Below are 55,640 nucleotides of genomic sequence, written 5' to 3'. Positions count from 1 at the left end.
GAGACGCCGCGATGTCCTTCACCGACAATTGCGTCGTCGGCATCGAGGCCCGGGAGGACAACATCGCCCGAGGCGTCGAAAATTCTCTGATGCTGGTGACGGCGCTGAACGCGCGCCTGGGGTATGACACCTGCGCAAAGATCGCCAAGACCGCACATCGCAACGGCACGACACTGCGCGAAGAAGCTGTCGGCGGCGGCTATCTGACCAATGAAGAGTTCGACGAATATGTGCGTCCGGAGCTGATGATCGGACCTCGATGACATCATTCACCAGCAACACGGCGCGGCATCTGCCGCGCCGCAGATACTATTAGACCTCCAGCGCTTCAAGGCCGGTACGATTGGTGTCCTTGGCCCGGAATAGCGCCATGTCTGCTTTGTGGATCAGATCCGCAATCGCGTCTCCCGGACCGCGCACAGAAAGGCCGAAGGTGACCCGCATATCACCACGCTCCAGAGGCCCGACCTCCAGGCGGTCGACCGCGAGGCGGATGCGCTCACAAATCGACAAAACTTCCGCCGGCATATCTCCCGGAAAAAGCAAGACGAAAGTCTTGCCGGACATGCGCGCAGCGATATGGCGCTCCTGCAACAACTGCCTAACGATATCGCCCACTGCAACAAGGGCAAGGTCACCCGTTTCACGCCCATGGATGTTTTTCACCACATCCATTTCTTCAAGTTCGAACACGACAACAGTCACGGGCGCTGCTGAACCCGACAGACGTGTCAGTCGATCGACCTGAACACTGTAAGCAGCGCTGCCGTTCAGCAGCCCGGTCAGCGGATCAAGTGCGGCCTTGCCTTCCACGCGCTCGGCCAATGCGGTGATCTCGCCAACCATACCGCAGACGGCCCGCGTCACGACGGCAATCTCGTCATCGCCGCGCTTGTCGAGCATTTCATCAGCAAAGCTGCCGTTGATCCGATAGGTCGTGATAACCGCTGCAAGCTTGCGCAGCGGCGCCGTCAGCAACCACATGCCGCCGATACATGACAGCGTTCCGACAAGCGTTGCGAACAGAACGGCAAGGACCAGAGCCGTTCCGCCGGGTTCCGAGACTGACTGAAACGTGATCAGCAAGGCGATCAGGGGCAGGTGGATGCAGACAAAACTGATCATGAAGATCCGGGCCACGATCGAGTGATACCACTTCCGCCGGCGTTTCCTGTCGGATGTCATTTTTGCTCCCTGAGCGCTGCAATATTCATAAAGAAACATATCGTTTGTGGAGAAATTCGCACAAGAATACAACCCGACGCCCCCAGCTTTCGGTGCATTGAAATATTAAGCGCTTGCCCTTAAACCACCGAGCTTTCCAGCCCTTGCCGCGAAAGGCCCCGTGATGGCAGACGATCTGTTTCCCCTTGGTGAAGACAACACTCCCTATCGCAAGATTACCTCCGACCATGTGTCGGTCGAGACTTTCAAGGGTGAGGAGATCCTGACCGTGGAACCGGAGGGCTTGAGGCTCCTGGCCGAAACTGCGCTCTCGGACATCAACCATCTTCTTCGACCTGGCCACCTGAAACAACTGGCCGCAATCCTCGAAGACCCAGAAGCGACCGACAACGACCGCTTCGTCGCCTACGATCTGCTGAAGAATGCAAACATCGCGGCAGGTGGCATCCTGCCGATGTGCCAGGACACAGGTACGGCAATCGTCATGGGCAAGAAGGGCCGCAAGGTCTGGACCGATGGCGGTGACTATGAAGCCCTGGCGACGGGCGTGCGCGATGCCTATGAGCGTCGGAACCTGCGCTATTCACAGCTCGCACCGATCAAGATGTTCGAGGAAAAAAACACCAAAACGAACCTGCCAGCGCAGATCGACCTCTATGAAGAAGGCGAAGACGCCTACAAGTTCTTGTTCATGGCGAAGGGCGGCGGGTCTGCCAACAAGACATTCCTTTATCAGGGGACGCCATCGCTCCTGACCCACGACCGCATGATCGACTTCCTCAAGGAGAAGATCCTCACGCTAGGGACGGCAGCCTGTCCGCCCTACCATCTGGCGATCGTGATCGGTGGGCTTTCCGCCGAAATGACGCTGAAGACCGTCAAGCTCGCTTCGGCGCGCTACCTCGACAATCTGCCGACTGAGGGCTCAGAGACCGGCCACGCCTTCCGCGACCTGGAAATGGAAAAGGAAATCCACAAGCTGACCCAGTCGCTCGGGGTCGGCGCTCAGTTTGGTGGCAAGTATTTCTGTCACGACGTGCGTGTCATCCGCCTGCCCCGCCACGGCGCATCGCTACCGATCGGCCTCGGCGTCAGCTGTTCCGCCGACCGCCAGGCGAAGGGCAAGATCACGCGTGACGGCATCTTCATCGAACAGCTCGAAACCGATCCGTCGAAATACATGCCGGAAATCGACGAAAGCGCCCTTTCCTCTTCCGTCGTCAAGATCGACCTGAACCAGCCGATGGCGGCGATCCTGAGCGAACTCAGCAAGCATCCGGTCAAGACACGGCTCTCGTTGACAGGAACAATCATCGTCGCGCGCGACCTCGCCCACTCCAAGATCCGCGAACGACTGGAAAAGGGCGAAGGCATGCCCGACTACATGAAGAACCATCCGGTCTATTATGCAGGTCCTGCCAAGACGCCGACCGGTTATGCCTCAGGCTCCTTCGGGCCGACAACAGCCGGCCGCATGGACAGCTATGTCGACCAGTTCCAGTCCTTCGGCGGTTCCATGGTGATGTTGGCGAAAGGGAATCGCTCACGCGCCGTGCGCGAAGCCTGCAAGACCCATGGCGGCTTTTATCTCGGCTCCATCGGCGGCCCTGCGGCGCGCCTCGCCCAGGACTGCATCAGACATGTCGAGGTGCTCGAATATCCGGAGCTCGGTATGGAAGCTGTTTGGAAGATCGAGGTCGAAGACTTCCCCGCCTTTATCGTTACCGACGACAAGGGCAACGACTTTTTCCAGGAGTTTAACCTCGGCTAACGTCAGGCCGGCGCGGCCATGGGGGCGCAATTGGATTTTTCATGAAAAGAAGGGCTTGGGGCGCCACCTCAAGCCCTCGCCAATTTTGCACCAGTGACATATCGTTGCCCGGCCATTAATTCTTTACCAAGAATTTTACGCTACTGAATCTGGAGCCTTGAAAAAGGGGCGACGAGATTGGAGCTTGCCGAATGACGACGGCACAACCGCCAAAGATCCAGACACCGGACGTTTCGGCGCAGATTGCCTTTGCCATGCGCTCCATGGGCGTCGCTCCAATTCCGCGCAACTATGAACTCTTCTATGAGGCCTATATCGGCTCCAATCCTGCGCTGACCCGGGACCTGGTGTCACTGGGAAGTCGTGCGACACAGGACGAGATCGATCAGCTGCGTGAACAGCATTTCGGCAATCAGCAGGAAAAGATCGAAAGCGCGCACGGCAAGCTGATCGGTGAACTGGAAGCATTGCTTCGGCTTTTGCGCCAGGAACAATCCTCGCTCGAAAGCTACAATCGCCTCCTCGGCGAAACCTACAGCCGCATCAGCTCGAAGAATTCCAACAGCACCGACATCTTGCGCAACGCCATAGCCGTGCTGAGCGAAGCGACGGGCAACACCATGGCGCATGGCGAGCAGACCGTGGAGCAGATGTCGCAACGCTCCCAGGAAATGGATGAGGTTCGCCGCGAACTCGACGAATACAAGCGGATCGCCAACACCGATTCACTCACACGACTTTCCAACCGCCGCGCCTTCGACGAGAAGCTCGCTTCCGTCTACGCAAGCGGAGAGCGACCGTTGGCAGCCTTGCTTCTGGCCGACATTGACCACTTCAAGAAGGTCAACGATCTCTATGGTCACCCGGTCGGCGACAAAATCCTGGCAACCGTGGCGACGATCATTCGCAGCAATGTTCGCAAAGAATCTTTTGTCGCTCGCACGGGCGGCGAGGAATTTGCCGTAATCATCGAAGGCTATACCGCCGAAGAAGTGCACCAGATGGGCGAGAAGATCAGGCTGGCGCTGGAAAGCACGCCGTTCAAGAACTCAAAGACAGGCGTCAATTACGGCCCGATCACACTGTCGCTCGGCTACTCCATGGCAGCCGAATCCGAGGATGCAGGTGAGCTCTATTCAAAGGCCGATACCGCTCTCTATTGTGCCAAGAACAATGGTCGCAACCGGACCTTTGGCTTTGAGGACGGCATGAAAAAGGACTTCACCAAGAGCTGGCTGCTTTACAAGCGCTGAGCTGCACCTTCCAGCGCGCCCGTCACCACATGGTCTTCGAAGCTCTGACTGGCCATTCGCGATCATAGGTCTCCTGATCGAAATCAGCCTTCGCCGCCTTCAACATCTCGCCGGGCGTCGGCAGGCTGGCAGCTGCCACATGTGCCTCGGCGTTCCAGAGCCCGGCACGCATGACGGCACGAGCGCACTGGAAATACACCTCATCGATCGAAACCAGGATCACGCTGCGCGGATGACGTCCATCCATCACGAAGCTCGCAAGCAGACCAGGCTCAACCGAGACCACGGCCCGACCATTCACACGCATCACGCTTGCCGAACCTGGAATGAGAAACATCAGCGCCACCCGCGGATCGCGAACGACATTGATGAGCGAATCGATCCGGTTGTTGCCACGCCAATCGGGTAGGGCCAACTCGCGATCACTCTCGATCCTGACGACAGACCCAGCGTCGCCGCGCGGCGAACAATCGAGCCCTTCAGGCCCAACGGTTGCCAAGGCGACAAAGGGCGACGCCTCGATCATCTGGCGATAAGGCGCCGTCAGGCTATGCGTGACCTTGGCAGTCGACGCCTCGGTGACATCGCCATAATAGGCCTTCAACTGATCGACGTCGCGAATAATGGTCATGCCGTCTTCCCTTCCAAGCCCTTGGTATTTTTCGACTTAGGCACGGGATGTGACAGAGTCACGACGATGCCCGCCGCACACTCTCGTGCGGAGGCATTTCACGCAACAGGAAATCTCCGACAGCCGAAATCACCTCGGCGGCACTGACAATACGGCGATGCCCGTGGCCATTGGCCCAAAGATGCCGGACATGGGGAGATACCCCGATATAGCGCTGCGCATGACCGACATGCACTTCCTTGTCGTCCTCGGCATGGACGACGAGAAGCGGCCGATCAATACGGCGCGCAACTGACACACCATCAAGTTCATCAACGCTGCATCCGACAAGATCGAAGGCACGCGAGCGCATGGCAGCGATGCTGGTACGCCCGAGCCCGACGCTTTTGGCAAAACCATTGAACACGTCCGCCATGCTCGATGGCGACCCGATCAGGGCAATGCGCCTTGCCTTTAGCGTGCCGATATCAGCAAACACGCCCCCGGCTGCCATCATCACGGCCGCACCGCCAAAGGAATGCCCGACGACACCGTCAAAAGCGCCGAATTGCCGTTCAGCCGCAAGGATCGCCTCCGTTGCGATACGCAGATCGAGTCGCCGGCCACTGGACGCACCATGCCCCGGAAGATCGAGGAGAACCACATCCGCACCTGCCTGGCGCAGTCCGACCGCCAAGGCAGAAAGATATTCCGCACGCGAGCCCCAACCGTGAACCACGAGAACCCGCGCAGGCGACGGATCCCCCGATGATTGCGGCCAGTGGTGCATCGCTGCCATCCCCTTCGACAAGGCGAGCTTCGTTACGATCGCGCCGCGAAGACGTTCCCGCCCGACGTCAAACGCCTCCCGCGCCTTTGAGCCCTTCGGCTTGCGCGACGGCGTCAGGCAAAAAAGCTCGAAGGCCAGCCGACCGGAGGCCGCCGGCGCCACACGTTCAAGCTGCGAAAGCGTCAGACGGGTGACCTTGTGAGCCAGAGATGCCATAGTGAGAATCCCACATTAATGTTCAATGCTGAACAATAAAGAACGAGAATGACGAAAAATCAAGCCTTCCCTTGGGATCATCCGCGATTTCGCAGCTGGATTGCGGTTGGCCGGGCCTGTCAGTTGATGCAGCAAACACTGGCGCGAGCGCTAAGCCCCCTCGACCTCAAGCCCCCCCATCTCGACATTCTGGTCAACCTCTATCGGTTCGAAGGCATTTCGCAGCAGGAACTGGCCCGAAAGCTCTTGGTCGGTCGCTCGAACATGAGCATGCTCTTGCCGCAGATGGAAAAGCGCGAGCTGCTTGAACGACGCCCCGATCAGAAGGACAAGCGCATCTTGCGGCTATACCTGACCCCAGCCGGCAGAGCACTGACCGAGAAAGCAATGCATATCCAGACAGACCTGATCGAGCGGACACTCTCCGTCACACCGGTCGAGGACTGCAGCATGATCGCCGACCACATGGATCGCCTGATCCAGCGGATGCTCGCTTCAGATGGTGATGTAGTATCGGACTGAAACCGTCAGCGGGGATCCCGGCTGAGGCCCTTTTGGGCAAGATCGCGCTCATAATCGGCAAACTGGCTTTCGCCGCTTGTACCGAGTTCGCGAAGATAGACCCAGGTAAAGATGCCGGTATCATGGCCGTCATCGAAGGCGATCCGAACCGCATAATTTCCGGTCGGCACCATAGCCCTGATGGCAACATGGCGTTTACCCGGCACCGTCACTTTCTGACCAGGCCCATGTCCCTGAACTTCAGCAGAGGGAGACAACACGCGCAGCATTTCCGCCGGCAGGGATACGGCGATGCCGTCGTTGAAGCTGACCGTCAGCAGCCTGCGGTCCTTGGAAACCTTCAATTCGGTGGGCCAGAGATCGTTCACGGCACGTCCTTTCAGTTGCCTCAGGCGCGACAGTTAGGGTCAAGCCTCAGTGCGCGCAAGCCTAATTCACAGCGATTGATGCGCAAAGCTTGACGCTCTGCGGAGCAAGCTCCACATTGGAGAAAAGGGAGAGAAACCTTGGACCAGACACCCGGCGCCTGGAGTGCTGCGACAGCACTTGCCAATGTCAAAGCACCCATGATCGACCCCTTCGGCCGATCAGTTAGTTACCTGCGCGTTTCGGTCACCGACCGCTGTGATTTTCGCTGCACCTATTGCATGTCCGAAAACATGACCTTCTTGCCGAAGAAGGATCTGTTGACGCTGGAAGAGCTCGATCGTCTCTGTTCGGCCTTCATTGAGAAGGGCGTGCGCCGGCTCCGCCTGACCGGCGGCGAGCCGCTCGTGCGCAAGAACATCATGCATCTGATCAGGGGCCTCTCCCGTCACCTGGGAGAAGGACTTGATGAATTGACGCTGACGACCAACGGCTCCCAGCTTGCCCGCCATGCCGAGGAACTGGCGGCTTGCGGGGTGAAGCGGATCAATGTGTCGATTGATACGCTCGACCCTGACAAGTTTCGCCAGATCACACGCTGGGGCGAGATTGAACGGGTCATGGAGGGCATTCGGGCTGCCCAGGCCGCTGGGATCTCGATCAAGCTCAACGCGGTGGCACTCAAAGATTTCAACGAAACCGAGATTCCCGATCTTATCAGCTTCGCCCATGGAGAGGGCATGGAACTGACCCTGATCGAAACCATGCCAATGGGCGAGATCAGTGAGGACAGGACGGACCGTTACCTGCCGCTGTCACAGGTCCGCAGAGAACTCGAAGCTCGTTTCACCCTGACCGATATCCCGTTCCGGACCGGTGGACCGGCCCGCTATGTCGAGGTCAAGGAAACGGGTGGGCGGCTCGGCTTCATCACACCCCTCACCCATAACTTCTGCGAGAGCTGCAATCGCGTGCGCCTTACCTGTACTGGCACGCTGTACATGTGTCTTGGCCAGGACGATGCAGCCGACCTGCGCACGGCATTGCGGGCTTCGGATGATGACGGCTACTTGTCGGCTGCCATCGACGAGGCCATTTCGCGCAAGCCGAAGGGCCACGACTTTATCATTGATCGCCGCCAGCAGCGGCCGGCTGTCAGCCGCCACATGAGTGTCACGGGCGGCTGACCAAAGTTTCAACGGGCGGCCGTCTCAGGCCGAGCGACGTTGGCGGCTCCGGTCGGCCTGCCCGACATCCGTGCTGAAACGCGCGATTTTCTGCATCAGGATCTCGACACGCTGGCGAAGTCCGTGGATCTCGGCGTTGTTCTCCTCGACCATCGCCGCATTGCGCTGCGTAATCCGCTCAACATCTCTGACCGCCGTCGTCACTTCGCTGATACCGGTCGACTGTTCGCGCGTGGCCGACGAGATCGACTCGACAAGCGCCTGAACTTCTTCCACCTGGTCGATGATCGCCTGCAACGCGACACCGGTATTTTCAACGAGTGCAACACCCGTCTGCACCTGACTTCCGCTCACCTGGATCAGCGCCTTGATCTCCTTGGCCGCATTGGCGCAACGCTGGGCCAGATCGCGCACCTCCTGTGCCACCACGGCAAAGCCCCGACCAGCTTCACCGGCACGGGCGGCTTCGACACCGGCATTCAGGGCCAGGAGATTGGTCTGGAACGCAATCTCATCGATAACGCCGATGATTGTCGAAATCTTGCCGGAGGACTGGTGAATCTCTGCCATTGCAGCAACCGCCTTGCGCACCACCTCACCGGACTGCCGCGCTTGCTCCCGCGCAGCATTGACCGAATGCGCGGTCCGCCCGGCACCATCCGCCGTTGAGGAGACGACGCTGCTCAGATGCGACAGCGCCCGCACGCTTTCTTCCAATGCGGCCGCCTGCTGCTCCGTACGGCGAGCGAGGTCGTCCGCCTGCGAGGCAAGATTGGTCGTGCCTGCGTTGATATCGATGCTGGCACCCCGCACCTCTTCGAGGGTCGCCCGCAGCGCCTCAACGGCCTTGTTGTAGGTTCCGGCCATGGCAACAAAATCGGCCGGCAGATCATCCCGCATGGAGACGTTCAATTGGCCATCGGCCAAAGCCTCCAGAACGGTAGACAAGGCCTGAAGTGCTGCGCGCTGGTCAGCTTCGACACGTGCCCGCTCCGCCGTCCGCTGCTGGCCCTCCTGTTCGGAGCGTGCCCGGGCCGCCGTCGCCTCCTCTTCCAGCCGCCTGTTCTCCAGCGCGGCATCGCGGAAAACCGTCACGGAACGGACCATGTCACCGATCTCGTCACCCCGTTCCCGTCCGTCGATAGCAATCGACAGATCGCCACCCGCCAGACGGGTCATGACTCCCGTGATCCGCTTCAGGGGTCCACGCAGCGTCTCGATCAACATCAACGCCCCGATGATCGCCAGAAGCGTCCCCACAACCATGGTGACAACGGATATCGTTGCCGATCGCTCGCTATCCTCACGACCTATCTCTTGAGCCTGCGAAACGAAGTCGCGCAGCGAAGCCATGGCGGCCGACACCCGCTGATTGGCATCGAGACGCAAACTCTGCCATTCAGCTTCCGCCTGCAGACGGGCATCGGACGCGGTCTCGATAGTCTTCACCGAAGGCGCTACCTTGGAGGCAAAATCTCTCAAGCTGTTGTTCTTGGCGCCAAGCTCGGAGATACGGGCGGCCATTTTTGTCACAGCGTCCAGATTGGCCATGAGCAGCGATCGGCTATCGTCGCTCAATTCGGTTCGCAACTGCTCGATGCGCAACTCGAGGCTTGCCACTTCCAGCGCGACCTGGTCGACGAGCCCCATCAATTCCCGCTGATCCGCCACCAGCTTGTCGAGACTGACGAAGCGATCAGCAGCGATGTCGGCATTCTTGGCCGCTTGCAATGTGATGTTTTGCTCGATCAAAACCAGCTCGGCGAGAACCTTATTCAGTGACTGGGCACGCGTATCGTCATTGTCTGTCGACTTCAAAATGGCGTCGATCTGGCCAACCGCAGCCGAAACCTCGCCAACCCGCACCTTGCCTTTTTCGGAGACAATCGCTTCGGCACGAACAATGTCGCGCTGCAGCGGTTCGACATAGAGCTTTGCTTCGGCCAACTGCTCCTGCGGCGTGAAACCCATCTGGACTCCCACGCGCAGCTTGCCAAGGCGGTCGAGCAAGGTCTTGAAGGCCGATGCATCGAAGAGCAACTCCTTGGCGAAGCGTTCCTTGGCTGAAAGATCCTGTCGGACAAAATCGATCTGTTTGACGATAGCTGCCCCGTCTGTCTGCAGGCGATCGACTGCCGTGGAGAGATCGGCATCAAGCCTGTCGCGGCCCTGCTTGTTGGTTGCCATGGCAGCGGTCTGATCGCGCATGGCTGCGCTCAGAGCACGAAGTGCGGAAAGATCAGCCTTATGGGCCTGCGCGGAGAGTACGCCATCCAGGACGGCAAGACCGGCCTCCTGCCGGTCGACGGCCGCAAGAAGGGCAGCCTGACGCTCCGCGCTCGGATCGAGACTGAATTCCTGCAAGGCGGCCTGAAGCGTCTCTAGATCGCTGATATTGCCGATGGTTGCGCGGGTCACTGTCATGTGGCCGTTCAACATGGTCGCGGTCTTGTAGCCGAGCAAGCCGACGCCGGCGATCAGCAGAATGAGCGGAATGACGAACAGCAGAACCTTGGTAACGATCCTGCGGCTCTGCAGGAGACGATCGATAAAGCCCATTGCAACCTCGATAAGTGAACAGAAATAAAGGATTGCGCGACCCAAGTGGATCGCCACGACCGTAATTCGATCATCCGTTGCGTCGATTGCACAATGGTTAATGCCGACATGTACTTTTTGGTGCAATGCACAAGGCGTTCCCGGTTCCGTCGCGGTCGCGCATGGTCTAAAACAGCCCCGCAAGCACGGGACTCACCAATGGCATTATCCGACAACAGCCGAGGCGCCATGTTGATGGCGGTCTCGATGGCTGGTTTCACCTTCAACGACGCGCTGACCAAATCCGTGACCGGCGACCTGACCATTGGCCAGATCATGTTCATCCGGGGGGCTTTCACCACGGCGCTCGTCTATGTCGTGGCCCGCAAGCTCGGCGCACTTGATCATATCCGCAATATTCTCCAGCCGCTGATCCTGTGTCGGATCGCCTTCGAGACGATTGCGGCCATCAGCTTTTTGATGGCGTTAGGTCAGGTGCCGCTCGCCAATGTGTCCGCAATCCTGCAGTCCCTGCCGCTGGCCGTAACGTTGGGTGCGGCACTCTTTCTCGGTGAGCCAGTCGGCTGGCGTCGCTGGGGTGCCATCATTGTCGGCTTCCTCGGCGTGATGATCATCATCCAGCCTGGACCAGAAGGTTTCACGGTCGCCTCGGTCTACGTGATCTTCAGCGTCATCACCGCTGCCGGTCGGGATCTCGTCACCCGGCGTATCGATCGGACCGTCTCGTCACTGACCGTGACCCTGTTCACCGCCGCCTCTATCTCAATTGCGGGTTTGCTGATTACCCCTCTTTTCGGCGGTTGGCAGCCCGTTTCCGCCTGGACCTTGGGGAAACTGGCTATTGCCTCGGTCTTCCTCTTTGCCGGCTATCAAGCCGTGATCATGGCCATGCGGGTCGGAGAAATCTCCTTCATCGCGCCCTTCCGTTATACAAGTCTGCTCTGGGCCGTAGCTCTGGGCATGCTGTTCTTCGACGAAGTGCCGGATATCTGGATGGTCATTGGCGCGACGGTTGTCATAGGCTCGGGGCTTTATACATTCTATCGTGAAAACAAGCGCAAGGCCGCGCTGGCCAGCAAGATCGACCCAGGCTCCCCCGCCTGAACGTCGCTTTCGAAGGCCACACCCAAAGGATAGACCTTGCCCCAGAGCCGATTTCTCGACCCATCGACGCCACCGCATATCGTGACCCTGGTGGCGATTGCAGGTCTTTCGGCTTTGGTCATGAACATTTTCCTGCCCGCCATGCCGGCAATGGCGAAAGATCTCGGCGTCGACTATTCGAGCGTACAGATCCTGGTCTCCGGCTACATCGCCATGACCGCCTTCGTCCAGCTGATCATCGGTCCACTCTCCGATCTCTATGGTCGCAGACCCGTTTTGCAGGGCTCGCTCGTTATTCTGATCCTCGCCTCGCTGATATGCATCGTCTCGACATCGCTCGAAGGTCTTCTTGCTGCCCGCATGTTCCAGACGGCCGTCGTGGCGGGTCTGGTGCTATCGCGCGCAATCATCCGGGATATGGTCCCTGCTGAGCAGGCTGCGTCGATGATCGGCTATGTGACCATGGGCATGACGCTCGTGCCGATGATCGGCCCCTCCCTCGGCGGCGTGCTCAGCGAGACCTTCGGCTGGCGTTCGAATTTCGTCGCCATCCTCATCGCAGCAGCATTCATCCTGCTGCTGGTGCAGCGCGATCTGGGTGAAACGAATATCAACAAAAGCGTCAGCATCGGCTCGCAGTTCAGGGCGTGGCCGAAACTCTTGACCTCCGGAAGCTTCTGGGGATTCACCCTTGCCGCCACTTTCACCACGGGCGCCTTCTTCGCCTTTCTCGGCGGCGCGCCCTTCGTCGGCGGCAACCTGATGGGACTGACGCCGAGCATGCTCGGCCTGCAATTCATGTTCATCGGTGTGGGCTATATCGGCGGCAATTATCTGTCGGGGCGCTACGCCCGCATTCTCGGCATGGAAACGATGATGATAGCCGGTGGCCTGGTGGCCCTTGTGGGAGCAGCAATCCCGCTGTTGCTGTTCTGGCAGGGCGCAACCACTGCCCTTGCCTTCTTTGGTCCCCAGGTGGTGATCGGCTTCGGAAACGGTCTGTCGCTGCCCAGCGCCAATGCTGGCATTGTCAGCGTCCGGCCGGAGCTCGCAGGCTCGGCCTCGGGTCTCGGCGGTGCAATCACCATGGGCGGAGGCGCACTCGTCTCGTGGCTAGCCTCTGCCATAACCACCGAAGAGACGGGCGCGATGCCGCTCCTGATCGTGATGACGCTCTGCTGCGTTCTGGCGCTTGGCGCCATAGCCGCTGTGAAACGCCTGCCGCCAGATACCCTCGGAAGCTGACTATGGCGACATCGTTACCCATACCCGGATTGGTACTCGCTGGCGGAGCCTCGCGCAGGATGGGCAGCGATAAAGCGGCCCTTCGTCTCCAAGGTCAGCCACTCGTCGAGCAGGTTGCCGCGCGCCTCGCCCGCCAGACCACGCCTGTCTGGTTGAACCTACCTCAAGGGTCCACAATCGGCGCGGCCTATAGTCATGTCAGCGATACGGTTCCGGACCGTCCAGGCCCCCTCGCCGGCATCCTGGCCGGCCTGGAAGCCATGCAAATCCGCCAACCAGACGCCTCCCATCTGCTGACAATTCCGGTCGACACACCCTTCTTCCCCGACGACCTTGTCAGACGGCTCTATGAGGAGGCAGAGCTCGAGGACATTGTCGTGGCATCGTCGCATGACAGGTTGCATCCCGTCGTCGCGCTATGGCCTGCCACATTGAAAGACGATCTGGCTGACTGGCTGTCGAACCCGCATAACCGGCGCGTCTTCGACTTCATCAACCGACATCGGTACAAGGCGGTTCACTTCGATGAAATGGCAACATCGCTTGGCCCGATCGATCCGTTTTTCAACATCAACACTCCCGCCGATCTGGAACAGGCGAATCGACTGACGGAGGTACTCTGGACATGACCGGACGCCCGCGGATCTTCGGTATCGCCGGTTGGAAAAACTCGGGCAAGACGGGACTGGCCGTGCGCCTCGTCGAGGAATTCACCGCCCGCGGTTACCGCATCTCGACCATCAAACACGCCCACCACGATTTCGACATCGACAAGGTCGGGGCCGACAGCTACCGGCACCGGCACGCGGGTGCCCATGAAGTTGTCATTGTCTCCGGCACCCGCTACGCGATCATGCATGAGTTGCGCGGCGCACCCGAGCCAAGTTTCGAGGACATTCTGGCACGCATCGGGCCCTGCGACCTCGTGCTGATAGAAGGTTACAAGCGCGAACCCGTGCCGAAGATCGAAGCCCGCCGGCGCGACGCCGCCAAGTGTGAACCGCTCAGTCCCACCGACCCCTTCATCAAGGCAATCGCCGCTGATCATGCGGTCAAGGATACGGATCTGCCCGTCTTCGACCTTAATGACACCAAGGCCATTGCCAACTTCATCGCCAAGGTTACCGAGCTTCCAGACCTGAACTAAGGCGCCACCATTTTCCACCAACAGAAAGGCCGCCGGATCGCTCCGGCGGCCTTCATGTTTAACGTATGGTCGAGCTCGATCAGTCGGCGCTCGACACATTGGCCGGGCGCACCAGCGTGGTCACGCGGCGGATGGCCACACGACGGTTCTGCTGCTCGGCCACCTGCGTACGGATCTTCAGGAAGCGTTCGCCGTAGCCCTGGACAGACATGTTTTCCGGCGGGATGCCGTAAACTTCGGTCAGGAGATTGGCGACCGTCTCTGCACGGCGGTCGGACAGGACGAGGTTCGCCCGGTCAGAACCGACAGCATCGGTGTGCCCTTCGATCAGGAACACTTCACCCGGATCCTTGTCGAGCAGTTTCTCCATGGCCTGCGCGACCTTGCGCAAGGTACGAGCCTGCTCGAGCGGCACTTCGGCGGAGCCAGACGGGAAGGTGATCGTATCGAGGTCGATACGGCGAACCTTGTCACGCAGACGGGCCGACGACTTGACCTCGTCGATCGAGTAGACACGTTCGACACGCTCGACCGGCGGCTGAGCAAGGAAGTCGTAGTAGTCACGATCGGGCGACCGCGTCGTGCTGACGATATAGTCCTCGACCGGGACAGTGAGGCGCATCGGAGGCAGATACAGACCGACGTCGACATACATGCTCGGACGCTGGCCATCGGCCTCCGGCGAATACATCAGGACGGTTTCGCGACCGCGCGGCGAAATACGCGACCGTACGATGATGTCGCCGTAACGGTTGTAGACGGTGACCAGCTTGCTGCCGTCGGCACGCTCGATGGTTTCGCGGGTCCGTCCGCGCGACAGTTCTTCGTAGTAGGTTTCCTCCGCATCATAGCGCAGGCGCTGTCTGTCATCACCGCGAACGACGATCTGGTTGCCGACATTGATGACGGTGCGGTTATCGATCTGCTCGATCACCCGGATTTCCGTGACCTGATTGACCACGTTGTTCTGGACGATCGTGTTGTTGGTGACGTTATTGGTTACATTGTTTGTGACGTTGTTGATGACCGTATTGTTCGTCACATTGGTCGCGTTGTTGGTCACCGATGTCGGGACTTCGAACGTGGGCTGGGCATCAAGACGCTGACCGTTTTCGGTAATCGTCGCCTGAACAGTGGCTGGCTCAACTTGGACCGATTCGGCCTGCGCGGCAGCATCACTCTCTGGCGGTGCCGAGACTTCTTCCTGTGCACGCAGTTCGTTGCGTTGAGTCCGCGAGGTCTCGCCGCCAGCATTGTCGGCGTCCTTATCGCTATCGAGAACGGCAGCGCCGTTTTCGACCGGCAAGACAACCGTTTCGGAACTCTGCGACGGATCTTCGGCAATCGCCTCGCGCTCTTCCTGGGTGCGGGTGTCGGTGATTTCCTGAACGGGTTGATCGACCGGCGGTTCGACGGCAGGAATCACGACCTCTTCGGCCTCAGCCTGTCCTTCGGCTGGCACTTCCTGACCGTTGGCTTCGGCATTGGCAGGGTCCTGCGCAGCCGGATCCCGGTCGGCAGGCTGCTCAGCCTGTTCGGCCTGACCCTCTGGCTGTTCGGCAGGCTGCTGAGCCTCTTCGGCCTGCGGCTCTTCGGCGGGGGCTTGTTCAGTCTGGGCTTCGCCTTCGGTCGCGGCCGGTGCCGTTTCGTCTGCAGCCGGCGTTTCAGCGTTCTGTTCGTCGGCGGCAGGCTGCTCTTCTGTCGCGGTCTCGGGCGCCGGGCATTCTGCTTCCGTGGTCGCCTGCGAACCATCCGCACAGGTTACGCTCTGCGCCTGCTCTTCAGCCGGCGGCGCTTCTTCAGCCTGTTGAGTTTCTTCGGCCTTCTGGGCTTCCTCAGCCTGACGCTGGGCTTCGGCATCGGCTTCAGCTTGGGCTTGAGCTTCAGCTTCTGCCTGGGCCTTAGCTTCGGCTTCCGCCTGTGCCTGGGCTTCCGCCTGGGCCTGAGCTTCAGCTTCCGCCTGGGCCTGAGCTTCTGCCTCTGCCTGAGCCTGGGCCTGGGCTTCCGCTTCTGCCTGGGCCTGAGCTTCTGCCTGAGCCTGGGCTTCGGCTTCCGCCTGAGCCTGGGCTTCAGCTTCCGCCTGAGCCTGGGCTTCAGCCTCTGCCTGAGCCTGGGCTTCAGCCTCTGCCTGAGCCTGGGCTTCAGCTTCCGCCTGAGCTTGGGCTTCAGCCTCTGCCTGAGCCTGGGCTTCGGCTTCTGCCTGAGCCTGGGCTTCGGCTTCTGCCTGAGCCTGGGCTTCAGCTTCCGCCTGTGCCTGGGCTTCAGCTTCCGCCTGTGCCTGGGCTTCGGCTTCCGCCTGTGCCTGGGCTTCGGCTTCCGCCTGGGCCTGGGAATCACGGGCCGCGCATTCGTCGGCGTCTGCAGCTTCCGAACCGTCGTTGCAGGTCACGGCCTGCGCCAGTTCAATCAGCTTCTCGTCTGCTTGACGCGACTGTGTCACCGGATCGGGACCATTGATGACGCTGACGGCCCCCGCTGGCTTTGCCAGCATCGCCATAGACAACACCGGGATAGCCACGGTGTTGAGCAGTCTTTTCTTGAACATGCCTTTTGTTTCCTTCCCTTTACGCCGCGGCAGACGGAGATGCTGTTCGCCGCAGCGCACGTGTCATTCTGTTTCGGTCCCGAGAGGCCGGATTGAAGCCGACCTTAAGAATAGTGAAATTAACCGCATGTGAACGCACGAATACGCGCTTTGCTCCATGATGCCAGAAGCTGCATCATCAACTCCGCACGGAATTATGATCATCCACGACCTTTTGCGGTGGCAAAATTTGTCCATTCGCGCGATTGCGGTTGATTTCCACGACAAAAGCAGACGAATATTGGGTCCAAGTATGGTCGAACACGGCCATGCGGCCAGGGATAGCCAATGAAAAGAACAGGGGCACCCACCAAAAGAGAGGATCACATGCGTATTTCGAAACGTTTTCTGGCAGCAGCCTCGATCGCTGCACTTTCGCTCTTTGCCGGTTCGGCGATGGCCCAGGAAAAGCTGATCATCGGCACTGAAGGCGCCTATCCGCCATTCAACAATCTGGAAGCCGACGGGACTCTGGTCGGTTTCGATATCGATATTGCAAAGGCGCTCTGCGAAGAAATGAAAGTAACCTGCGAATTCGTCACGCAGGATTGGGACGGCATTATTCCGGCGCTCCAGGCAAAGAAGTTTGACGCAATCATCGCGTCCATGTCGATCACGCCTGAGCGTCTGGAAAAGGTCGACTTCTCAAAGAAGTACTACAATACGCCGCCTGCCATTGCCGTTCCGAAGGACAGCCCGATCACCGACCTGGCCGGCCTGAAGGGCAAGACGCTGGGCGCACAGTCCTCGACCACCCATGCCAACTACGCTGAAAAGCACATGGCTGACTCGGAGCTGAAGCTCTATCCGACCGCTGACGAGTACAAGCTCGACGTCGAAGGCGGTCGCGTCGACGCTGTCATCGATGACATCGTCGTCCTGTCGGAATGGGTCAAGTCAGACGCAGGCAAGTGCTGCAAGATCCTGACGCCGCTGGAGACAGACATCGAGATCAACGGCCAGGGCGCAGGCATCGCAGTTCGCAAGGGCGAAACGGCACTCGCCGACAAGTTCTCGGCTGCGATCGAAGGCATCCGCGCCAACGGCAAGTATGCCGAAATCAACAAGAAGTATTTCGACTTCGACGTTTACGGCAACTGATCGCTATCACCATGATAATGGGAATGGCGGAAGTCTCAGCGCTTCCGCCATTTCATTTTCGGCATGCAAAGAGTGAAAAGGCGGAACAACCGCCAAAGGGGAATGAAGCATGGTCGGAGTGACTGAAGCGCTCGGCTCCCTCTGGGATGGGGTCAGCCGCGCCCTCGATCCGTTCTGCGGACCAGTTGGTGTTTTCCAGCTGCTGGCTCAGGATACGTTGGTTGCCTGTGGCGACGCCGGCTGGGGAGACGAAATCGCGCTCGGCGTGAAAGTCACCCTGTCGCTTGCTATTGCCACGCTGCCCGTCGGACTTGCCCTCGGCTTTCTCATCGCACTCGCCATGCAATCAAAGGAACGCAGTCTTCGGACAGCGACGGGCATCTACACCACGATCTTTCGCGGCATGCCCGAACTCCTGACACTGTTTATTATCTACTACGGCTTCCAGATCCTTTTGCAGACGCTATTCACCTCGCTCGGAAGTGGCGTGCAGGTGGAAATCAATGCCTTTATCGCAGGTATGCTGGCCCTCTCTGTCGTCTTTTCGTCCTACGCTTCTGAAGTCCTGCTTTCCGCCTTTCGCGCCATTCCTAAGGGCCAATATGAGGCGGGTAGCGCAGTTGGCCTGTCGCGTGGCAAGACGATGGGGCTGGTGATCGTCCCGCAGCTCATCCGTATCGCTCTTCCCGGCCTGAGCAATCTGTGGCTTGTGCTCCTCAAGGACACAGCCCTTGTTTCGGTGATCGGCCTGGCCGACATTCTGAGGCAGACCGGTGTCGCGGCACGCGTGACGAAGGAGGCCTTCCTGTTTTATGGACTGGCCTGTCTCATCTATCTGGCGCTGGCGAGCGTCTCGTCCATCGGTCTCAACGCGATTTCGCGTTGGGCCAACCGCTCGGAGGCCAGCCGATGAGCCATATCCTCGACATGATCCCTGCCCGCCCCGCGCCCCCCACATCGGCAAGGGCTTTGTCCGGTTCGCGCATTCTAGGCTATGCACTGCTGGCCTTTTGGACTCTGCTCGGCGCCGCCCTGCTCTGGTCGATGATCGCCAATTGGGACAGCGACAAGATCATGCGCTACGGGCCTCGCTACTTGAACGGCCTATGGACCACGCTCGCACTGACATTCACATCCATCTTTCTCGGCGCGATCCTGTCCTTGCCGGTCACCTTTGCCCGCATGTCGAAGAGCAAGGTGCTGAACATCATCTCCTATGGCTATGTCTACCTCTTCCGCAGCACACCGATGCTGCTGCAGATCTTTCTGGTCTATTACGGGCTCGGATCCTTCCGGCCGCAGATCGAAGCCGTCGGTCTCTGGTGGTTTTTCCGTGAGGCCTGGTACTGCGCCGCCTTCGCCATGACGCTGAACACGGCCGCTTATCAGGCTGAAATCCTGCGCGGCGCCATCCAGAGCGTACCGCGCGGCCAGACGGAAGGCGCCGCATCCCTGGGGCTCCCGAAGAGCGTGACCTTCTGGAAGATCATCCTGCCCCAGGCCCTGATCGTCGCCCTCCGCCCCTACGGCAATGAGATCATCTTCATGATCAAGGGCTCCGCCGTCGTTGCCGTTGTCACCGTCCTCGACCTGATGGGCCAGACCCGCTACGCCTTCTCGCGCACCTTCGACTACCAGACCTATCTCTGGGCGGCGATCTTCTACCTCGCCATTGTCGAGACGCTCCGCCACACATGGGCCGCCATCGAAGCCCGGCTCACCCGCCACCTGAAACGCTGAGGAAGAGCGTTCCGCCCGCACAGGGCGAAAGAAGGCGATACTGACCATGCGGCATGCGTCGGTTCGCCTCGGCCAAAGATTGCCAATCCGAAGCCGAAGGGTTAGAGCAGCCCACCGGCCGAACGGCCACTCTTATACAGGAGGCCCGCATGGCCAAGATCGACGAAGAAGCGCTGGCGGAAGCCTACAACCGCGCCCTGGAACTGGAAAAGGCAGGCGATATTGACGCCGCCGTCAAGGCCTATGAGGAAGTGCTCGCGATAGACCCCGAGGACCATGGCGGTGCCGCCGTCCGCATTGCGTCTCTTGGGCGGGGGGAGACGCCTGCCAAGGCGCCGGACGCCTATGTCGCCACCCTCTTCGATCAGCACGCTGAAGCTTTCGAAGACATCCTCGTCGAACAGCTCGGCTATGCCGTACCGGTCATGGTGCGTCAGCGGCTGCAGACACTCAACCTCGGTCCCTTCAAGCGCCTGCTTGATCTGGGCTGCGGCACGGGTCTCACCGGCGGCGCGCTGCGCGACATGGTCGACGACATCACCGGCATCGACATTTCCGAAAAGATGGTCGAACTCGCGCATGAGAAGGATCTCTATGAGACACTCTACGTTGCGGAAATCGACGACTTCCTCGAAGACAACGATGACGAGCCCTTCGACCTGATCACGGCGACAGACGTGCTGCCCTATCTCGGGGCTCTTGAACCCCTCTTCTTCGGCGCCGCCGAAAACATGGTGGACGGCGGCATCTTCGTCTTTTCCTCCGAGACCCGCTCAGCAGCCACCATGGACGGCAAACCGTACAAGGTCGGGCCGCATCAGCGCTTCGTCCATGCAGAGGACTATGTTCGCGAACGGCTGACTGCGACGGGGTTCGAGCTGATCGAACTGACCGACATCAATGTGCGCATGCAGGATGGCGAACCGTCGCCCGGCCATCTGGTCGTAGCGAGAAAGCTTCCCGCAGCCTGACGCGCGAACAGCACCGGCTCGGCATATGACCGGCCGGTGCGCAAAGCCGTCGGATGACTTTCCACCGCTCCTGCCTTGATCTATGCATATCGCGATCAAGGACAGGAGACATCTATATGGCGAAGGTCGCATTCATCGGTTTGGGCGTCATGGGTTACCCCATGGCCGGGCATCTGAAAGCCAAGGGCGGCCATGAGGTCACCGTCTACAACAGGACGGCGTCAAAAGCTGAAAGCTGGGTCTCCCAGCATGGTGGAACCGCAGCCCCGACACCAGCCGAAGCGGCCCGCGATGCCGATTTCATCTTCACCTGTGTCGGCAATGATGACGACCTGCGCCAGGTGACCACCGACCCGGACGGTGTCCTTGCCACGATGAAGCCAGGCGCCATCCTCATCGACAACACCACGGCTTCGGCCGAAGTCGCCCGCGAGATTGCCGCCGCCGCCGAGGCCATCGGTTGCGCCTTTATCGACGCGCCTGTGTCCGGCGGACAGGCCGGCGCTGAAAATGGCGTGCTCACAGTCATGTGCGGCGGCAACGAGCAGGTATTTCAGCGCGCCAAACCGGTGATCGATGCCTATGCCCGAATGGTTGGCCTCATGGGTCCGGTCGGCGCCGGCCAGTTGACCAAGATGGTCAATCAGATCTGCATCGCCGGTCTGGTCCAGGGACTGGCCGAAGGTGTGCATTTCGGCAAGAAGGCAGGCCTCGACATCGAAAAGGTCGTCGAGGTGATTTCCAAGGGGGCCGCCGGCTCCTGGCAGATGGAAAACCGCCACAAGACCATGAACCAGAGCAAGTATGATTTCGGCTTTGCGGTCGACTGGATGCGCAAGGATCTCGACATCGTTCTGTCGGAAGCACGCCGAAACGGTGCGACCCTGCCCGTCACAGCACTCGTCGACCAGTTCTATGGCGAGGTCCAGAAGCTCGGTGGCAATCGCTGGGACACGTCTTCGCTGCTTGCGCGGCTGGAGAGCGAATAAGCAAAAACGAGCGCCTCCAACCGGAAGCGCCCGTCCTTCAACTGCCTGACCTCGGGATAGACCAAGGCAATGTGATCAGTCTTCGCCGCTCTTTTGATTGTCGAGCATCATGTAGTCGAGCGGAAGCTCGGTCGTGTATTTGATCTGCTCCATGGCAAATGCGGAGGAGACATCCCGGATCTCGATCTTCGCGATCATCCGCTTGTAGAAGGCGTCATAAGCCGCGATATCGGGCACGACAACGCGCAGAAGATAATCGACGTCGCCGCTCATCCGGTAGAACTCGACGACTTCCGGGAATTCAGAAACGACTTCCGAAAAACGCTTCAGCCATTCGATTGAGTGGCTGGAGGTGCGGATCGAGACGAAAACGGTCACCTTGGTATTGACCTTGGCGGGATCGAGCAGGGCCACGCGCTTGCGGATCACCCCGTCCTCTTCCATCTTCTGGATACGCCGCCAGCATGGCGTGGTGGAAAGTCCGACCTTTTTCGCCAGATCGGCGACGGCGAGCGTGGAATCTTCCTGAAGAATGCGAAGTATCTTGCGGTCTAGACGATCCATGACGGCCCCGAAAACTGATTTTCTCTGATATAGCCCGAATCAGCCCACCACTGGAAAATCATTTCCAGCTATCAACAGAGAAACTTCGCGACGCAGCACGGGCAGGACCTCGGCTTCGAACCAGGGATTCCGTTTCAACCAGCCCGTATTGCGCCAGCTCGGATGCGGCAAGGGCAAGACACGGGGGCCCGGTCGGTTGCTCAACAGGAATTCCCGCCAATGGGTAACCGTCTCTGTCATCGTCCGGCGACGACGCTCCCCCAGATGATAGGTCTGTGCATACTGGCCGATGGCCAGCACCAGCTGCACCTGAGGCATCGCCGCCATGACGCTTGCGCGCCAATGCGGTGCGCATTCCCGACGCGGCGGCAGATCGTGACCTTGGACGTCATAGCCGGGGAAACAAAAACCCATCGGTGCAATGCCAAACCGACTGCGATCGTAAAAAGTCTCACGATCGACACCGAGCCACTGACGGAGCCGGTCTCCTGAAGCATCGTTAAACGGCAAGCCCGACTCGTGAACCTTCAAGCCCGGCGCCTGACCGGCAATCAGGATCGGCGCCTCCGACGAAAGCCAGGCGATCGGGCGCGGCTCATGCGGCAACCGGAAGGCCTCACCGCCATACGGGCTGTCGCGGCAGATCCGGCAGGAGGCGATGGCACGGCCGAGCGCACCGATCGCATCTGGAGCATTCGGGAAAACAGAAACCATTCGACCTCCTTTGCTCAACCTCGCCCGCCTGGATCGATAGCAAAGCCAGTGTCCCCCATCTGGTTCCCTCCGTCATCGCCGGCAAGCGAGCGCTTCGCACACGCCCGCCCTCGGCTGAGCTTGGCTATGTGAAGGAAATCTTGGCACATATGGCAAACAAATCCTTCCGCGACAGGATCTTCTTAAGATTTGAGCGCTAACACTTCAACAAGAGCAAAAGACCGCAAATCCATGAGTGATGACGTATCCACATCGACGGACAAGAACGTTGTCGACCTGACACGCGGTCATCGAAAGACGGCTGCGACAAAGGCCGTGCGGACGACCCGTGACCGGCTGCAGTCGGGGCAAGGTCTGTCGCCTGCGTTCGACGCCGAGATCCTGAGCATGCACATTGCAGCAACACTGCAAGGTGCTGCCGTCATGCCTGTCATCATTTTCCTCGTTGCAGGCTTTGGCGCGTATTTCACCGCTGAGCCCGCAATCATGATCTGGGCGCTCTTTGCACTCAGCATGCATGCGGCCGGCGTCCTCTTGGTCCGGAGCGCACAAAGAAGCGGCATCACGCCTGCAAACCAACAGCGTTGGCGTCATCTTATCCTTGTCGCCCAGATCGCCATGGGAAGCGCCTGGGCCCTGTTCGCCCTGCAATCCTGTGCGACCTGCGAACAGACGACTTTCATCTCCTACAAGGGGTCTGTACTTCTTCTGGCCGTTTCCATCTCTGCAATGGGCGCCATGCTGCTACGTCAGGCAGTCCTCTTCAGCTTCCTGCCCACGGTCATCGCGCTCATCTATGTTGCCATCAGCAGCCGCCACATGCTCGATGTCGGCCTGACCGCGGTCTTCACCACAGCGCTGGTCTTCTTCATCTACATTACCAACCGGCTGCACCAGGCAAATGTGAAACTTCTCTCCTTTCAGACGGAGAAAGACGACCTGATCGCCGAACTCGAAGTGGCAAAATCGCTGTCTGACGAAGCACGGCGCAGGGCTGAAGAAGCCAATATGGCGAAGTCCCGCTTCCTCGCCTCGATGTCACATGAACTTCGAACTCCGCTCAACGCGATCCTTGGCTTCTCCGAAGTCATGGCGACGGAAGTCCTGGGGCCTCTGAACAACCCGCTTTACAAGGAATATTCGAGCGACATCCATCGCTCCGGCAAACATCTTCTCGACCTCATCAACGAAATCCTCGACCTGTCGCGCATCGAAGCCGGAAAATACGAACTCAGTGAGGAGACGATTTCCTTGCTCGACATAGCCGAGGAATCGATCGGCATGATCCAGCTCCGGGCCAAGTCGAAGAATATCCGGATCGATCAGCAGTTCGAAACGGGGTTGCCGCCGGTCTGGGCCGATGAAAAGGCTATTCGCCAGGTCGTCCTCAACCTGCTGTCGAACGCCGTCAAGTTCACGCCCCAGGGCGGAGAGATCATGGTCAAGGCCGGTTGGACCGCAGGCGGCGGACAGTATATCTCGATCAAGGACAATGGCCCCGGCATCCCGGAGAACGAAATCCCGATCGTGCTTTCGGCTTTTGGCCAGGGCTCTATCGCCATCAAGAGCGCAGAGCAGGGTACCGGCCTTGGCCTCCCTATCGTCCAGGCAATCCTCGCCAAGCATGGTGGGGAATTCAAACTGAAATCCAGGCTGCGTGAGGGCACGGAAGTGATCGCCATCCTGCCATCGAGCCGTGTGCTCGAAAGCCTGCCCGCAGTGAGCGAGACGAAGGCGGTCGAACCCCGCCGTCGTCAGTTTGCGTAAATCAGTTGAAGATCAGCCGCTCAACGAGCACATAGGCGACAAACGCAACATTCGACATGATCAGACAGAAGACCGCGAAGGATCCAAGATCCTTGGCGTTTCGGCCGACGGTCGAGATCTCAGGTGAGATACGGTCCACGAGTTCCTCGATTGCGGTATTCAGCGCCTCGACACAGAACATCAGCAGCATCAGGACAATGAAACCGAGGAATTCGAAACGCGAGGCGCCAACGGCGACGAACATGACGAGACCGACCGCGAAGGCCAGCAATTCGTGGCGGAAGGCAGCCTCCAGGATGAGCCTTCGGAACCCCTGCGCCGAATAGCGCCCGGCGGCAAACAGATGGGCGACGCCGGTCTTTTTCTCGATCGTTTCCGCGGCGAGCTTTTCAGCGGCTCTCGGCTTTTCGTGACGCTCAACCATGGGTCTTGTTGCTCACGCCAGCCTGATCGAACGTTGCCATGCCCGAATGGCAGGCAGCCGCCGATTTCACGATACCGGCGGCAAGTGCCGCACCCGTGCCCTCCCCGAGCCGCATGCCAAGCGCCAGAAGCGGCGTCTTGCCGAGGCGCTCGATCGAGCGGAGATGACCAGGTTCACCGGAGACGTGACCAATCAGGCAGTGATCCAGCGCCGTCGGGTTCGCAGCCTTCAGAATGGCAGCGGCGGCCGTCGCCACATAGCCGTCGATCAGTACGGGGATCCGCTCCATGCGGGCAGCGAGGATCGCACCGGCCATCGCCGCGATCTCGCGACCGCCCAGGCGGCGCAAGACTTCCAACGGATCGCCGAGATGCTCGCGGTGGAAGGCGACCGCCTGCTTCACGGCTGCGATCTTGCGCTGCAGGATCTCGCCTTCCGAACCGGTGCCGGGTCCGACCCAATCCTCAGCCTCGCCGCCATAAAGCGCCAGGTTGATCGCCGCCGCAATCGTCGTGTTGCCGATACCCATCTCTCCAATGCAGAGCAGATCCGTACCACCCGCAATCGCTTCCATGCCAAAGGCCATGGTGGCTGCACAGTCCCGCTCGGACAGCGCAGGCTCGCAGGTGATGTCTCCTGTCGGATAATCAAGCGCGAGATCGAAGATCTTCAGTCCGAGGTCATGGGTGACGCAGATCTGGTTGATCGCCGCGCCGCCGGCTGCAAAATTCTCGACCATCTGCTGGGTCACCGAAGGCGGGAAAGGCGTGATGCCATGGCGGGTGACGCCATGATTACCGGCAAAAATGGCGACAAGCGGCCGGTTGACCGCCGGTGCACGACCACTCCATGCGGCAAGCCACATGGCGATTTCCTCAAGCCGGCCGAGTGCACCCGGTGGCTTGGTCAGCTGACGATCCCTGTCCCGCGCAGCAGCCAGCGCGGCCGTATCCGGCCCCGGCAGATCTCTCAGCAGCGTACGGAAATCGTCGAAGGGGAGACCGGTGACGCTCATCGGCGGAGTATCCTTGTATTCTTCCAGCAAATCGGGCTTTGTGGCCTCTCTCTTAATCACCGAACCCGATGGGCTCAACTCAAAAAGCGGCGTCCAGGGACGACCGTTGAACGGAAGGCAGGAATGTCGCATTGGCGTATCGTCGCAGAGGAAACAGCAAGAGCCCTCGCCTTCCTCAGTCGCCTACCCGTTCCGGACCGTTTCTTCGTCGGATATGACGGTCGCCTGACCCGCACGGTCGCGGCATTTCCACTCGCCGGAATGCTGATTGCACTGCCGGCGGCCGTTATCCTGGGCCTCCTTGGATCAACGGGTGACAAGGGCGTCCTTGCGGCACTGATGGCACTGCTGCTCATGGTGATGGCGACCGGCGCACTCCACGAAGATGGACTTGCGGACTGCGCCGACGGCCTCGGCGGGGGACGAGACAAGGATGCCGCGCTCGCGATCATGAAGGACAGCCGGATCGGTGCCTATGGCGCCATAGCGCTGATCTTTTCCTTTGGACTGCGGACGGCAGCGCTCGCAGCATTGCTCAACGAAACATCGCCACTCGCCACAGCAATCGCGCTGATGTCAGCTGCAGCCTTCAGTCGCTCGGCGCTTGTCTGGCACTGGCGCACCCTACCCTCGGCCCGCATGTCGGGCGTAGCAGCTGCGGCGGGCGAACCTGACCCTTATGCCGCTCGGGTCGCTTACCTTGGCGGAACGCTTATCCCGCTCTTGCTCGCAAGCCTTGTTCTTGCGGTTTTACCCGTTGCGACTGCCATGCTGGTTGCGGCATCAGGCGTTACAGCCTTCACTGCATTCGTCAGACGCAAGCTGGACGGCCATACCGGCGACACGCTGGGCGCAACGCAACAGGTCTGCGAAATCCTCTTTCTGACCTCCCTTGCCTTCCTGGTTTAGCACGCCGATATAAAGCGCCAACGAAAGGCAAGCGATGGAAACGCCCTGCATCCTGATCTGTTCGATCGACGACAAGACCGGCTACTGCTTCGGTTGCGGCCGGACGCGTGAGGAAATCGGCTACTGGACGACCTATAGCGCCGATGAGCGGCGCAGCATCATGACGTCCCTTGCCGCCCGCCTGGAAACCGTCGAACGCCGCCCACGCCGCGAGACCCGCAGAAGTCAGATCGCCCGCGAGAGAGACGGAAGCTGATGCGCTACCTGCTCGCCTTTGCCATCCTCGGCTTCGGTCTGCTTGTTCTCGTTTTTAATCACGATGCGGGCCAGAGCTTCGGCATGGACAACGAGGATTTCGGCCAGATCATCTATACGTTGCCGATCATCCTGATGATTTCGACAGGTATCCTGCTTGGTCGCAACACCTTGGGGCAGTCCCTGCGTCACCTCCTGATCTGGGTGCTGATCGGCCTCACGCTGATGACCGGCTACGTTTATCGTCAAGACGCCGAGCGGGTCGGCGAAAAACTGCTGGCGGGTCTTTTACCGGGCCGTGCTGTCTCCGTGCGCACGGCAGATGGCGGCCGGGAAGTCCTCTTGCAAAAGTCACTCGGCGGTCATTTCGAAACGACGATCAGCATTGGCGCAATCGACGTACCCGTGCTGATCGACACTGGCGCGAGTTCCGTCGCGCTGCGCTTCGAGGATGCCGTGCGCATGGGCATCGACCCGGATACGCTAATCTTCAGCCGCACCGTGCTGACGGCAAACGGCCGGGCCCAGGCCGCCCCTCATACGATCCCCGAAATCAGGCTCGGAGACATCATCCGCACCAATGTCGACGCTGTCGTGCTCGAGGAAGGACTGCTCGATAGCAGCCTCCTCGGCATGAGTTTCCTGTCCACCCTGCACTCACTGCAAATGCAGGGGGACGAACTCAGATTGCGCGACTGAGTTGACTGGTCAGGGCCGGAGCTTGTAGCCGGTCTTAAAGATCCAGTGCAGGAAGCCGAGCAGAGCCGCCAGGAAGACCCCGATCATCACCAGGCTGACCACTGGATCGATGTCCGACGTGCCAAAGAAGCTCCAGCGAAAACCACTCACCAGATAGAGAACCGGATTGAAGTGGCTGACCGTCTGCCAGAACGGCGGCAGCATATCGATCGAATAGAAGGTTCCACCGAGAAAGGTAAGCGGCGGCACGACGAGGGAAGGCACAAGCGCCAGCTGCTCGAAATTCTTCGCCAGAATACCGATGATGAAGCCAGCGAGACTGAAGGTGATCGCCGTCAGGATCATGAAGAACAACATCAGAGCCGGATGCTGGATCTGCAAATCAACAAACACAGCCGCTGTCGCCAGAATGATCAGGCCGACCAGCATGCCCTTGGTCGCCGCCGCGCCAACATAGCCGATCAGGATCTCGAACATCGCCACCGGCGCCGAGAGGATTTCATAGATGGTGCCGGTGAATTTCGGGAAGTAAATGCCGGACGATCCGTTCGACACGCATTGCGTCACCAGCGCCAGCATAATCAGGCCAGGCGTAATGAACCCGCCATAGGAGACCCCGTCAATTTCCTGCATCCGGGAGCCAACGGCTGCGCCAAACACGACGAAATAGAGCGCAGTGGACAAGACAGGCGACACGATGCTCTGCAAGAGCGTGCGACGTGTACGGGCCATCTCATAGACATAGATCGACTTGATCGCTTCGATATTCATGCGTTTTCTCCGATCAGCGACACGAAGATGTCTTCGAGCGAGGTCTGGCGTGTCGACAAGTCACCGACCAACAGACCGGCGGCGGACAGCGCCTGCAGAAGTCGGGCGATCTCCCCATCCTGACTGCCCAGCTCATAGGCATAGACCAACTCGTCGCCTCCGTCGGAAAGAGCAAGATCCCAGCTGGAAAGAGAGGCTGGCAGCGCCGTGATCGGCTGCGTCAACTTGACGGCCAACTGCTTCTTGCCCAGCTTGCGCATCAGCGCATCTTTGTCCTCGACCAGCAAAAGCCGACCTCGGTCGATCACGCCGATCCGGTCGGCAATTTCCTGCGCTTCTTCAATATAGTGGGTCGTCAGGATGATTGTCACACCCTTCTCCCGCAACCGTTCCACCAGTTGCCACATATCCTTGCGCAAGGCCACGTCGACGCCCGCCGTCGGCTCGTCAAGGAAGAGAATGCTTGGCTCGTGCGACAAGGCCTTGGCGATCAGCACGCGCCGCTTCATGCCACCCGAGAGTTCGCGCAGGGCATTGTTGCGCTTGTCGAGAAGCGACAGATCCGCCAACACCTGCTCGATGAAGGCAGGATCAGGTTTCCTGCCATTCAGGCCACGAGAGAAGCTGACCGTATTGATCACACTCTCGAACATGTCCGTTGTCAGCTCCTGTGGGACGAGGCCGATCCTGGCCCGCGCCTCACGAAAATCCTTGACCACGTCATATCCGTCGACCGTGACGCTGCCAGCGGTTGGATTTGTCATGCCACAGATGATGGAAATCAATGTTGTCTTGCCGGCGCCGTTCGGGCCTAGCAGGGCAAGAATTTCGCCCTTCTTTATGTCGAGGCTGACGCCATCAAGCGCCTTGAAGCCATTGGAATAGCTCTTGGAGAGGGATCTCACCGAAATTATGGGGGTCATGAAGTGCTCGGAAATGGACAGTGCCGGAGGCGGCGTGCGCTTCAATATAAGAACACTTCATCACGAGACCAGACCCAGCCGACCATCTTCTGCCGCATGAGGAGCAGACTGAGATCAACAACCAACCGACGCAGTGGCAGGCGTGAAGGTAGACGGGCAAGGTGCCGCGCAGTTTTGCGGGGATCATTGAGGGCTGGCGTGAGGGGGTGACAAGCCCCCCCCCTCAGCATTCGAAGCCAATCAGCAGCGGTGATCAACCAGCTTTGCGGGCCTGTGCGGCCTTGATCTGCACCAGCGTGTCCAGATTCTGGTTCACGCGGCAATAGAACTCTTCGTCGATGAAAGGCCGGAGCATGAAGTCATTACCACCAACCTTGAGGAAGCGCGCCGACAGCAGTCGGTTGTTCGATGAGGAAACGCCGATGATGCGCAACTCGTGTGAACCGCGAACGGCGCGGATACGGCGGGTCAGTTCGAAGCCGTCGATATCGGGCATATTATAATCGGTAACGACAAGTCCGACATCCGGATTGGCCTTGAGAAGCTCAATGGCCTTGGCGCCGTTTTCCGCAAGGCTAACACGGAAATTGTAACGACGCAGGCGGCTGGATAGAAGCGCTCGCGCCGTCGGGCTGTCATCAACGATCAGCACGTGATGGCGATGATTGGTCAGGAAGCGGTAGACGGACTCAGCCAGCATTTCGACGGCGAAGACATTGTCCTTGAGAATGTAGTCGACGATGTCCTTCGCTAACAGCTTCTCGCGCATTTCGTCGACGAATGTTCCGGTAAAGACCACGGTCGGAATGTTGCAGTCGATCAGATACTCAAGCGCCTCGCCATTTTCTGCACCGGGCAGATTGATGTTCGAGATTGCCAGATCGACCTTGGCGTCTGAAAGCTCATTGGCCATCTGAAGATCTTCGAAGGTGCGGCAGATTTCGACATCGACCCCCATCAGTTCCTTCAGGCGCTGCCTGATCATCTGCGTGAAGACGTTTGAGTCTTCACCGAGAATAATCCGGACATCAGGAAAAGTTTCTCCGGAATACTCCATCCCCGAGACGCCAAGAACTGCCATGACACGCCTTCTTTTGTAATTGTTTCTTCGTGAAACAGGTAACATCGATGCTTTGCGGAACCGTTAACCCCGGAAAGCACGATCTTGCGTGATTTAGGACAAATGAATAAATAACGATCTTCGCCAAGAACTTTTTCAGTTCAAGCTATTTTCACTTGATGACGGCGCCACCGTCTCCCAGTTCGATTGTCTCATCACCGGCGAGACCAATCCGGTCTCCATTCGGGAGTGTCACAAAGCAGCCGGCAGGACAGATTGTCTCGGATGCGCCAGCATCAAGCGCCAGTTCAACCTTGCTACCATCTTCAACGACGACGATGACCACAGCGGACGCCCCGCCATTGTTGATGGTCGCAGCATTCGCCCCGAATGCCAGAAGAATTCCGCCAAAGGCGAGAAGCCTTCCCATGACATGCCATTTGTCCACACCAAGATGAAGCAAGAGCGTCACTCCCCGAACGCACACCGGAACGATCCCGAAGCGCATGCCACTCTCTTGCCATTATCCGGCTGAATGCGGCCTGAATGGAGCGTTCATGGCAGGATCTTGTCATCATCCGGTTCGTCTTGCAAATCGACGTCAGGTGATTTTTGCGGAGCGAGCGGTTTTCGTCCTCTGCGGGTGATCGACATGGCATCACGCATGCTGATCGTAACATCCTGGTGCGGATAGGGCATGACGATACCCCTCGCCCGAAAGCGCTTGAGGATCTCGACGCGGACATTGTTGCGGATATCAAGCCCTTTGCCCATGTCGGCGAGATGGAAGCGCAATTCGAAATCCAGGGACGACGCGCCAAACCGCAGAAATTCAACATGCGGCTCGGGATTTCGCAGGATGTCGGGATTGTCCGCCACCACCTCCAGCAAAACCTGGATGATCTCCTCGGGATCGGAATCAAAGGCAACGCTTACCGGCACCTCGGACCGTTGCACCCTGTTGCGATGCGTCCAGTTCCCGACGGGTGCATTGATCAGTTCGGAATTCGGAACGATGATTGTCTGCCGTCGGAACGTCTCGATTTCCGTCGCGCGAACCGAAATGCGCTGGACAATGCCTTCATTGACACCGGTGATCACATGATCTCCGACCTTGAAGGGCCGCTCGACCAGAAGGATCAGTCCCGATACGAAGTTCGACACAATATTCTGAAGGCCGAAACCGATGCCGAGCGACAGGGCACCCGCCACCAGTGCAAGGCTCGATAGATCGATACCGGCGGCCGATATCCCCACAATGCCGGCAAGACCCGTACCGAGATAACCAATGCCGGTGCGCACGGAGTTTCGAACGCCGCCATCCACCTGGGACCGAGCCATGACGTTTCCGTCCAGCCACTTCTGGAACCAGCGGGTCAGCACAAGCCCTATGGCAAAGAGCAGGATGCCGCCCAGAATGCCGAAGATGGAAATCCGTATCGTGCCAACATTGATCTCGGTGAACAGGCGATAGACCCAAAGCCGGATGTCGCCCGGCTGGAAGCCCCAGGACATCAGAATAAGCGGCACACCTGTCGCAAGAGCGAAAGCATAGATGAAAAGACCGGCAACGATCCCGCTCTGATCAAGCCCGACACTGCTCAGCCTGAACTGCCGTCCGATGAACCGGCCGACCCGGGTTTCGCCGAACTGGTTCGGTGCCGAAATCGCCTTGCCGGAAAGAATGCCAATATAGATTGTCGCGACCACCGCACCGGTCACGACAATCTGCGTCGCAAGGAACCGGGCCAGCCCCACATAGCCGATCGATGCGGCAAGGATCAGCACCACGCCGACGCCCCTGAGGGTGTAGGATACCGTTCTTGGCCAGTCCCGCCCGGGCGCGGCCGGGTTCTCACTCTCTGAAAGGACCGGCTTCAGCAGGGACACGAGCACGAGCAAGAGACCAACGATGACCGACGAGACGAGGCTCTTCACCACCGTCAAAACCACAGGCGAACTGTAGGTCTCGCTGATCACAGCGAGCACGAAGTCCACGCCGTTGACCAGGACCATCAGGAATATCGCGATGCTCAGGTCGCGCGCGCCGCGATTGGAAACATGCACAAGCCGCCAATTCGGCGCAGCTGGCGCCAGAACCGCCCGGGAAACGGCGGTGACGAAGAAGACGAGACCGATCAGAGCAAAAACGGACGCCGCGATCGGGGCAATATCGCCCCGCAGCACATTGAAGGTTTGGAGCAGGAAATAGGTCGAGACAAGGAAAAAAGTCAGGGCGAGCGACGGAAGGATGGTCGACCAGAACGCGACGGACAGGCGGCTGATATAGGAGGGATCATCATTGGTTGGATCGCGGCGATGAAGCCTGCCAAACAGGCGATATTCTGCAAACACGATGGCCGATGCGAGCGCAAGCGACAGAACCACTGCGATGGCAAGCGGGGCGGCCTTGAACCGGACAACGAACTGCAGCCAGCTGAGGATACTCTTGCGCACCCGCTCGGCATCACTTCTGAACGAATCCCATGCATCACGCAGGATTGTCCCGTCGATCTCCGTATGGGCAAACAATTGATTGGTGAACAGACTGCGTCGAATATTCGATATGCGATCCGAGAGCGTCTTTGCCTCGATTGAAAGGTCTTCCGCCTGCCCCGTCATCGCATTGATTTCGGACCGCGACGCGTTCAGCCGATTGCGCTCCTGAGTGACCGCCGCATTCTCCGCCGGCTGTCCCTCTGCTGGAGGCTCGCCAAGCTCGGTCAGACGTGTCTGAATATCGTTCAAACGAGGGCGCAGATCGACGGATATCGATAACACCTCACGCACCAGAGCGTCTGTCTGGATCTTGATATCAGCGAGGATCCGGTCATCGGCCTCGTTCTTTTCAACCTGTTCGCGCAGGCCAGCGAGACGGGTGCGCACCTGCTCAATGCGCTGCGACGCAATCACCAGCGGATCATCAGGCGAGAGCGGTTCGGCTGCAGGCTCCGGAACTTGAGCCGTCGGCGCAGCCTGAACTGCTGGAGCCGTCTGGACAGGCGTGTTCGCCGCAGACGGCTCGGAAGGCGCGGTCGCACCCGCAGGAGATTCGCCCGCCGAAACAGGTGTTTCGCCGGGTTTATCCTGGGCTGGAACCGATGTTGCCCCCAGCGTGAGGAACAAAACGAAGAGGACCCGGACGAGCCGGGTGCCACGAATATGTGTCAGGATATGGATCAAGGATCTGGCCAGTCGGACAATGTCTTTGGGCGACAGTAGAGCCAGTTAAAGGCAAAAGAAAGAACGACTTGCCACAAGGCAGTGGAGAGGCAACAAACACTGCAACCGCTCAAATGCCCGGTTGGTCATGCAAATTGGGCGCGAAGTGCCTCGAAACGCTCGACCTGAGGCTCAATCAGCGCCCGGGCCTTATCGCGGCGAACGAATACCTTGAACATCGCCCTGCCCTCGCCGTTCATGAACCAGACCGAACAGGACCTGCGACCGTGGAAACCGCGATCGACGAAGACGATGGACACGCAACGATCCTTGCGGATATGGCCGCCGATCGGGCTGTCGCCATGGATGTTGAACCAGCCATGGCCTTCACTGCCATCCGGTAGACGCCCCTCGACCTCAAGCACGATATCCTCGGTATGAACGATCATGAGGATGTCGCCCCAGGTCGACAGATCGGACCAAATCTGCGCCCACTTTTCGGCAGGAACCGTAATCGCGGCCCCTTCCGGCAAAATGGCAAGAATATCCGCAGGACTGACGCCCGCCTTGGCAGCAATCTGCTCAACCACGCCATCCGGCTTTTCGGCAAGCGCTGCGCGTGCGCGCTCGTCGACCGTGCCATTCATTTCAATAGCGCCCTCCATGATTGCCTCAGGCCGCTTCGGTCGTCAGACGGTTCCCGCCGCGATCTTCGTGAATGATCACGTCAAAGCCTTCGAAATGCGGGCCAGACAAGTACTGCACCTTGCTTTCGCCGGCGCGGGCATGAGCGGCACGGAACTGCTCCGATTTCGTCCAGGCGATAAAATCCTCGTGGCTCTCCCAGACCGTATGGGAGGCATAAAGCGTGTGATCTTCTGCCACCGGGCCCTTCAGCATGTGGAACTCGATATAGCCCGGCATTTCGGCAAGACGCCCCTGGCGCGCCTTCCACTGGTTCTCGAATGCTTCTTCGAAACCCGGCACCACCCGGAAGCGGTTCATGGCGATGTACATAGATGATGACCCTTTCAAAAGCTGTTGAGACTGAAGCGGGATCGAAGCGCCATAACGCCCGGATGCGGGCACACTGGGGCGCCTGACCTCGACCTGTTGCCTTGGTATTTAAACTTGTGTATCAAAGTCAAGTTAATTGTCCGCCGCGTTTTGTCGGCCATCGGCGACCGCTCGAAGCATCGTCGATCGACCGCGAAAGACGCCCGATTACAGGTACCGATCCATTATGCAGTCTGTCTTTTTCACCCGCCGCGCCGCCCTGATCGCCGCCGCAGGAGGCCTACTCCTTGCAAGTCAACCCTTGGTCGCCGATCGGGCCACCGCAGCCGAAGCTGCGCGGATCGTCTCCATCGGCGGAACAGTCACCGAGATCATTTACGCGCTCGACGGCGGCGCACGCATCGCAGCTGTCGACACGACCAGCCTATATCCACCGGAAGCGCAGGAAAAGCCGAACATCGGTTATGTCCGCCAGATTTCCGCCGAAGGCGTGCTATCGCAGAAACCCGACCTGATCATCGCAGAAAGCGGTGCTGGCCCGGTCGATTCGATTGCGATCCTGAAAGCCAGCGGGCTGCCATTCGTCAGCATCCCCTCCCCGCCAGAGATCGATGCGATCCCGGCCAAGATCCGTGCCGTTGGCGAGGCCATTGGCCGGCAGAGCGAAGCTGGCGCGCTGGCCGACAAGGTTGCAAGTGAGCTAACAGCGATTGCGGCAAAGAACGCGGCCATATCTGGGCCGCGCAAGAAGGTCCTCTTCGCCTTGTCGCTCGCCAATGGGCGCGTGATGGCCGCAGGCTCACAGACCTCGGCGGATGCGATGATCAAGCTTGCTGGCGGTGAGAATGCCGTACAATCAATTTCGGGCTACAAGCCGCTGACGGATGAAGCGGTGATCGCCGCCGCACCGGATGTCGTGCTCGTGATGAACGGCGGAGGTACACATCTCACCAAGGAACAGGCCTTTGCGCTGCCGGCGCTGGCCGCGACGCCAGCGGGGCGTAACGGCGCCTTCATCGCCATGGACGGCCTCCTGCTGCTGGGCCTCGGCCCGCGCGCCAGCGAAGCCGCTGCCGAGCTGCATGCCAAGCTTTATAACGGGCACGCCAACCCATGAGCGTCCTTGCTGTGATTGAGGCTGGCAAGGAGGATGGCGACCGTGCACCGGTCGCCGCTGTCGTCCTGTTTGCTCTCGCTTTGCTTCTCGCCGCCGCCATCGTCGTTTCGCTCGTCGTCGGGCCAACAGGGGTGGGCCTCCCACACCTGATCAGCTACCTGACCACAGACGGGTCCAGCCTTGAGACGCAGACCCGGATCATTCTGGAAGCCGTACGCCTCCCCCGAACCGGGATGGGTCTCCTGGTTGGCGCAGCCCTTGGCGTTTCTGGCGCGATCATGCAGGGCCTTTTCCGCAACCCCCTCGCAGATCCCGGCATTGTCGGTGTCACCTCGGGCGCAGCCCTCGCTGCCGTGCTCGCAATCGTGCTCGGCCCGACCCTTCTCCTCCCGCTTCAGCAGATTTTCGGAGATCATTTCCTGCCGCTGATGGCCTTCATCGGGGGCCTCGGCAATACTTTCCTGCTCTACGCGATCGCCACCCGTAACGGCTACACGTCGACGACGGCACTGATCCTGTCCGGCATAGCGATTGCCGCCATGACGGGTGCCGCAACCGGCCTGCTCGTCTTCGTCGCAGACGACCGGGCGCTGCGCGACATCACATTCTGGTCGCTCGGCTCCCTCAGTGGCGCAACAACCGCAAAAATCCTGGCGATCCTGCCTTTCGTGGCCGCCGTACTCCTGATCACGCCCTTCGTCGCCAGAGGCCTCGACGCCCTGGTCCTCGGCGATGCGGCCGCCTTTCACATGGGGGTGCCCGTCCAGCGCTTAAAGCGGATTGCGATTCTGGCCGTTGCTGCCGCCTGCGGTGCGACGGTGGCGGCTGCTGGCTCGATCGGATTTGTCGGCATTGTCGTACCGCATCTGCTGCGGTTGGCCATCGGCCCAGCGCACCGCTTCCTGCTGCCTGCATCTGCGCTTGGAGGCGCTGCCCTTCTGCTGTTTGCCGATACCATCGCCAGGACCATCGCAGCGCCTGCAGAATTGCCGATCGGCATCATCACCGCACTGATCGGCGCACCCGTTTTCCTGCTTTTGCTGCTCCAGCGCAACGGGCGCGAAGCGATGGAGGCTCGCGGATGATTCATGCGCACCAGATCTCCGTCCGTCGCGCCGGACGCACGCTTGTCGACACGGTCAGCCTGACCCTGGAACCCGGCAAAGTATCCGTCATCATCGGCCCGAACGGGGCCGGCAAGTCGACACTACTCAAAACCCTGACCGGTGAAATCGCCGCAGACAGCGGCACCGTTCTCTATGGCGACCGCAACATTGCCACGCTGCGCGCCACTGACCTTGCAGCCATCCGAGGCGTCCTGCCGCAATCGACACACCTATCCTTTCCGTTTACCGCGCTCGAAGTCGTGCGCATGGGAGCAGTCGCACATGGCAGCCTGGACCCCAATCGCGCGGCCCGCCGTGCCCTCGCGCGTCTTGACCTCGCAGGCTTCGACGCACGCCCCTACAACAGCCTGTCCGGTGGCGAGCAGCAACGCGTCCAGTTTGCCCGCGTTCTGGCTCAGATCCCCACTCCAAGAGGCGCCAGCGGTCCTTGTGCGATCTTTCTCGATGAACCCACGGCAAGCCTAGACATCGGCCATCAGATTTCCGTGCTGGAAATTGCCCGTGATTTTGCGCGAGGTGGCGGGATCGTTCTGGCAATCCTGCACGATCTCAATCTCGCAGCCGAGTTTGCCGATCATCTCGCCATCCTTCACCACGGCCGCCTTGTGCGGGAGGGAACGCCCCTTCAGGCGCTTGAAGACGACGTTATTGCAGACGTCTACGGCATCCGGGGAGCCGTCGGGCGTCTGCCCGCCGCAGCTGTGCCATTCATCCTTCCGCAAGCTCGTCACGAATCAGTCGGCCGATAAGCCGGCTACAAGCATTATCCACAGCTATCCACAGGCAAAACTGTGCAAGAACACGAACGAAAGCGGAATATCGACGCGCGCTCGTCGAAACAAAAAAAGAACATCAACAATCTATTCATGTCCAGGATCGGTACATAAGGACAATCTCGGATAGCATCCGATGAAAGATTATCGCCAATGAGTATAGCTTTTTACGGCCCGAGTTAGGCCACGTCCGCGTGAAGTTGCACCATCAGATATCTGTATGCTTGGAGGCGGAATACTCATCGCGAGCCAGGGCAAACGAAGCGTACGACCGCAGCCCGCCCCACCCCGAGTTTCAGTCAGACGGCAGTCACGCCGCCGCCATGAGAATACGGTCGGTGAAATTGAGCGGAGATGCGTAGCCAGATTGGCCAGCCAAACTGTGCCATCAGTCCTCTATGCCGAGAGCTCGGCAATTGCGAAGACTCTGAAATTATGATCGCATGGAGAAAATGGTGGGTGATGTAGGGCTCGAACCTACGACCCGCTGATTAAGAGTCAGCTGCTCTACCAACTGAGCTAATCACCCGCCTGCACCGGCTTCCGGTACGTCCGCCGCCGTTTCCGGTGGCGTGACCGGGCGTATAAACAGGATATTCCTGCTTGTCTAGCGCCCAGTCAAAAAATCTTTGTCAAACGGTCAAAAAAGAAATCGAGGCCACCATTTCCGGGCTTTTCAAAGATCGAGGATTCCGCTCGCGATGCGTACCGCCTGCCCGCCGATCCGCGCTCTCGCGATCTGATCGTCCTCAACATCAATATGCAAATGAATATGCGAGGGTCGGCCCATTTCGATTCCCTGTTCGATGAGCAATGCGTGGTGACCATTCGGCAAGCCGTCAAACTGATGGATTGCGCCAGAGAGCGCAGCGACGGCAGAGCCAGTCGCCGGGTCCTCCGAGATCCCCATATCGGCGCTGAACATGCGGGCATGGAACCGGGCTGAATGATGGACGCCGCCCCGGCAATAGACATAGGCCGATGTCAGATGCCCATCGCACATCGGCGCCATGCGCTCCCAGAGGCCTGGATCGAATTCGAGTGCGGCCATGGTGGCGAGGTCATGCACAGGCACCAAGAGGAAAGGCACACCGGCGCTCCACACGGACGGCACATGGTTTTCAAACCCGACCTTCGTGGTATTCAAGGACAAGGCATCGGCAATGGCCTGCCTGTCGAGCGCAAAATCATGCTGGGACGAATTGCGCGGCAGGGTAAATTCGGCGAAGCCAGCCTCCCCCTTGCGCAGCTTGACCGCACAGCGGACCGGACCCACCTGCTCTTCAAGCACAGAGACCAGATCGAGCGGGCCATTTGTTCCAAGATCGTGCGACCGTTCGGCGAGCGCGACTGCGGTCCCAACAGTCGGATGCCCGGCAAAAGGCAATTCCCTTGCCGGCGTAAAGATGCGGATGCGAGCCGTATGCAAAGGGTGATCGGCCGGCTGAACAAAAACCGTTTCGGACAGGTTCAATTCACTGGCGACGGCCTGCATCGCCTCATCAGACAATCCCTCCCCGTCGAAGATCACGCCCAGCGGATTGCCGGCAAGCTTCCGGTCGGTGAAGACGTCATAGATCGCATAGTTTCTTGCCACAGGTATCTCCGAAACAACTCGCTTGAGGTTCAACACTGCCCGACACGAACGAGCAAGGCAAGCAAGCGGGAGAACCTCAAAGCAGGTCAAAAATAACGAAGGCCCGGAGGCGGTCCGGGCCTTCTGGGAGGTTGTGCCGTGCGCGAGGGCGGACTGCTACGAACGGCGTCCCCCGTCTCGGAAGATGAGACGTGATTTAACGGATGACGGCTGAGGCCTCGCCACGCACCTTTTTGTCGCAATGGTTCTGCGCCCAGGGGAAAGGCAGACGGCAAAGGACATTCGGGCGACCAGAGAGGTCAACCGACTGGGGATCCCGATCCGGACGCGGCGGCATCTTGACCGGGGTCGCCGTAACCGGAGGCGTTGTCACCGGAGGCGTTGTTGGCACTGTCGGCGTAGTCACCGGAGGCGTTGTCACCGGCGGCTTATTGTCCGTCACGGGAGGCTGCGGCGTCGGGACTGAGGGGCCTGGCGGGGTCGGCCCTGCCGGAGGCTGATGACCGCCTGGTGGCTTGCCACAGTGCGGATCGAACCCATGCGACGGACCGTTGGTCCACGGCTTGTTGATGTCGAGCGACACCGTCTTATGACCGTGCCTGTTGCGATCCTTGCCTTTACCCTTGTCCTTGTCTTTGTCCCTGCCGTGGCCCTTGTCCATGTCCTTGGACACGCCGCCAGACCAGGAATTGGAGAATGAGCCAGAGCCGGACTTAGAGCCGGACTTGGAGCCGCCATTCGAGCCCGACCAGGACTTGGAGGATCCGGAATGGGAATTGGACTTGGACGAAGATTTGGAAGAGCCCTGCGAACCCTTGTCTTTGCCGCCACGATCGTGACCACCGCGACCGCTACTGTCGCGATCATGGCCACCACGATCATGACCGCCACCATCACGACCACCGTGATCGCTGCCGCCGCGATCATGGCCACCGCGGTCACCTCGGCCGGCCAGAGCCTCTGAAGAGACCCCTCCAAGCAGAGTAGTGGCGACAAGTGCCACAGAGAAAATCATTTTCTTCAACTGACTGCTCCAGTTAATTTGGTTACCAGCCCCTTAACAAGCATGGATTTACTACGGCTCACGTTACGTCAGTTCAATAAACTTGTGATTTGCTGTTGGCTCGCGTCACACAACAATACATTGCGAACGCAATCTATACTCACAATCGAGCCATGGTTTGGTCGCATTTCAGGGAAAGCGAGGCACCAAGAAGGCGGGAGAGACGGGAAAATGCGGCGTTTTGCGCGGCGGAACGCGGCGAGACTGCGGCAAGTATTAGCCGCGCCAAATCTACGAATGGGTTTGCGGAGACTTCACGGCCGAAATGTGATTAGACGCCGCCCGACTGAACATGTGAGGCGCAATTGCGGCACGCTGCACCGATACATGCCCCGCGACGATGGGTGAACACCGGTACGTGATGGCAATCACGGTGGAAAAAAGGCAATGAGCGGTTCAGTCTGCGGCGAAATACCAGCGCAGAATCGGCAACATCGCTGGATTGTATCGGTGCGCTGAAGGCGTGGGATCAAATATGGCGACGGCACCGTCAATCTCGTCATGACCGGAACCAATAAAACGCTCGATCCGAGCGAGGATTTCGTCCGCGGTGAGCTCAAACCGGAAGATTTGGAGCAAGGCGAGCTTGCTCATGCGGTAACTGGCAAAGATGCGGCCGTCGGTTGCGGCATCCGAGAGATCAAGGCCTGTCTCCTCCGACACTTCACGGTGCATGTTGCCGATAAGATCGCAACGCCCATCGATGATATCAGCGAGGTCGAACGAACCCGCCGCGAAATAAACCTGACCTGCATTCGCGGTATGTGCCGCCATCCTGACAGCAATCAGTGCGCCGTCGGAAGAGGCAATCACCGGATAGCCGAAAACATGACTGGCACCCGCCAGCATCGGTCGCTGGCGCCACCACAGAAAGGTTGCAAAGCTCGAGACGTGCCCGACTGCTGAAATCCAGCCGTCGCGACAGTTGATCGCGCGCTGCAGGACGACAGGACCGTTGAAGAGGGCCGGATTCGCCCCGCGCTCTATCTCCCAATGGGCGGCGATTGCTGCCGCGTATTCCAGATCCAGCGGATGCATGCCATCTTCGACCGAGAGCGTGTAGCCAGAAATCTCGACGACCCGGCCGTCCTCGGGAAGACCTATGATGTTTGCCGAAGTCATCGCGCTCTCATGGCAGGTCGAAACTGAGGACCACCGGGCAGTGGTCCGATGCCTTGGGGCGATCCCATCCTGTCCGCGGGTATCGCTCGACTTCCTGGCCGGGCGGGAAAGGCGTGCGGAAAGGCTGCCCACTCCGGATGATCTCGGGCACTGCTACCGGATTGGCAGCCGCCAATGCAGACGAGAGCCAGATATAGTCTAACTGGCAAAGATGCTGCTCCTGCGGACCTCGCGCATGATAAAGCGTCCAGCGATCAAGAGCATCGCGTCGGCGCATGACGTTTTCGGCAAAGCCGTCCTGCGCGAAGATATCGAGTGCACTCTCCAATCCCGCACGCACTTCATAACGAAACCCGCGACGCCGGTCACCAATCACGTCGACCCGTTCCTGATAGTCGTTCATATCGCCGCAGATGACAAAGTTCTGCTGGTCGCATCGGTCCCCGAACTGGTTTTCAATGATGTGGCGAACCGCCCTCACCTCAGCCTCACGCACAGGCATTGTGGCCGAGCGTCCGTCCACATCCCCCCGTCCGCCGGTCATCGACTTGAAATGAACGACATAAAGTCTGAGCGCCCGTCCCCCGATGCGCAGATCAAGTTCGAGACAGTCCCGCTTGAAGATCCGGTCTTCGGGACGCAAGCCGGGACCAAGCGCCTCGGTGTAAAGCCCGAGATCATGATAGGTAAGGGCCGCATGGCTTCTGACATCCTTGAGTTCGATCTTCTCGCCATGCCGGGTTTCCTCGCGCATCAAGACAGCAACATCAATCCCTCGGCTATCATTGCCCTCGACCAGGTATTTTTGACGATAGCCGGACCCGACCATGCGAAACAGATAGCCATATTCGAACGCCTGCAGAGCCTCCATGCTGTCGACTTCCTGGAGGCACAGGATATCTGCGTCGGTATCAGCAATCGCCAACGCCGACATCTGCCGGTTATCATCGGCGGCCGCAATGACGCGCGCCGCTTCCAGCTGCTGATAGATAGCTTCAGTTTTGATGTCGAAAAGCGTCATCACCCGATCGGTGCGCAACTGGTTGCGATAGCCGGAAAAATCGAAACGGGTGATCAGGTTTTCGATATTGAAAGTGGCGATACGGACGGTCATCTCGGCCTTGCATGACAACGGCCACCGGACGCAGCGGCCGCTTGCAATGAACCACGCCTGGAATGCCCCCGCAAGCGTGGCACACTTGCGTCCTCAGGCTGCCTTGCGGCTTGCCTCGGCGATGAGGCGTCCAAGCCGCAATATACCTTCGGCGATCATCTCCTCGCTGGCGCAGGAAAAAGACAGGCGCAAGGTGTTTGCACCGGACTTGTCGGCAAAGAAGGCTTGCCCCGGCACGAAGGCCACCTTCTCCGTCTCGATCGACCGTGCAAGCAGGGTGGCTCCATCCATGCCCGCCGGCAAGGTGACCCAGATGAACATGCCGCCATCCGGTCGTGTCCAGGAAGTACCAGGGGGCATATGAACAGCAAGTGCTGCCAGCATTGCATCACGGCGCGCTGAATATATTGACCTGATCTTCTCGACCTGGGCTGGAAAGTGCCGCTCGGCAACCGTCGCGACCGCCATCTGGTTAATCGATGAGGAATGGAGATCGGCGGCCTGCTTCATCAGGACAAGCTTGCGGATGACCGGCGTCGCGGCCACCACGAAGCCCACGCGCAGACCCGGCGCCAGCGTCTTTGAGAAACTGCCACAATAGATGGTGCGCGTCGCCTCGATCGACCCGGTCCTCTCGATATCGAGTGCAAGGATCGACCGCATACTGGTGCCGTCATAGCGCAGATGCTGATAAGCAGCATCTTCAATGACCGGGATATCAAGTTCGGTTGCAAGAGACAGAACCTGTTGCCGCTCTTCAGGCGATACTGTCTCACCCGTCGGGTTGGAAAAATCAGACGACAGATAGGCGAACTTTACCCGGCCACCCGCCGCTTCCGCCGCTGCACGATAGCTCTCCGGCGTCCGGTTGCCGAAACTGAGTTGGTCATAGGCCGGCTCATAGGCATTGAAGGCCTGCAGGGCGCCAAGATAGGTGGGCCATGTGACCAGCGCCGTATCGCCGGGAGACAGAAAAAGCTTGCCAAGATAGTCCAGAGCCTGCTGCGAGCCCGATGTGATGAAGATGTTGTCAACGCCGCAATCGATCCCAAGCCGACCCATCTCATCGCACAACCATTGTCGAAGCGGCATATACCCCTCCGAAACCGAATATTGCAGCGCAGCGGTCGACTGGCCGCCGGCAAATATCTCCGCATAGGCCTGCTGAAATGCGTCCGTCGGAAATAGTGCAGGATCGGGAATGCCGCCGGCAAAGGAGATGATGTCCGGCCTGTCGAGCAACTTCAGAAGCTCGCGGATCTCTGACGCCCGCATCCGCGACGAGCGGGTGGCGAAAACTTCATTCCAGTCCAGCATGGGGTTTCCTCAATGTTTCTCGTTAGCCCCAGATGAACACGAAACAGTCGATAGGTCAACAATACTGACCTATCATGATCTAGATCGATCGAGACACCCGTTTGCCCGGATTCGACAAGGAAAAAGGGCCGGAGAGTTTCCTCCCCGGCCCCTTCATCAAATGCGAAAAAAATCAGTTGCGAGCCTTGTCGACCAGCTTGTTCTTGCCGATCCACGGCATCATGCCGCGCAGCTTGGCGCCGACTTCTTCGATCTGGTGAGCGTCGTTCATGCGGCGGATACCCTTGAAGCGGGCGGCACCTGCGCGGTATTCCTGCATCCAGTCCGAGGTGAACTTGCCGGTCTGGATGTCGTGCAGGACGCGCTTCATTTCAGCCTTGGTTTCAGCCGTGATGATGCGCGGACCGGTGACGTATTCGCCCCACTCGGCCGTGTTCGAGATCGAGTAGTTCATGTTGGCGATGCCGCCTTCATAGATCAGGTCGACGATCAGCTTCACTTCGTGCAGGCATTCGAAATAGGCCATTTCAGGCGCGTAGCCGCCTTCGACCAGCGTCTCGAAGCCGGCGCGGATCAGCTCGACCAGACCGCCGCAGAGAACGACCTGTTCGCCGAAGAGGTCGGTTTCGCACTCTTCCTTGAACGAGGTTTCGATGATGCCCGAACGGCCGCCACCAACGCCACAGGCGTAGGAGAGAGCGAGATCCAGCGCATTACCCGAGGCATTGTGATGGATGGCAACGAGGCACGGTACGCCGCCGCCCTTCTGGTATTCGCCGCGAACCGTGTGGCCCGGGCCCTTCGGCGCAATCATGACGACGTCGACGGTCGACTTCGGCTCGATCAGGCCGAAATGAACGTTAAGGCCGTGTGCGAACGCGATGGCGGCACCGTCACGAATGTTGCCGGCAATGTCGGCCTTGTAGATGTCGGCCTGCAACTCGTCAGGCGTCGCCATCATCATCAGGTCGGCCCAGGCCGCAGCCTCGGCAACGGTCATGACCTTAAAGCCGTCGGCTTCGGCCTTCTTGACGGTCGGCGAACCGGCCTTGAGGGCGATGACAAGGTTCTGGGCGCCAGAGTCCTTCAGGTTCAACGCATGGGCGCGGCCCTGCGAACCGTAGCCGATGATGGCAACCTTCTTGGACTTGATCAGGTTCAAGTCGGCATCACGATCATAATAAACGCGCATGGTAGTGTCCTTCCCTAGGATTGTCAGTTGTGGTGAATGTTGCTCAGCGGCTGACCGGGACGAGACGCCCCATCCAGATCCGCCAGGACGCGATCAGTGCCGAATAAGGTCAGGAAGGCAGAAACTGCCTTCGCTGCGCGGGCACCGAATTTCTGAGGTTGCGGTGCATCGCCCAAAAGCAGACGCACATGCAGATCCGTGACGATCAGACCATAGAGTGTACGGTAGGCTTCCTCGCCGTCACCGAAGCGCAGGAGACCGTCCCGCTGCCCGGCATCCAGCAGCGCCCGCGCACGCCGGTCGATCTGCCGACGGCCACGCTCCAGCAGCAATGTACCGAGCTTGGAGCCATCACGACTCGACTGGCCGATAGCAAGACGATTCAAGGCAAGCGACACGTCGCCGGCCAGCACCTCCAAAAGGTCGCGGGCAAATACCTCGAGATGTTCGGCAAGGGTTGCGACCGTCAGACGCTCTCCTGCCCGCTCCACGGTGCGGACCTTGCTCGCCTGATAGGAGATCATGGCCGACAAGAGACCGTCGCGATCACCGAACCATTTGTAGAGGCTCTCCTTCGAGCAATTGGCGGCCCGCGCCAGACCGGCAGTCGTGACTGCCTTGTCTCCCCCCTCGACCAGGAGACGCAAGGCTTCCGCCAGCACGGCGCTCTGGCGTGGGGAAAATTCTGATGCTTGGCTGTTGTCGCTCGACACAGGGGCCTCCATGTACCGTACGGTACGGTTCGCGCCTCTTATCGGATGCTCAAGCGCAGAGGTCAAGGGGTTCGCGCAAGAATCTGGAGCATCAACCAGCCAGATCCGGCTCACTCACCTACGGCAAATGCCGATTCAGGCCGAATTCCAGGATCACCCTCAGTCACAAAAGGTTGATTGAGATAAAAAATAACAGTTATATACGACAGCAAAATGACGCTCATTTTTTAGCGCAAACGCCTGTTTTTGCATCATAATAATTTCAAGTACCCATCATGGTACCGAGTATTTTCACCGAACCAATCAGTTCGATTGTGCGCAATTCGGTATTGAAAAACGAAATCGGATGGGCCACATCCAGCTCATCGAACCGAACAGTTCGACTTGAGGTTCACCAGACGAGACGTCGTGTGGAACTCGCCCGGCCAAGTCCGACCGCAGTGATTAGAGATGGTCACCACGATCGAAACAGCAAGAGGACGAGCTTCATTATCGACCAACCCGTCGCCAAAACGCCGATCTCCGCTCTGAAAGGGTGTCGGCACAAACACAACCTATGCGGGACAAGAATCAAGTCTCGCGACCATGACTAGGAGTTACACCATGAAGACCATTCTTTCCGCCGCCCTGATCGCTCTCGCTGCCGGTTCGGCTGCCTACGCAAATGTCCAGCCGATCCCGGGCTCGATCACCTACAACAACGCCAACGTTCATCTTGAACAGGCACCGGTCGGCTCGACCTTCTTCCACACTTTCTCCAACGGTGACGGCCGTGACGTTCGCGAAGTCTACAAGGTCAACGCCGACAAGTCGGTGACCCTCGTCAACCGCACGATCTCCAACGCTTCTTAATCAACAAGCCTCCCAAGGCACCTCACGAAGGCCGGCCGGGCGCCAGGCGCCCAGGCCGCCACACAAAACCCGATAGGAGTTACCACCATGAAGACCATTCTTTCCGCCGCCCTGATCGCCCTCGCTGCCGGTTCGGCTGCTTATGCAAATGTCCAGCCGATCCCGGGCTCGATCACCTATGACAACGCCAACGTTCATCTTGAACAGGCACCGGTCGGCTCGACCTTCTTCCACACCTTCTCCAACGGTGACGGCCGTGACGTTCGCGAAGTCTACAAGGTCAACGCCGACAAGTCGGTGACCCTCGTCAACCGCACCATCTCCAACGCTTCTTAATCAATACGCCTCCCAAGGCACCTCACGAAGGCCGGCCGGGCGCCAGGCGCCCAGGCCGCCACACAAAACCCGATAGGAGTTACCACCATGAAGACCATTCTTTCCGCTGCCCTGATCGCCCTCGCTGCCGGTTCGGCTGCTTACGCAAACGTCCAGCCGATCCCGGGCTCGATCACCTATGACAACGCCAACGTCCAGCTCGAACTGGCACCGGCCGGCTCGACCTTCTTCCACACCTTCTCCAACGGTGACGGCCGTGACGTTCGCGAAGTCTACAAGGTCAACGCCGACAGGTCGGTGACCCTCGTCAACCGCACCATCTCCAACGCTTCTTAATCAACACGCCTCCCAAGGCACCTCACGAAGGCTGGCCGGGCGCCATGCGCCCAGGCCGCCGCACAAAACCCGATAGGAGTTACCATCATGAAGACCATTCTTTCCGCCGCCCTGATCGCTGTTGCTGCCGGTTCGGCCACTTTCGCTGGTACCATGCCGGTTCCAGGCTCGATCACCTACGACAATGCTGGCGCCCAGCTGCAGCAGTCGCCGGTAGGCTCGACCGTATTCCACACCTTCTCCAACGGTGACGGCCGTGACGTTCGCGAAGTCTACAAGGTCAACGCCGACAAGTCGCTGGATCTCGTCAGCCGCACCATCTCCAACGCTTCTTAATCAATACGCCTCCCAAGGCACCTCACGAAGGCCGGCCGGGCGCCAGGCGCCCAGGCCGCCACACAAAACCCGATAGGAGTTACCATCATGAAGACCATTCTTTCCGCCGCCCTGATCGCCCTCGCTGCCGGTTCGGCTGCTTACGCAAACGTCCAGCCGATCCCGGGCTCGATCACCTATGACAACGCCAACGTCCAGCTCGAACTGGCACCGGCCGGCTCGACCTTCTTCCACACCTTCTCCAACGGTGACGGCCGTGACGTTCGCGAAGTCTACAAGGTCAACGCCGACAAGTCGGTGACCCTCGTCAACCGCACCATCTCCAACGCCTCCTGACCTCCTCGGGCGACGTGAGGCTCCGGGGCTTCGGCCCCGGGGCCAATTTTTCATGCAAGCAATCACCTAGATTGCATAGTCGACTGGAATGGTCAGGCCATTCTTCAGCGTCTCCATCGAGATGGACGCAGAGACATCAAAGAGCTCGACGCGTTTTACAAGGCGCCGGTAAACGACATCATAGTGCTCCACCCGCGGCAGGACGATCTTCAGAATATAATCGTAATGCCCCGTCAAACGGTGCGCCTCAACGATCTCCGATATGTCACCGACTGCACGCCGGAATTCCTCGATCCATTCATCCGCATGATGCGCCGTCTTTATCAGGGCATAGACGGTGGTTGGAACACCCGTCTTCTCTCGGTCCAGGACAACGATGCGCCGGGTGATATAGCCCTGCTCCTCAAGCTTCTGAATTCGCCGAGAACAGGCGGAGACCGAAAGTGAGACCCTATCGGCAATGTCCGCGACGCCGACACCTGCATCCCTTTGCAGCATATCCAGAATCTTCCTGTCTCTTTCATCAATCACGCTCATCTCTCCCGCGAGTCACAGTAAGCGCGCAAAAATTCAGCGCCAAACACTAATATCGTCGCTGTAACGACGCGACAAGGATCGAAATCTGACTTCACAATGCATCCTGATCGCGCGGAGCCTCGGGCATCATCAGGACATTCAAGAGATGGGAGACAAAGATGCGGATGATTGGCCTGATCGGTGGGATGAGTTTCGAGAGTTCAGCGGTCTACTACCGCCTCATCAATGAAGCTGTCCGCGCGCAGCTCGGCGGACTCTCTTCTGCCGAGGTCATCATGCATTCCGTGAATTTCGAAGAGATTGTTGGTCTGCAGAAGGCCGGACGCTGGGCCGATGCCGCAAATCGCCTTGCAACAGCCGCAGCAGGGCTGGAACGGGCCGGCGCCTCCTGCGTTCTCATCTGCACCAACACGATGCATCTGGTCGCAGATGCAGTTGAGGGCCGGCTTTCCGTGCCCCTGATCAACATAATCGACGAAACAGCGGCATCCCTGAGAGCGCACGGCGCAAATCGACCTCTCCTTCTTGCCACCCGCTACACGATGGAGCACGGCTTTTACGCCGAGCGCATGCGCCGTCACGGCATCGAAATCATGGTACCGGATGCCGATGGTCGCACAACCACACACGACATCATCTTCAATGAGCTCTGCGCCGGAGAGATCCGTCCGGCCTCACGCGAAGCGCTCCTGGAGATCGTCGCAAGCGCGAAAGCCAAAGGCGCAGATAGCGTGATCCTCGGCTGCACAGAAATCTGCCTCATCCTCAATCCAGAGCAACTGCCGTTACCGGGATTCGATTCCACCGCCATCCACGCCGCGGCGGCGGTAACCTTTTCGCTGGCCGGCAAAGCCGCCATACGCGCGGCCTGAGCCCTGCCTCACACAACCTGGCCACAGGCACGCCGGAACCGTCTGACGGTTTCGGCCATGCCGTATTGCAACGCATCGGCCGTCAGACCATGGCCGATGGAGACCTCCGCCAGCTCCGGAATTCTCTTGACCAGTGCCGGCAGGTTGGCAACCGTCAGATCATGCCCCGCATTGACGCCAAGCCCAAGCGCAAGCGCAGCATCAGCAGTCAGACCGAGACGCTCCACCTCGCGAGACGCTGCCTGAGGATCATCGAAGCAACCGCCGTAAGGCCCCGTATACAGCTCGACACGCTCAGCACCGGTGGCCTTGGCGAGCGCCATGGCCTCCGGCCGGCCATCCCCATCGACGAACAGCGAAACCCGCATACCTTTTGCCCGCAGTCGCGCCACGACACGCGCAAGCTCGGCCTGATGGAGCGATAGATCCCAACCGTGATCGGACGTCGCCTGGGATGGATCGTCGGGTACGAGGGTTACCTGTTCCGGCTCGATCTCTTCGCAGAGACTGAGGAAATCCTCACTCGGATAGCCCTCGATGTTGAATTCGGCCTGCGGAAAAAGGTCGTCGATCAGCGCACGCAACACCGGCAAATCGCTAAATCGAATATGCCTCTGGTCGGGCCGCGGATGCACGGTCAGACCACTGGCGCCGGCCTCCAGCGCCACGCGCCCGAGATCGGCCACGTTGGGCCAGGGAAGGTCACGCCGGTTGCGGAGCATGGCGATGGCATTGAGATTGACGGAGAGCTGGGTCGGCATGATCGACTGACTGTCCTGCATGAAAGAATGAAGCGTTACACGCAGCATCTGTAGGACATCGCACCGACGAAGACCAACGAGAATCGCAAATCATACGATTGAAGACTTTGATGGGTGGCGAGGAAGACCAACCTCCTAGACTTTAGGGTATTGACGAGCCCTGCCCATCCGCTACTCAGTTAACAATTGTGACAAATCGCACAATCGCGCATGCGCGACGCTCGGAATGAACCGAAACGAACGGGACAGGAATGACCAACACAGCCAGGATCGAACAGACCAGGGTTGCGGAAGCCTTGCGCCACGTGTTGGCCAGCCGGACATTTGCACGCTCCGAACGCTTACGCTCCTTCCTGAAGTTCGTCGTCGAAATGGAACAATTGGGCCTCGCGCATCAGCTCAAAGGCTACACGATCGGGATCGACGTCTTCAGCCGTGACGAGGGCTTCGATCCAGGCACTGACCCGCTTGTGCGCGTCCACGCAGGCAAATTGCGCAAACTGCTGAACCAGTTCTACGCCGATGAGGGACGCAACGAGACCTTGCGCATCCGCATACCGCTTGGTGGTTATGTTCCAGTCTACGAGGATACACTCGATACGAACTGGGACAAAGAGGCACAGCCCCTGTCAGCCGTCGCCATCCCGATGTCGTCAAGCATGCCGGCGTTCACCTCACACAGCACAACCATTGCCGACCTTCCCAACATCACGGTCGTCAATGCTCAGCGCTCTGACCGTCGGGCTGGCATCTTCCTGCAGGCTTTGGGCACCGAGAGTCACTGGGCCGTTGCGCTGAATGGTCGCCAGGCAGAGCGGCAAGGCCGAGATCAGACTGGGTCGGCCGCATTGCAGTTCGAACTGCATATCGAAGTGACCGATGATGCATCAGACCGCCTCAGCGTCTGGCTGCGCCACACGGCGAGCAACATGGAGGTTCCAAGCTCTCGCATGTCGATTGACATAACGGAGGACAATCTGGTGCTGGCCATGGCCGCAAATCAGTTTGCAAGCACGAACCTGACCATCCCCGGCCATGTGTACCGGTTCTGCAACAAACGGGGCCTCTCAAGCGGACTGATGCTCTGCCTAGAAGCGACCTACCGCTATAAGCTCGAACAGACAGATGACGCTTTCCAGCAGGCGCGACGCCATCAGCAGCGCTGGTCCGGCATGCGCGCAAGCAAGGAGCTAATTACCGAAATACCCCGCCTGATTACACTATCCTGCATGGCCAACTAAATCCGCTCAACACCCTCATTCACGAATTTATTTTACCGATCTCTTATATATGTGTACCCTTAACCATGAAGCGAATCCCTGAACGGCGGATCGGAGGAGCATCATGTCAGATTATACGACGACGAAGAGGACGATGACGAATAGGGCCTATTGGGGAGGGGCAAGATGAACGGGGCAAAACCACTGAAAAAGGTTGGAAAGCAGGCAGATCCGTCGACTGACGATATTTTCCTGCCGGAGATTACACTGCCTCTGGATGCCCCGGCCGAACCGGTGGCCATCGCAGACATGGCCGAATATTTCGGCGTCACACATCGCACGCTGCATTTTTACGAAGAGAAGGGCCTGATAGAGGCATCACGGATCGGCTTGATGCGGATATACCGCCGCCGTGACGTGCTGAGAATGGCGCTGATAAATGCCTGCCGTGAAATCGGAATGCCGATTTCCGTCATCCAGGATCTGTTTGAGTCGCTGGCAACTGCAAGTTCCGTCACCCAAGCCAATGAGATGTTTGAAGAGGCTCTGTCCGCTCGGCGAAGGGAATTGACCGCCCATCTGTCGACCGTCCACCGGCAACTTCAACAGATCAACTCGCTTCTGGTCCAGGGGGAGGACGACAATCAACCAGCAGCCATCCGCGCTACATCCAACCTCAGCGAAGCGGAACTGACCTGCCTGCATCTGATGGCAGAAGGCTTCACCACAACACGCATCGCTCGGAAACTCGACTTGAAGTTCGACGAAACCGAAGAGATTGAACGGCATGTGATCTCAAAGATCGGGGCACAAAACCGCTTTCAGGCCGTCGCCAAGGCTGTCCTGCTCGGGCTTGTGGCGAACTGAAAGCGATTGCCTCCAACAGCCAGCCGGCAGCGGTCCGGCAGGTTGCAGAAAGACGTGGAAACCAGCGCTGCGCGACTGCTTTTGCCACCTGTCAAAAATGGAGGAAATGTAACGGGACGTGGCGCGTTGCTGCGACTAGAAGGCACGTGTTGCAATATTTCAGGTGCTTCTCATGTCCTCACTTCTCTCTCGCTACGCGACCCCACTCACCACGGGCCTCTTTCTCGTTTCCCTGATCTCAGGCATTGCGCTGTTCTTTCACTTCGGGACCACAGCCTTCCGGGAGATGCACGAATGGCTTAGCATGGTGCTGATCCTGCCCTTCCTGCTGCACATCTGGAAGAACTGGCGCCCGTTCCTCAGCTATTTCAAGCGCTTGCCGATGTCCCTTTCACTGGCTCTCTGTCTCGTCGCCGGTCTGGTTTTCGCTTGGCCGGCGATCACGGGCTCGGCCAGCGGTGCCGGCGGAAATCCCGCCTTCGCCATGATCAACGTCGTCGCCGCAGGCACGCCTGGTCAGGTCGCACCTCTGCTCGGCAAATCCGAATCCGAGGTCGTCACAGCACTGAAGGACAGCGGCTTCACCGCCGCCGATGCGACCAAACCTCTCTCGGAAATCGCCTCAGCTTCCGGCAAGGACACCATGGCCCTGATGGCAACCCTGAGCGCCATGGGCAACAAGCCCTAAATCAAGCAGAAAACTTGGCGCTCACCGGACGATGGTGAGCGTCTCCGCCGCGCGCGTTACAGCGGTATAAAGCCAGCGCTCGCGGGTGTCGCGAAAAGCCCAGCTCTCATCAAAAAGCACGACGTCATTCCACTGCGAGCCCTGTGCCTTGTGGACGGTCAGGGCATACCCATAGTCAAACTCATCGTAACGTTTGCGCGTCGACCACGGGATCTCCGTGTCGATTTCCTCGAAGGCAGCTTTGAGAAGTTTGATCTTCGCCGCACCCCGATCCATATCGTCGTCTTCCGGCTTGATCAGAAGATTGATGCCCGGCTTTACCGTCTCGCGCGACGACGTCATAACCTGCCAGAGGGAGCCGTTCAAAAGCCCCTTCACCTGATCGTTGCGCAGGCAGACCAGCTTATCGCCGGCTTGGGGGTATTCGGCCGTGAACCCCTTCAACTCGCGCAGGCGCATATTGTAGCGCCGCCGTGTCTTATTGGTTCCAACCAGAACCTGATCAGCGTTTAACACCAGCTCCTGCGTCACCTCGTTTTTCGAGATCACCCGCGCTGTCGTGCCATAGTCTCCATGCATGATCTCCTTGCCCTCGCGGATATGCATCGCGAGTTGGATGATCGGATTGTCTCGTGCCTGACGGTGGATGTCGGTCAGCAGATAGTCCGGCTCCTGATCGGTGAAGAAACCGCCACCGGATACCGGCGGAAGCTGCCCCGGATCGCCGAGCACCAGGATCGGCGTCCCGAAACTCATCAAATCCCGTCCCAGTTGCTCGTCGACCATCGAGCATTCGTCAATCACGATCAGCGCCGCCTTGGCAACCGGGCTCTGGCGGTTGATCGAGAACATCGGCGCAATCGATGTCTTGCCAGTATCTTCGTCCTCGACGGCCTCTTCTCCGCGCGGACGATAGATCAGCGAATGAATGGTCTTGGCATTGGAGGCACCGCGTGACCGAAGCACCTGCGCGGCTTTGCCGGTAAAGGCTGCAAACAGCACCTCGCCGTCGACATGTTCGGCGAAATGCTTGGCAAGCGTCGTCTTGCCGGTGCCCGCATAGCCGAACAGGCGGAAGACCGGAGTCTTTCCGTCTTTCAACCACTTGGAAACGGCCTTGAGAGCCTCATCTTGTTGCGGGGCAAATTGCATCCATAGGTCATGCGCGGATTCGTGGGCGACTTGCAAGGCAAAAGCCGCCGAAACCAGAACAAATCAAGGACATCAGACCCGCAGCGGATCGTTGGCAAGTTCGATCGGCTGCCCATGCGGCGTCGCTTCCGCCGCCCTCTTCCAGCTTTCGGCCAAAGCCTCGACAGTGTCCCGCTCCGCCACGCCTTTCTGCTCCAGAAGACCTGCCAGAGCCGCGACCCACGCTTCGAAATAATCGGAGCCATCCGCGGCCCGCGCGGGTTTATGGACCTCCACCGAAAGCGCTTGTGCCCATTCAGCCCAGGTGAACACGCCCCGCTCGTGAAGATGAACTGTCATCGCAAAGGCTTGCGCCTGCCACGGCTCGGCAAAGGTGGGGATGCCCTCCGGCGACTGCGGCAATCCCGGCAACAGGACAAGATCCGATATCGTGTCACACGCGTTCAAGATAGCTCTCCCAGGCATCGATCGAGACGGTCAGCCTCGGATCCGCCCCCTCGCCCCAGATTTCAGGCGCTGTGAAGACAACGGTGTAAACCCATTCCGGGTTTTCACCCCGCGCATGGGCATTGTCATCCGGAAAGACAAAACCGCCCTGCACGGCCTCAACGATTCCCAACTTCGCCCGCGCGTAACGCGGCAGTCGCGTGTGACCGGTCGGATGGAAATTCTTCGTCCGCACGTGATCTCCAACGGCAAACCGAGGTGCGGTCTCCACAACACGATCGCACGGTCCACCACGTGCCAGCACGCCAGCCACCATGTCGGCCTTCAGGACACGCTTCGGTTCGCGCCCATCCATACGGCTCTGGCCTGTGGCCAGCTCCTCCGCCGAGACGAAACCGTGCCGCTCAAGCAGCATTTCGACACCGCGTATCCACACTTCGTAATAACTTGCAGACAGATAGGCAGCGGGCGGAATGCTCTCGCGCGCATGCCGGCTTTCGTCGATCGTCCAGGCGCCGAAAGCGCCACACGACAACGTAATCCCGAGTGCCCGCTTTTCCCACTCGGCATGAAACCAGGGCTCGTCCACCTCGGGGGCGACCGGACCAAAGCCCATCTGACCGCCAAGATCATGGGGGCCGTTCATCACCTCACCTCCGGCGACAGTGCAAGCCCGGTCCCAATCATGGCGTCGCGCGTCACGAGTGCAGCAAGTTGGTCCTCATCAAGGTCCTCGGTGCCATCGGGTCGCATGGGGATGACGAGATAGCGCAGCTCCGCCGTCGAATCCCAGACGCGCACCCCCATGTTATCCGGCAGATGCGTACCGAACTCGGCCAGCACGCCGCGCGGATCGATGACGGCGCGAGACCGATAGGCAGGCGCCTTGTACCAGACCGGCGGCAGGCCAAGCACCGACCACGGGTAACAGGAGCAGAGCGTGCAGACGACGAGATTATGAGTCTCGGGCGTATTGAATACGGCACGCATATGCTCGCCCTGCCGACCCGTATAACCCAGACTTGCAATTGCGGCGGTCGCATCACGCTTCAGCCAGTCGGCAAAATTGGGGTCGCTCCACGCCTTGGCCACAACTCGTGCGCCATTGCGCGGCCCGACCTTGGTCTCATAGGTGTCCACGATCG

Annotated in this window: 60 protein-coding genes and 1 tRNA gene (2 of these 61 running past the window's edge); 30 read left to right on the top strand and 31 right to left on the bottom strand. The window is 59.3% G+C overall.

From position 1 onward, the window contains the following. Window positions 1-263 carry the 3' end of a class II fumarate hydratase gene (fumC, locus tag ACSV9I_RS01865; protein WP_438326790.1) on the top strand. The gene continues 1,126 nt to the left of window position 1, outside the view, so only the last 263 of its 1,389 coding nucleotides appear in the window; the start codon falls outside the window, past its left edge; it ends in the stop codon at window positions 261-263. A 49-nt stretch (window positions 264-312) separates the two neighbouring features. On the opposite strand, the gene ACSV9I_RS01860 is transcribed toward fumC, so the two are convergent. Next, window positions 313-1,185, bottom strand: coding sequence for a GGDEF domain-containing protein (locus ACSV9I_RS01860; RefSeq protein ID WP_438326788.1), 873 nt, complete (start codon window positions 1,183-1,185; stop codon window positions 313-315). A 163-nt stretch (window positions 1,186-1,348) separates the two neighbouring features. On the opposite strand from ACSV9I_RS01860, the gene ACSV9I_RS01855 reads away from it, so the two are divergent. After that, window positions 1,349-2,956 carry a fumarate hydratase gene (locus tag ACSV9I_RS01855; RefSeq protein WP_438326787.1) on the top strand — a complete coding sequence of 536 codons (1,608 nt, stop codon included), beginning with the start codon at window positions 1,349-1,351 and terminating at the stop codon, window positions 2,954-2,956. Window positions 2,957-3,147: 191 nt separating this feature from the next. Further along, entirely contained in the window at window positions 3,148-4,209 is a 1,062-nt protein-coding gene (locus tag ACSV9I_RS01850) for a GGDEF domain-containing protein (protein WP_438326786.1), read from the top strand. Between the two features lie 22 nt (window positions 4,210-4,231). Here ACSV9I_RS01850 and ACSV9I_RS01845 read toward each other — a convergent pair whose 3' ends face one another. Together ACSV9I_RS01845 and ACSV9I_RS01840 are read right to left on the bottom strand one after the other, a co-directional pair. Next, on the bottom strand, window positions 4,232-4,840 hold the full coding sequence (locus ACSV9I_RS01845; protein ID WP_438326784.1) for a pyridoxamine 5'-phosphate oxidase family protein: 609 nt from the start codon (window positions 4,838-4,840) through the stop codon (window positions 4,232-4,234). 58 nt (window positions 4,841-4,898) lie between these two features. Continuing rightward, complete coding sequence (locus tag ACSV9I_RS01840) at window positions 4,899-5,825, bottom strand: alpha/beta hydrolase (protein ID WP_438326782.1); 927 nt, start codon at window positions 5,823-5,825, stop codon at window positions 4,899-4,901. A gap of 48 nt (window positions 5,826-5,873) precedes the next feature. On the opposite strand from ACSV9I_RS01840, the gene ACSV9I_RS01835 reads away from it, so the two are divergent. Next, on the top strand, window positions 5,874-6,347 hold the full coding sequence (locus ACSV9I_RS01835; protein ID WP_054158712.1) for a MarR family winged helix-turn-helix transcriptional regulator: 474 nt from the start codon (window positions 5,874-5,876) through the stop codon (window positions 6,345-6,347). 5 nt (window positions 6,348-6,352) lie between these two features. Here ACSV9I_RS01835 and ACSV9I_RS01830 read toward each other — a convergent pair whose 3' ends face one another. Beyond that, a complete protein-coding gene (locus ACSV9I_RS01830) occupies window positions 6,353-6,715 on the bottom strand; it encodes a gamma-butyrobetaine hydroxylase-like domain-containing protein (RefSeq protein ID WP_438326779.1) in 363 nt (120 codons plus the stop codon). A gap of 198 nt (window positions 6,716-6,913) precedes the next feature. On the opposite strand from ACSV9I_RS01830, the gene moaA reads away from it, so the two are divergent. Continuing rightward, the gene (gene moaA, locus ACSV9I_RS01825; protein WP_438327662.1) at window positions 6,914-7,900 is read left to right on the top strand and encodes a GTP 3',8-cyclase MoaA; all 987 of its coding nucleotides are present in this window, start codon (window positions 6,914-6,916) and stop codon (window positions 7,898-7,900) included. Window positions 7,901-7,924: 24 nt separating this feature from the next. On the opposite strand, the gene ACSV9I_RS01820 is transcribed toward moaA, so the two are convergent. Beyond that, window positions 7,925-10,459, bottom strand: a complete 2,535-nt coding sequence (locus tag ACSV9I_RS01820) for a methyl-accepting chemotaxis protein (protein WP_438326777.1) — start codon at window positions 10,457-10,459, stop codon at window positions 7,925-7,927. A 198-nt stretch (window positions 10,460-10,657) separates the two neighbouring features. Here ACSV9I_RS01820 and ACSV9I_RS01815 point away from each other — a divergent pair, with 198 nt between their 5' ends. The 4 genes from ACSV9I_RS01815 to mobB are packed head-to-tail and all read left to right on the top strand — an operon-like array spanning window position 10,658 to window position 13,955. After that, window positions 10,658-11,563 (top strand): DMT family transporter, encoded by a 906-nt coding sequence (locus ACSV9I_RS01815; RefSeq protein ID WP_438326774.1) that lies wholly within the window; start codon window positions 10,658-10,660, stop codon window positions 11,561-11,563. A gap of 36 nt (window positions 11,564-11,599) precedes the next feature. Next, window positions 11,600-12,808 (top strand): multidrug effflux MFS transporter, encoded by a 1,209-nt coding sequence (locus tag ACSV9I_RS01810; protein ID WP_438326772.1) that lies wholly within the window; start codon window positions 11,600-11,602, stop codon window positions 12,806-12,808. Between the two features lie 2 nt (window positions 12,809-12,810). After that, complete coding sequence (gene mobA / locus ACSV9I_RS01805) at window positions 12,811-13,437, top strand: molybdenum cofactor guanylyltransferase MobA (protein WP_438326771.1); 627 nt, start codon at window positions 12,811-12,813, stop codon at window positions 13,435-13,437. Beyond that, window positions 13,434-13,955 carry a molybdopterin-guanine dinucleotide biosynthesis protein B gene (gene mobB / locus ACSV9I_RS01800; protein WP_438326769.1) on the top strand — a complete coding sequence of 174 codons (522 nt, stop codon included), beginning with the start codon at window positions 13,434-13,436 and terminating at the stop codon, window positions 13,953-13,955. Before mobA ends, mobB begins: the two co-directional genes overlap by 4 nt. Window positions 13,956-14,034: 79 nt before the next feature. Here the strand turns inward: mobB and ACSV9I_RS01795 are convergent, their stop codons facing one another. Next, on the bottom strand, window positions 14,035-16,500 hold the full coding sequence (locus tag ACSV9I_RS01795) for an OmpA family protein (protein ID WP_438326768.1): 2,466 nt from the start codon (window positions 16,498-16,500) through the stop codon (window positions 14,035-14,037). 366 nt (window positions 16,501-16,866) lie between these two features. Between ACSV9I_RS01795 and ACSV9I_RS01790 the strand changes: the two genes are divergently transcribed. The 5 genes from ACSV9I_RS01790 (at window position 16,867) to ACSV9I_RS01770 (ending at window position 21,340) form a co-directional block, all read left to right on the top strand. Next, on the top strand, window positions 16,867-17,640 hold the full coding sequence (locus ACSV9I_RS01790; RefSeq protein ID WP_438326766.1) for an ABC transporter substrate-binding protein: 774 nt from the start codon (window positions 16,867-16,869) through the stop codon (window positions 17,638-17,640). 109 nt (window positions 17,641-17,749) lie between these two features. Next, entirely contained in the window at window positions 17,750-18,553 is an 804-nt protein-coding gene (locus ACSV9I_RS01785; protein WP_438326765.1) for an ABC transporter permease, read from the top strand. Further along, window positions 18,550-19,380 (top strand): ABC transporter permease, encoded by an 831-nt coding sequence (locus ACSV9I_RS01780; RefSeq protein ID WP_438326763.1) that lies wholly within the window; start codon window positions 18,550-18,552, stop codon window positions 19,378-19,380. Before ACSV9I_RS01785 ends, ACSV9I_RS01780 begins: the two co-directional genes overlap by 4 nt. Before the next feature lie 149 nt (window positions 19,381-19,529). Beyond that, the gene (locus tag ACSV9I_RS01775; RefSeq protein ID WP_438326761.1) at window positions 19,530-20,351 is read left to right on the top strand and encodes a methyltransferase domain-containing protein; all 822 of its coding nucleotides are present in this window, start codon (window positions 19,530-19,532) and stop codon (window positions 20,349-20,351) included. Between the two features lie 53 nt (window positions 20,352-20,404). Next, a complete protein-coding gene (locus ACSV9I_RS01770; RefSeq protein WP_438326759.1) occupies window positions 20,405-21,340 on the top strand; it encodes an NAD(P)-dependent oxidoreductase in 936 nt (311 codons plus the stop codon). A gap of 75 nt (window positions 21,341-21,415) precedes the next feature. On the opposite strand, the gene ACSV9I_RS01765 is transcribed toward ACSV9I_RS01770, so the two are convergent. Both ACSV9I_RS01765 and ACSV9I_RS01760 read right to left on the bottom strand, forming a co-directional pair. Next, window positions 21,416-21,904, bottom strand: a complete 489-nt coding sequence (locus tag ACSV9I_RS01765) for an Lrp/AsnC family transcriptional regulator (protein WP_054156449.1) — start codon at window positions 21,902-21,904, stop codon at window positions 21,416-21,418. Between the two features lie 39 nt (window positions 21,905-21,943). Continuing rightward, window positions 21,944-22,618 carry a uracil-DNA glycosylase family protein gene (locus ACSV9I_RS01760; RefSeq protein WP_438326756.1) on the bottom strand — a complete coding sequence of 225 codons (675 nt, stop codon included), beginning with the start codon at window positions 22,616-22,618 and terminating at the stop codon, window positions 21,944-21,946. A gap of 231 nt (window positions 22,619-22,849) precedes the next feature. Here ACSV9I_RS01760 and ACSV9I_RS01755 point away from each other — a divergent pair, with 231 nt between their 5' ends. After that, window positions 22,850-24,385 (top strand): sensor histidine kinase, encoded by a 1,536-nt coding sequence (locus ACSV9I_RS01755; RefSeq protein ID WP_438326754.1) that lies wholly within the window; start codon window positions 22,850-22,852, stop codon window positions 24,383-24,385. A gap of 1 nt (window position 24,386) precedes the next feature. Here the strand turns inward: ACSV9I_RS01755 and ACSV9I_RS01750 are convergent, their stop codons facing one another. Then, on the bottom strand, window positions 24,387-24,809 hold the full coding sequence (locus ACSV9I_RS01750) for a diacylglycerol kinase (protein ID WP_438326753.1): 423 nt from the start codon (window positions 24,807-24,809) through the stop codon (window positions 24,387-24,389). Beyond that, entirely contained in the window at window positions 24,802-25,824 is a 1,023-nt protein-coding gene (cobT, locus tag ACSV9I_RS01745) for a nicotinate-nucleotide--dimethylbenzimidazole phosphoribosyltransferase (protein WP_054156453.1), read from the bottom strand. The genes ACSV9I_RS01750 and cobT overlap by 8 nt, the downstream gene beginning before the upstream one ends. A gap of 123 nt (window positions 25,825-25,947) precedes the next feature. Between cobT and cobS the strand changes: the two genes are divergently transcribed. From cobS to ACSV9I_RS01730, 3 genes are read left to right on the top strand one after another with little or no spacing between them, the layout of a single operon-like run. Further along, the gene (cobS, locus tag ACSV9I_RS01740; protein WP_438326751.1) at window positions 25,948-26,733 is read left to right on the top strand and encodes an adenosylcobinamide-GDP ribazoletransferase; all 786 of its coding nucleotides are present in this window, start codon (window positions 25,948-25,950) and stop codon (window positions 26,731-26,733) included. Between the two features lie 34 nt (window positions 26,734-26,767). Next, the gene (locus ACSV9I_RS01735) at window positions 26,768-26,989 is read left to right on the top strand and encodes a DUF1289 domain-containing protein (protein ID WP_438326749.1); all 222 of its coding nucleotides are present in this window, start codon (window positions 26,768-26,770) and stop codon (window positions 26,987-26,989) included. Further along, entirely contained in the window at window positions 26,986-27,687 is a 702-nt protein-coding gene (locus tag ACSV9I_RS01730) for a TIGR02281 family clan AA aspartic protease (protein ID WP_438327660.1), read from the top strand. Before ACSV9I_RS01735 ends, ACSV9I_RS01730 begins: the two co-directional genes overlap by 4 nt. 9 nt (window positions 27,688-27,696) lie before the next feature. Here ACSV9I_RS01730 and ACSV9I_RS01725 read toward each other — a convergent pair whose 3' ends face one another. The 7 genes from ACSV9I_RS01725 to ACSV9I_RS01695 form a co-directional block, all read right to left on the bottom strand. Next, the gene (locus tag ACSV9I_RS01725; RefSeq protein WP_054156457.1) at window positions 27,697-28,458 is read right to left on the bottom strand and encodes an ABC transporter permease; all 762 of its coding nucleotides are present in this window, start codon (window positions 28,456-28,458) and stop codon (window positions 27,697-27,699) included. After that, window positions 28,455-29,381 (bottom strand): ABC transporter ATP-binding protein, encoded by a 927-nt coding sequence (locus tag ACSV9I_RS01720; RefSeq protein ID WP_438326747.1) that lies wholly within the window; start codon window positions 29,379-29,381, stop codon window positions 28,455-28,457. The genes ACSV9I_RS01725 and ACSV9I_RS01720 overlap by 4 nt, the downstream gene beginning before the upstream one ends. A gap of 253 nt (window positions 29,382-29,634) precedes the next feature. Then, complete coding sequence (locus ACSV9I_RS01715; RefSeq protein ID WP_054156458.1) at window positions 29,635-30,462, bottom strand: response regulator; 828 nt, start codon at window positions 30,460-30,462, stop codon at window positions 29,635-29,637. 151 nt (window positions 30,463-30,613) lie between these two features. Then, window positions 30,614-30,871 (bottom strand): hypothetical protein, encoded by a 258-nt coding sequence (locus ACSV9I_RS01710; RefSeq protein ID WP_054156528.1) that lies wholly within the window; start codon window positions 30,869-30,871, stop codon window positions 30,614-30,616. 125 nt (window positions 30,872-30,996) lie between these two features. Further along, the gene (locus ACSV9I_RS01705) at window positions 30,997-33,624 is read right to left on the bottom strand and encodes a DUF3772 domain-containing protein (RefSeq protein ID WP_438326745.1); all 2,628 of its coding nucleotides are present in this window, start codon (window positions 33,622-33,624) and stop codon (window positions 30,997-30,999) included. A 125-nt stretch (window positions 33,625-33,749) separates the two neighbouring features. Then, on the bottom strand, window positions 33,750-34,268 hold the full coding sequence (gene hutX / locus ACSV9I_RS01700) for a heme utilization cystosolic carrier protein HutX (protein WP_438326743.1): 519 nt from the start codon (window positions 34,266-34,268) through the stop codon (window positions 33,750-33,752). A gap of 7 nt (window positions 34,269-34,275) precedes the next feature. After that, window positions 34,276-34,620, bottom strand: coding sequence for an antibiotic biosynthesis monooxygenase family protein (locus tag ACSV9I_RS01695; RefSeq protein WP_438326741.1), 345 nt, complete (start codon window positions 34,618-34,620; stop codon window positions 34,276-34,278). Window positions 34,621-34,846: 226 nt separating this feature from the next. Between ACSV9I_RS01695 and ACSV9I_RS01690 the strand changes: the two genes are divergently transcribed. The 3 genes from ACSV9I_RS01690 to ACSV9I_RS01680 are packed head-to-tail and all read left to right on the top strand — an operon-like array spanning window position 34,847 to window position 37,613. Then, window positions 34,847-35,737 carry a heme/hemin ABC transporter substrate-binding protein gene (locus tag ACSV9I_RS01690; RefSeq protein ID WP_438326739.1) on the top strand — a complete coding sequence of 297 codons (891 nt, stop codon included), beginning with the start codon at window positions 34,847-34,849 and terminating at the stop codon, window positions 35,735-35,737. After that, the gene (locus ACSV9I_RS01685; RefSeq protein WP_438326737.1) at window positions 35,734-36,822 is read left to right on the top strand and encodes a FecCD family ABC transporter permease; all 1,089 of its coding nucleotides are present in this window, start codon (window positions 35,734-35,736) and stop codon (window positions 36,820-36,822) included. Before ACSV9I_RS01690 ends, ACSV9I_RS01685 begins: the two co-directional genes overlap by 4 nt. Continuing rightward, on the top strand, window positions 36,819-37,613 hold the full coding sequence (locus ACSV9I_RS01680; RefSeq protein ID WP_438326735.1) for a heme ABC transporter ATP-binding protein: 795 nt from the start codon (window positions 36,819-36,821) through the stop codon (window positions 37,611-37,613). Before ACSV9I_RS01685 ends, ACSV9I_RS01680 begins: the two co-directional genes overlap by 4 nt. Before the next feature lie 477 nt (window positions 37,614-38,090). On the opposite strand, the gene ACSV9I_RS01675 is transcribed toward ACSV9I_RS01680, so the two are convergent. From ACSV9I_RS01675 to ACSV9I_RS01640, 8 genes are all read right to left on the bottom strand, one after another. Then, window positions 38,091-38,166 (bottom strand) — tRNA-Lys (locus ACSV9I_RS01675). 147 nt (window positions 38,167-38,313) lie between these two features. Next, a complete protein-coding gene (locus ACSV9I_RS01670; RefSeq protein ID WP_438326733.1) occupies window positions 38,314-39,234 on the bottom strand; it encodes a PhzF family phenazine biosynthesis protein in 921 nt (306 codons plus the stop codon). A 196-nt stretch (window positions 39,235-39,430) separates the two neighbouring features. Beyond that, window positions 39,431-40,258, bottom strand: a complete 828-nt coding sequence (locus ACSV9I_RS01665) for a hypothetical protein (protein ID WP_438326731.1) — start codon at window positions 40,256-40,258, stop codon at window positions 39,431-39,433. A 435-nt stretch (window positions 40,259-40,693) separates the two neighbouring features. Further along, a complete protein-coding gene (locus ACSV9I_RS01660; RefSeq protein WP_438326729.1) occupies window positions 40,694-41,419 on the bottom strand; it encodes an NUDIX hydrolase in 726 nt (241 codons plus the stop codon). A 7-nt stretch (window positions 41,420-41,426) separates the two neighbouring features. Continuing rightward, window positions 41,427-42,533, bottom strand: coding sequence for an endonuclease/exonuclease/phosphatase family protein (locus ACSV9I_RS01655; protein WP_438326727.1), 1,107 nt, complete (start codon window positions 42,531-42,533; stop codon window positions 41,427-41,429). A gap of 93 nt (window positions 42,534-42,626) precedes the next feature. Then, window positions 42,627-43,850: a PLP-dependent aminotransferase family protein gene (locus tag ACSV9I_RS01650; protein WP_438326725.1), complete on the bottom strand. Its 1,224-nt coding sequence runs from the start codon at window positions 43,848-43,850 to the stop codon at window positions 42,627-42,629. 172 nt (window positions 43,851-44,022) lie between these two features. After that, window positions 44,023-45,042 (bottom strand): ketol-acid reductoisomerase, encoded by a 1,020-nt coding sequence (gene ilvC / locus ACSV9I_RS01645; protein WP_054156525.1) that lies wholly within the window; start codon window positions 45,040-45,042, stop codon window positions 44,023-44,025. A 23-nt stretch (window positions 45,043-45,065) separates the two neighbouring features. Further along, window positions 45,066-45,767, bottom strand: coding sequence for a TetR/AcrR family transcriptional regulator (locus tag ACSV9I_RS01640; RefSeq protein ID WP_156318449.1), 702 nt, complete (start codon window positions 45,765-45,767; stop codon window positions 45,066-45,068). A 591-nt stretch (window positions 45,768-46,358) separates the two neighbouring features. On the opposite strand from ACSV9I_RS01640, the gene ACSV9I_RS01635 reads away from it, so the two are divergent. From ACSV9I_RS01635 to ACSV9I_RS01615, 5 genes are all read left to right on the top strand, one after another. Beyond that, a complete protein-coding gene (locus tag ACSV9I_RS01635; protein ID WP_438326722.1) occupies window positions 46,359-46,607 on the top strand; it encodes a hypothetical protein in 249 nt (82 codons plus the stop codon). Window positions 46,608-46,694: 87 nt separating this feature from the next. Continuing rightward, window positions 46,695-46,943, top strand: coding sequence for a hypothetical protein (locus ACSV9I_RS01630; protein ID WP_438326720.1), 249 nt, complete (start codon window positions 46,695-46,697; stop codon window positions 46,941-46,943). 87 nt (window positions 46,944-47,030) lie between these two features. Next, a complete protein-coding gene (locus ACSV9I_RS01625; protein ID WP_438326719.1) occupies window positions 47,031-47,279 on the top strand; it encodes a hypothetical protein in 249 nt (82 codons plus the stop codon). A gap of 87 nt (window positions 47,280-47,366) precedes the next feature. After that, window positions 47,367-47,615, top strand: a complete 249-nt coding sequence (locus ACSV9I_RS01620) for a hypothetical protein (protein ID WP_438326717.1) — start codon at window positions 47,367-47,369, stop codon at window positions 47,613-47,615. An 87-nt stretch (window positions 47,616-47,702) separates the two neighbouring features. Further along, the gene (locus ACSV9I_RS01615; protein ID WP_438326715.1) at window positions 47,703-47,951 is read left to right on the top strand and encodes a hypothetical protein; all 249 of its coding nucleotides are present in this window, start codon (window positions 47,703-47,705) and stop codon (window positions 47,949-47,951) included. A 66-nt stretch (window positions 47,952-48,017) separates the two neighbouring features. Here ACSV9I_RS01615 and ACSV9I_RS01610 read toward each other — a convergent pair whose 3' ends face one another. Beyond that, window positions 48,018-48,482 (bottom strand): Lrp/AsnC family transcriptional regulator, encoded by a 465-nt coding sequence (locus tag ACSV9I_RS01610; RefSeq protein ID WP_438326713.1) that lies wholly within the window; start codon window positions 48,480-48,482, stop codon window positions 48,018-48,020. A gap of 164 nt (window positions 48,483-48,646) precedes the next feature. Here ACSV9I_RS01610 and ACSV9I_RS01605 point away from each other — a divergent pair, with 164 nt between their 5' ends. After that, entirely contained in the window at window positions 48,647-49,360 is a 714-nt protein-coding gene (locus tag ACSV9I_RS01605) for an aspartate/glutamate racemase family protein (RefSeq protein ID WP_438326712.1), read from the top strand. 8 nt (window positions 49,361-49,368) lie between these two features. Here the strand turns inward: ACSV9I_RS01605 and ACSV9I_RS01600 are convergent, their stop codons facing one another. Further along, window positions 49,369-50,121, bottom strand: a complete 753-nt coding sequence (locus tag ACSV9I_RS01600; protein ID WP_438327658.1) for a pyridoxine 5'-phosphate synthase — start codon at window positions 50,119-50,121, stop codon at window positions 49,369-49,371. A 251-nt stretch (window positions 50,122-50,372) separates the two neighbouring features. On the opposite strand from ACSV9I_RS01600, the gene ACSV9I_RS01595 reads away from it, so the two are divergent. The 3 genes from ACSV9I_RS01595 (at window position 50,373) to ACSV9I_RS01585 (ending at window position 52,896) form a co-directional block, all read left to right on the top strand. Then, a complete protein-coding gene (locus ACSV9I_RS01595) occupies window positions 50,373-51,362 on the top strand; it encodes a hypothetical protein (RefSeq protein ID WP_438326710.1) in 990 nt (329 codons plus the stop codon). 165 nt (window positions 51,363-51,527) lie between these two features. Further along, window positions 51,528-52,208: a MerR family transcriptional regulator gene (locus ACSV9I_RS01590; protein ID WP_438326709.1), complete on the top strand. Its 681-nt coding sequence runs from the start codon at window positions 51,528-51,530 to the stop codon at window positions 52,206-52,208. Window positions 52,209-52,380: 172 nt separating this feature from the next. Continuing rightward, complete coding sequence (locus ACSV9I_RS01585; protein ID WP_438326708.1) at window positions 52,381-52,896, top strand: DUF4405 domain-containing protein; 516 nt, start codon at window positions 52,381-52,383, stop codon at window positions 52,894-52,896. 21 nt (window positions 52,897-52,917) lie between these two features. Here the strand turns inward: ACSV9I_RS01585 and ACSV9I_RS01580 are convergent, their stop codons facing one another. The 4 genes from ACSV9I_RS01580 to nthA all read right to left on the bottom strand — a co-directional run. After that, window positions 52,918-54,048, bottom strand: coding sequence for an ATP-dependent DNA helicase (locus ACSV9I_RS01580; protein ID WP_054159442.1), 1,131 nt, complete (start codon window positions 54,046-54,048; stop codon window positions 52,918-52,920). A 72-nt stretch (window positions 54,049-54,120) separates the two neighbouring features. After that, on the bottom strand, window positions 54,121-54,495 hold the full coding sequence (locus ACSV9I_RS01575; RefSeq protein WP_438326706.1) for a nitrile hydratase accessory protein: 375 nt from the start codon (window positions 54,493-54,495) through the stop codon (window positions 54,121-54,123). Continuing rightward, entirely contained in the window at window positions 54,482-55,141 is a 660-nt protein-coding gene (nthB, locus tag ACSV9I_RS01570; RefSeq protein WP_054159444.1) for a nitrile hydratase subunit beta, read from the bottom strand. Before nthB ends, ACSV9I_RS01575 begins: the two co-directional genes overlap by 14 nt. After that, window positions 55,141-55,640: the 3' portion of a nitrile hydratase subunit alpha gene (gene nthA / locus ACSV9I_RS01565; RefSeq protein WP_054159445.1), read on the bottom strand. The gene runs 139 nt beyond the window's last position; the window shows 500 of its 639 coding nt (coding positions 140-639); the start codon falls outside the window, past its right edge — the gene reads right to left on this strand; its stop codon occupies window positions 55,141-55,143. The genes nthB and nthA overlap by 1 nt, the downstream gene beginning before the upstream one ends.

The sequence above is a fragment of the Rhizobium sp. G187 genome (assembly GCF_051549525.1).
Lineage (GTDB): Bacteria > Pseudomonadota > Alphaproteobacteria > Rhizobiales > Rhizobiaceae > Allorhizobium.
The sequence above is the reverse complement of the archived record's forward strand: the minus strand, read 5'-3'. Positions and strand labels throughout refer to the sequence as shown.

Coding starts and splice junctions, on each gene's coding strand:
- ACSV9I_RS01715 (WP_054156458.1), bottom strand. CDS start 30,462: ATGGCAGTTCTTGGCGTCTCGGGGATGGAGTATTCCGGAGAAACTTTT.
- ACSV9I_RS01765 (WP_054156449.1), bottom strand. CDS start 21,904: ATGGATCGTCTAGACCGCAAGATACTTCGCATTCTTCAGGAAGATTCC.
- ACSV9I_RS01790 (WP_438326766.1), top strand. CDS start 16,867: ATGCGTATTTCGAAACGTTTTCTGGCAGCAGCCTCGATCGCTGCACTT.
- ACSV9I_RS01760 (WP_438326756.1), bottom strand. CDS start 22,618: ATGGTTTCTGTTTTCCCGAATGCTCCAGATGCGATCGGTGCGCTCGGC.
- ACSV9I_RS01775 (WP_438326761.1), top strand. CDS start 19,530: ATGGCCAAGATCGACGAAGAAGCGCTGGCGGAAGCCTACAACCGCGCC.
- ACSV9I_RS01780 (WP_438326763.1), top strand. CDS start 18,550: ATGAGCCATATCCTCGACATGATCCCTGCCCGCCCCGCGCCCCCCACA.
- ACSV9I_RS01595 (WP_438326710.1), top strand. CDS start 50,373: ATGACCAACACAGCCAGGATCGAACAGACCAGGGTTGCGGAAGCCTTG.
- ACSV9I_RS01625 (WP_438326719.1), top strand. CDS start 47,031: ATGAAGACCATTCTTTCCGCTGCCCTGATCGCCCTCGCTGCCGGTTCG.
- nthB (WP_054159444.1), bottom strand. CDS start 55,141: ATGAACGGCCCCCATGATCTTGGCGGTCAGATGGGCTTTGGTCCGGTC.
- ACSV9I_RS01650 (WP_438326725.1), bottom strand. CDS start 43,850: ATGCTGGACTGGAATGAAGTTTTCGCCACCCGCTCGTCGCGGATGCGG.
- mobA (WP_438326771.1), top strand. CDS start 12,811: ATGGCGACATCGTTACCCATACCCGGATTGGTACTCGCTGGCGGAGCC.
- ACSV9I_RS01640 (WP_156318449.1), bottom strand. CDS start 45,767: ATGGAGGCCCCTGTGTCGAGCGACAACAGCCAAGCATCAGAATTTTCC.
- ACSV9I_RS01720 (WP_438326747.1), bottom strand. CDS start 29,381: ATGACCCCCATAATTTCGGTGAGATCCCTCTCCAAGAGCTATTCCAAT.
- ACSV9I_RS01850 (WP_438326786.1), top strand. CDS start 3,148: ATGACGACGGCACAACCGCCAAAGATCCAGACACCGGACGTTTCGGCG.
- ACSV9I_RS01635 (WP_438326722.1), top strand. CDS start 46,359: ATGAAGACCATTCTTTCCGCCGCCCTGATCGCTCTCGCTGCCGGTTCG.
- ACSV9I_RS01835 (WP_054158712.1), top strand. CDS start 5,874: ATGACGAAAAATCAAGCCTTCCCTTGGGATCATCCGCGATTTCGCAGC.
- ACSV9I_RS01795 (WP_438326768.1), bottom strand. CDS start 16,500: ATGTTCAAGAAAAGACTGCTCAACACCGTGGCTATCCCGGTGTTGTCT.
- ACSV9I_RS01785 (WP_438326765.1), top strand. CDS start 17,750: ATGGTCGGAGTGACTGAAGCGCTCGGCTCCCTCTGGGATGGGGTCAGC.
- ACSV9I_RS01695 (WP_438326741.1), bottom strand. CDS start 34,620: ATGTACATCGCCATGAACCGCTTCCGGGTGGTGCCGGGTTTCGAAGAA.
- hutX (WP_438326743.1), bottom strand. CDS start 34,268: ATGGAGGGCGCTATTGAAATGAATGGCACGGTCGACGAGCGCGCACGC.
- mobB (WP_438326769.1), top strand. CDS start 13,434: ATGACCGGACGCCCGCGGATCTTCGGTATCGCCGGTTGGAAAAACTCG.
- ACSV9I_RS01860 (WP_438326788.1), bottom strand. CDS start 1,185: ATGACATCCGACAGGAAACGCCGGCGGAAGTGGTATCACTCGATCGTG.
- ACSV9I_RS01605 (WP_438326712.1), top strand. CDS start 48,647: ATGCGGATGATTGGCCTGATCGGTGGGATGAGTTTCGAGAGTTCAGCG.
- cobT (WP_054156453.1), bottom strand. CDS start 25,824: ATGAGCGTCACCGGTCTCCCCTTCGACGATTTCCGTACGCTGCTGAGA.
- ACSV9I_RS01750 (WP_438326753.1), bottom strand. CDS start 24,809: ATGGTTGAGCGTCACGAAAAGCCGAGAGCCGCTGAAAAGCTCGCCGCG.
- ACSV9I_RS01590 (WP_438326709.1), top strand. CDS start 51,528: ATGAACGGGGCAAAACCACTGAAAAAGGTTGGAAAGCAGGCAGATCCG.
- ACSV9I_RS01630 (WP_438326720.1), top strand. CDS start 46,695: ATGAAGACCATTCTTTCCGCCGCCCTGATCGCCCTCGCTGCCGGTTCG.
- cobS (WP_438326751.1), top strand. CDS start 25,948: ATGTCGCATTGGCGTATCGTCGCAGAGGAAACAGCAAGAGCCCTCGCC.
- moaA (WP_438327662.1), top strand. CDS start 6,914: ATGATCGACCCCTTCGGCCGATCAGTTAGTTACCTGCGCGTTTCGGTC.
- ACSV9I_RS01660 (WP_438326729.1), bottom strand. CDS start 41,419: ATGACTTCGGCAAACATCATAGGTCTTCCCGAGGACGGCCGGGTCGTC.
- ACSV9I_RS01755 (WP_438326754.1), top strand. CDS start 22,850: ATGAGTGATGACGTATCCACATCGACGGACAAGAACGTTGTCGACCTG.
- ACSV9I_RS01685 (WP_438326737.1), top strand. CDS start 35,734: ATGAGCGTCCTTGCTGTGATTGAGGCTGGCAAGGAGGATGGCGACCGT.
- ACSV9I_RS01620 (WP_438326717.1), top strand. CDS start 47,367: ATGAAGACCATTCTTTCCGCCGCCCTGATCGCTGTTGCTGCCGGTTCG.
- ACSV9I_RS01770 (WP_438326759.1), top strand. CDS start 20,405: ATGACTTTCCACCGCTCCTGCCTTGATCTATGCATATCGCGATCAAGG.
- ACSV9I_RS01820 (WP_438326777.1), bottom strand. CDS start 10,459: ATGGGCTTTATCGATCGTCTCCTGCAGAGCCGCAGGATCGTTACCAAG.
- ACSV9I_RS01735 (WP_438326749.1), top strand. CDS start 26,768: ATGGAAACGCCCTGCATCCTGATCTGTTCGATCGACGACAAGACCGGC.
- ACSV9I_RS01690 (WP_438326739.1), top strand. CDS start 34,847: ATGCAGTCTGTCTTTTTCACCCGCCGCGCCGCCCTGATCGCCGCCGCA.
- ACSV9I_RS01845 (WP_438326784.1), bottom strand. CDS start 4,840: ATGACCATTATTCGCGACGTCGATCAGTTGAAGGCCTATTATGGCGAT.
- ACSV9I_RS01680 (WP_438326735.1), top strand. CDS start 36,819: ATGATTCATGCGCACCAGATCTCCGTCCGTCGCGCCGGACGCACGCTT.
- ACSV9I_RS01855 (WP_438326787.1), top strand. CDS start 1,349: ATGGCAGACGATCTGTTTCCCCTTGGTGAAGACAACACTCCCTATCGC.
- ACSV9I_RS01615 (WP_438326715.1), top strand. CDS start 47,703: ATGAAGACCATTCTTTCCGCCGCCCTGATCGCCCTCGCTGCCGGTTCG.
- ACSV9I_RS01655 (WP_438326727.1), bottom strand. CDS start 42,533: ATGACCGTCCGTATCGCCACTTTCAATATCGAAAACCTGATCACCCGT.
- ACSV9I_RS01600 (WP_438327658.1), bottom strand. CDS start 50,121: ATGCCGACCCAGCTCTCCGTCAATCTCAATGCCATCGCCATGCTCCGC.
- ACSV9I_RS01710 (WP_054156528.1), bottom strand. CDS start 30,871: ATGGGAAGGCTTCTCGCCTTTGGCGGAATTCTTCTGGCATTCGGGGCG.
- ilvC (WP_054156525.1), bottom strand. CDS start 45,042: ATGCGCGTTTATTATGATCGTGATGCCGACTTGAACCTGATCAAGTCC.
- ACSV9I_RS01725 (WP_054156457.1), bottom strand. CDS start 28,458: ATGAATATCGAAGCGATCAAGTCGATCTATGTCTATGAGATGGCCCGT.
- ACSV9I_RS01815 (WP_438326774.1), top strand. CDS start 10,658: ATGGCATTATCCGACAACAGCCGAGGCGCCATGTTGATGGCGGTCTCG.
- ACSV9I_RS01585 (WP_438326708.1), top strand. CDS start 52,381: ATGTCCTCACTTCTCTCTCGCTACGCGACCCCACTCACCACGGGCCTC.
- ACSV9I_RS01840 (WP_438326782.1), bottom strand. CDS start 5,825: ATGGCATCTCTGGCTCACAAGGTCACCCGTCTGACGCTTTCGCAGCTT.
- ACSV9I_RS01580 (WP_054159442.1), bottom strand. CDS start 54,048: ATGCAATTTGCCCCGCAACAAGATGAGGCTCTCAAGGCCGTTTCCAAG.